Below are 55,498 nucleotides of genomic sequence, written 5' to 3'. Positions count from 1 at the left end.
GTCGTCTTCGGACTCGCGCTCGCGACGGGGCTCTCCCACTGGATCCACACGACTAGCGGCTGGCAGGAGCCGGCAGTAGTATACGCTCCCGGGCTCGTACTCGGCGGGACGCTCGTCGTCACGGTGGTCGCCGAGGTAGCCGCCCGAGTCGACCGGATCTCCCCGCGACTCTACCTCGGCGGCGTCCTTATCGGAGTGACGGCGTTCCTCGCGGCCGTCCGGGTGCGATTCCCGGAGATCGTCCGCCGGTTCCTCGAACGTGGCGATATCGTTGCTGCCGAACGGGAGATCGCCGAGAGCCGCCGGCTGATAACCGGCGAGTACGGCGTCTTCTTCGGGAGCATCGACATGTTCGGCTGGCTGCTGTTCATCGGGCTCCCCGCGCTGGGGTACGTCAGTTGGCGCTGTCTGCGGAGCCACGAGCCTCGTTGGCTTGTCCCCTGCGGGTTTGCCTGGCCCCTGCTCGGCTTCTCGCTGTTTGAGATCCGCTTCACCGGCGAACTCTCGCCGTTCATGGCGATATTCGTCGCGGTCGGGACGCTCGTGCTCCTCGAGAAGATCGACGTGGCGGAGCCGCCGACGTTGTTCGGCGAGCGGAGGCGACGGAAATTGGATCTCGACGCGTTTCGGCCAACGGAGCAGACCGCCTACGCCGTTGGCGTGCTGCTGCTTGTCGGCAGCCTGAGCCTAGTCATGGTGCCGGCCGTCATGGACACTGTCGCCCAGGAGGACGCCCAGGTCGAGGCGATCGAATGGATGAGTGCCGACGCCACGGACGGGGAACGTCCCGAGTTCGTGTTGAGCCGGTGGGGTCGCCAGCGGCTGTACAACTACCATGTGTTCGGCGAGGGCGAGAGCTACTCCGTGAGCTCCCAAGACGACTTGGAGGCGATGCTCACCTCGTCGGATCCGGACGCCGAGTACGATCGGTTCGCGAGCGGGGTCGGGTACATGGTGTTGGAACGCCTCGAGAATCAGGATCCGACCCCAGAGCAGGGGTACACCCGGCTCTTCGAGCACTTCGGGAGCGCGAACGGTGATGTCGACGGGGCCGGTCACTACCGCGTGGAGTTCGTTTCATCCGACGAGTCGCGAGTCGTCTTCACGCCCGTTTCGGGGGCGACGATCAACGGGACCGGCCCGACCGACGAGCGTCTCGACGTCGAGACGAACGTGTCGGTCCCTGGAGCGTCGTTCACCTACACACGATACGCCGAACCTGGCGCCGACGGTGCCTACTCGGTGACCGTCGCTCACCCGGGCACCTACGAGGTCGGCGAGCGGACCGTGACCGTCTCGGAGGCAGACGTGCGTGAGGGCCGAACCGTGGTGGTGAATGCGGACGGGTCATGAGAGCGTCAACCGGCCGGGATCCGTCAGTTTGTGGGTGATCTTCCTCGAACGGTCACGACGAAGACGCGTGATTTATATACGCTGGTCGACGTGTTTTTTATGATGCTTACCGGGTGGCGATACCGGACGGCGAGTGTTCTCGGCGTCACTTCGCTCGCGTACCTCTCCGTGTACGTCGCGAACCTTCCCGTGTTTCAGTTCCTACTCACGACGTACACGCCGATCGTCAACCGGCTTGATCCGGTCGTCTTAGAGGGAAGTGGTCTCTCTTGGGCGCTTTTCATCTCCACGGCGATCGTTGTGGCGTCGTTCGTTCCGCTGTTCCGGCCCGAACCGAGACGCGTTCTCGATGTCGTGTTCTCCGTCGAGAAGCGAGTCGTCTTCGCGGTGTGTGCGATGGCAACGCTCGGATATTTCGAATGGTCACATCGGCTCCCGCGACAGACGGTGATCCTCACGGCAGTGTTCCTGTCGATTACTCTCCCGGCACTGTTTATGGCCATCTCCCGCGCCTCGTCGGTACGTGGGGAACGCCCGATCGTCGTCGGCGACGATCCCGCCGGGATCGAGCGCATCGCGGAGGCGTACGACGGACCGATGCTTGGATACGTCGCCCCGCCGACTCCGTATCGCTCCGGCGATGACCCTACAGAGCAGGAACCGATCGCGGACGGCGGATCGGTCGCCTTCGAGCACGGATACGTCGGGGGACTCTCTCGCTTCGAAGACGTGGTCGAAGAACACAGCGTCGACTCGGCGATCCTCGCGTTCGAGGAGGCCGACCGTGCCGAATTCTTCGGGGCGTTACACACCTGCTATGAACACGGTATTGATACTAAGACGCATATCGACCACGTTGACAGCCTCCTCGTCGATTCGACGGGAAACGACGGACCGATAGTCGGCATCGACCTCGAACCGTGGGACGCACAGGATCGGCTGTTCAAGCGACTGTTCGATGTCGCCTTTGCGGGAACCGCACTCCTCGTCCTCGCTCCCGTTATCGTCCTCATCGCGCTCGCGATCAAACTCGAGGGACACGGACCGATCCTCTTCTCGCAGAGCCGGACATACCGGTTCGGAGACACGTTCACGGTCCACAAGTTCCGGACGCTGAAGCCGGAGCCGGAGGGGGAGGTCGGCACTGTCTTTGACGACGACCGGCGAACCCCGTTGGGCGATCTCCTCCGAACCACCCACCTCGATGAGATCCCGCAGCTGTGGTCGATCCTCGTCGGCGACATGAGCGTCGTCGGTCCACGTCCCGCCCAAACTGACCTCGAGGCCGGATTCGAGGACGAAGCGGCGACGTGGAAACGTCGGTGGTTTGTGAAGCCCGGACTCACGGGGCTCGCCCAGATCCACGACGCGACGAGTCAAGAACCGTCGTTGAAGATCGATTACGATGTCGAGTACATTCGGAAGCAGTCGTTCTGGTTCGATCTAAAGATCGTGGTACGGCAGCTCTGGCAGGTCGCCCGTGACGTGATGGCGCTTGGAGACGACCGGTCGGACTGACACTACCAGCCAATTCCGATCTCGACACACTCGTTGATTTCGTCGCGTCAGCGACGTTGCCACCGGTGATGATCAGCGTGTTGGCGCTTCGATCGGGTCGTCGGTACGAGTGGCCGCTTGTCCGAGCGTCACCACGGTCGCACCGGCGTCTCGCGGCATCGCGTTCTTCGCGTCGTACACGAACGTCGCTTTCGTTCCGATCCGATCGAGATCGAACGCGTCGTGGTCCACGAGGAGGACGACTGCGTCGGCCGATTCGAGCGCGTCGTCGCTCACCGACTCCACGATCGGAAGCTCCGCTTCCTGGGGGTCGACGTGCGGATCGACGAGGGTCACGTCGGCGTATCGGCGGAGGTCCTCGAACACGTCGATGGCGGGTGCGTGTCTCGGGTCACCGACGTTGGGCTTGTACGCCGCACCGAACGCGAGCACCGAGGCGTCCTCGAGCGGGACGCCGCGTGCCTCGAGCGCGGTGGTCACGCCCTCGACGACGCGATCGGGCATCTCCTCGTTCACCTCGTGTGCGTGCTCGATGAATGGGAGTTCCGTCCCGAGTTCGCCGGCCCGCCAGGTGAGAAACTGCGGGTCGATCGGGATACAGTGGCCGCCGACGCCCGGTCCAGGTTCGAACGCCTGGAAGCCGAACGGCTTGGTGCCGGCGGCCTCGATCGCCTCCCACACGTCGGCGTCGAGCCGCTCGGCGAGCGCGACGAGCTGATTGACGAGCGCGATGTTCACCATCCGGTAGGTGTTCTCGAGAGTCTTCGAGAGCTCGGCCGTCTCCGTGGCGTCCACCGGAATCGTCTCGGTGATGGCCTCGAAGAGCGTCGCCGCCGCGTCCCGTGCGGTCGGATCGTCCGCACCCACCACGAGCGGGATCTCCGATATCTCGTGACCGCCCCCGGGATTGAGTCGTTCGGGGACCATCGCGAACAGGGTCGACCCCGCGGGACGGTCGGCCGAGACGACCGGATCGATAACTTCGCTCGTGGCACCCGGGTAGACGGTACTGGAGACGACGACCAGCGTCTCGCGCTCGCCGGCCTGCTCCGCGACGGTTCCCGCGGCAGCTTCGACAGCCCCCATCATGGGCTCCCCGTCGACGACGCCGGTCGGAACCGCGAGAACGTACGCGTCACAGTCGGCGACGGTCTCGGGATCCGACCCCGGGGTGAACCCTGCCTCGAGACCCACTTCGAGGTCGGCACCGCTCACGTCGTCGACGTAACTGTCCGCCGTCCGGAGTCGTTGGACGCGTTCCTCGTCGATATCGAAGCCCCGAACCTCGAAGCCCGCATCGACGAAGGCGAGGCTCAACGGAAGGCCGACGTATCCGAGGCCGATCACGCCGATCCTCGCGTCACGTTCCGCGAAACGGCCTTCGACGCCGGTCATCGTGCGGGCACCTCGTCCGCCCGTTCGTCGATCACGTCGCGCAGGATCCGGTCGAGATCGACCGTTGGCGTCCGCCCCAGAACGTCCCGAAGCTTCGAGACGTCCGGTTCCCGTTCGTCGGGCTCTTCGAAGTCCTCGCTGTACGCCTCCGCAAAGGGGACGTGAGTGACTCCAGAGTCGGAGTTCGTGAGTTCGATCACTCTGGTCGCGAGGTCGTTGATTGAAGTCGGACCCGGTGCCCCGACGTTGAACACCTCGCCGTGTGCGTCCGGAGTCGTCAGGAGTTCGTGTGTGATCGAGACAGCCTCGGCGACGTGGGTGAAACTCCGGGTCTGGGTCCCGTCACCGTAGACGGTGAGGTCCTCTCCGGCGAGGGCCTGCTCGACGAACGTGGGGATCACCATTCCGTACTGGCCCGACTGTCGGGGCCCGACGATGTTGAAGTAGCGTCCGACGACGACGGGGAGGTCGTGTTCCGCGTGATGTCCCAGCGCGAGGAACTCGTCGGCGGCCTTGGCGGTTGCGTATCCCCACCGGGGGGCGGTCGTCGGGCCGTACACTCGGTCGTCGTCCTCGGCGAAGGGAACGGCCTCGGACTTGCCGTACACCTCCGAGGAGGAGGCGATGAACGTCGGAGTGGCGTCCTCCGCGGCCGCCTCGAGGACGTTTTCGGTTCCCTTGAGGTTCGTGCGCATCGAAGCCAGCGGGTGCTCGACGATCGTCTTCACGCCGACCGCGGCCGCGAGGTGATAGACGACGTCGGAATCGGCGACGAGGTCGGCGACGAGGGAATCATCCCGAACGTCACCGTCGACCGTCTCGAGCCGGTCGGTCTCGAGGTGTGTGAGATTCGCCGCGCTGCCGGTCGAGAAGTCGTCGAGGACGACGATCCGGTCGTCGGTCTCGGCGAGGAGGTGGTCGACGAGATGCGAGCCGATGAATCCCGCGCCGCCGGTGATCAAAACTGACATCTACTGGAGTAGTATCCGGAGTAGAGACACGTTAACTTTGTGTCTCGGTTCGTGACAGTCCTGATTCGAACGATCTCCGTGGTAGCATCCGTCTCGGACACGATCCGATCGTTCGTTCTCCGAGGGATCGGTCGTCAAGCCGGGTGTCGCCCTCGACAGGGTTTTTGTCCCGCTGGCGGAACGTGCCGGTAGACCTCGACGCGATCGACATGGTACACACACGATATAACGCCGCGAGCCCGGGAGCGACGGCCGGCCGCGCTGCCGGGGTGGTATAGATGGAGGAGAGACGGATCGGCGTCGACGTCGGCGGCACGTTCACCGACGTGGCGCTGTCGCTCGACGGCGAGCTCGTGACCGCGAAGGTCCCGAGCACCGACAACCAGAGCGAGGGGGTGATGGCCGGGATCGAGAAGGCCTGTACGGCGGCCGGGATCGACCCCGAGAGCCTCGCGGAGTTCTCTCACGCGATGACCGTCTCCGTCAACGCACTTCTCGAGGGGGACGGCGCGCGAACCGCACTCGTCACGACCGAGGGGTTCCGAGACGTCTTGGAGATCGGCCGGCAGGACCGCCCGTCGCTGTACGACCTCGACGCCGAGAAGCCGACGCCGCTCGTCCCGAGACGCCGCCGGTTCGAGGTGGACGAGCGGGCGACCGTCGACGGGATCGAACGCGCCGTCGATGACGAGGAGGTGCGCGCGCTCGCCGCGGAGATACGCGAGACGGATGCCGAGTCCGTCGCAGTCTCGCTTTTACACGCCTACGCGCATCCCGAGAACGAGGAGCGTGTCGCGAACGTGCTTCGGGAGGAACTCGACGTGCCGGTGTCGGCCTCCCACGAGGTGCTCGCCGAGTTCCGCGAGTACGAGCGCACGTCGACGACGGTCGTCGACGCCTACGTGCGACCGGCGATCGACCGCTACGTGGGCGGGCTCACGGAGCGCGCACGCGACCGCGGGATCCCCCAGCCGCGGATCATGCAGGCGAACGGGGGGATCACCGACGCCGACACCGTCAGGCGTAACGCCGTGCGGACCGTCCTCTCGGGGCCCGCTGCGGGCGTCGTGGGCGCGAGCGCGATGGCGGGTAGAGACGACGGTATCGGATCCGCTGGCCTCGTCACCTTCGACATGGGCGGGACCTCGAGTGACGTGAGCCTCGTCCGCAACGGCGAGGTCGCCCGGACGACCGAGGGAGCGATCGCCGACCGACCGATCCGGACGCCGATGGTCGACGTCGAGACCGTCGGCGCAGGCGGCGGGTCGATCGCCTGGGTCGACGCCGGCGGCGCGCTCCGGATCGGGCCGCGCTCGGCCGGGGCCGACCCCGGTCCCGCCTGTTACGGGACGGGCGGCACGGAGCCGACCGTGACGGACGCGAACCTCGTGTTGGGCTACATCGGCGCGAGCACCAGCCTCGGCGGCGAGCTGTCACTCGATGAAGAGGCGGCCCACGACGCCCTCGCCGAGTTGGCCGAGGAGGCGGGCATGGACGGCCCGCTCGCGGCCGCCCGCGGCGTCCACCGCGTCGCGAACGCGAACATGACCCGGGCGATCCGCTCGGTGACCGTCGAGCGGGGGTACGACCCGCGACGGTTCGGCCTCGTCGCGTTCGGTGGCGCGGGGCCGATGCACGCGGTCGCGATCGCGGACGGCCTCGACATCGATCGGGTCGTGGTCCCGCGCGCCTCCGGCGTTCTCTCGGCGTACGGTCTGCTCGCGGCTGATGAGAAGCGCGATGCGGTCCGAACCCGCCAGCGTCAACTCTCGGCTGTCGACCCTGACACGATCGAGGAGGTGTACGCGGAGCTCTCGGAGGAACTACTGGGCGAGGTGAGTGACCGCGACGCGGCGACCGTGCGTCACGCCGCGGACCTCAGGTATGCCGGACAGAGCTTCGAGCTCACCATCGACGTGGAGCGTCCCTTCGACCCCGCGGCGGCCGGCGAGCGGTTCGCGGCGGCCCACGAGTCCGCCTACGGCTACCGCGCTGACGAGCCGGTCGAGCTCGTGAACTGTCGCGTGACGGCCACCGTCCCCCGGAGTGCGCCGCCGCTCGAGTACGCCGCCGCCGGCGATCCGGTGAAGGGGTCCCGCGAGGCGGCGTTCGCCGACGGCGTCCATGAGACGACCGTCTACGCCCGGGACCGGCTGTCGCCGGGTGACGGGATCGAGGACGAGACGTCGGCCGTGGCGGGTCCGGCGATAATCGAGGGGGACGAGAGTACGATCGTCGTCCCGCCGGGCTGGGACGTGCGGGTTCGCGGGGACGGCGCGCTGATAGCGGAGGTGCGTGAGGAATGAACGACGAATCAGAGATGACGGACGGCGGGGACGACGGGAACGAAGCGAACGACGAGCGCGGAGGAGACGACGGCATGGACCCCGTGACCCTTGAGATCCTCCGGAACCAGCTCGAGAGCGTCGCCACCGAGATGGGCCACGTGCTCATCCGCGGGGCGTACTCGCCGAACATCAAGGAGCGCCAGGACTGCTCGACCGCGCTCTTCGACGCGTCGGGGCGGATGGTCGCGCAGGCCGAACACATCCCGGTTCACCTCGGCGCGATGCCGGACGCGGTCGAGACGGTCCTCGAGAAGGACCCGAAGCCGGGCGACGTCTTCATCGTCAACGACCCGTTCACGGGCGGGACGCACCTGCCGGACATCACGCTGGTGTCGACGATCGCGCCCCGCGACGAGGTGCTCGGCTTCGCCGTGTCGCGGGCGCACCACGCCGACGTGGGCGGTAGCGCGCCGGGGAGCATGCCGCCGGGTGCCCGTGAGATCTACGAGGAAGGGCTCCGACTGCCCGCGGTCAGGCTCGTCGACGGCGGCGAGCCCAACGAGGCGGTCCACGACCTGATTCGGGCGAACGTCCGGACGCCGGACGAGCGTGAGGCCGACCTCCGCGCACAACGCGCCGCGAACGCGCGCGCAGAGGAACGGATCGGCGAGCTGCTCGACGAGCACGGCGCGACCCTACTCGATGCGTTCGACGCCGTCATCGAGTACTCCCGCGAGCGCGTCGAGGCCGAGCTCGCTGATCTCCCGGACGGCACGTATCGGGCACAAGACGTCCTCGAGGGCGACGGCGTGACCGACGAGGACGTGTCGATCAAGGCAACCGTCACGATCGACGGCCCCTCACTCGCCGTCGACTTCGCCGGGACCGCAGAGCAGGTGGCGGGCAACCTGAACGCGCCGCTATCGGTGGCCAAGAGCGCGGTCTACTTCGTCGTTCGCGCGGTCACCGACCCCGAGATCCCGCCGAACCACGGCTGTTACGAGCCGGTATCGGTCTCGGCTCCGAACGGGTCGCTTCTCGACCCGAACCCGCCCGCGGCGGTCGTCGGCGGCAACGTCGAGACGAGCCAGCGCGTCACCGACGTCACGCTCGCAGCCCTCGCCCCGGCGATCCCTGAGGTGGTCCCCGCCGGCGGCCAGGGGACGATGAACAACCTCATCATCGGCAACAGGAGCGGGGAGTTCACCTACTACGAGACGATCGGCGGCGGGTTCGGAGCCCGCCCCGAAAAGGATGGCATGGACGGCGTCCAGGTCGGGATGACCAACACGCTCAACACGCCCGCCGAGGCGATGGAGGTCGAGTACCCGCTCCGCGTCGAGCGGTATGCGCTGCGCCCCGGAAGCGGCGGCGACGGCCGCCACCGCGGCGGACTGGGCCTCGAGCGGACCGTCACCGTCGAGACCGACGCAACCGTGTCGCTTCTGACCGAGCGCCGGCGGACGGCTCCCGCCGGACTCGACGGCGGCGAGGACGGCGCAATGGGGGAGAACCTCGTCGACGGCGAGCCGGTCCCCGCGAAGGCTTCGATCGACGTCGCAGCCGGGACGACCGTCTCGATCCGGACGCCCGGCGGCGGCGGACACGGCGATCCTGCCAAACGCGACCCCGCGGCGAGAGAAGGCGACCGGCGCGACGGGAAGGTCGAGGACCGGTGACGACGGCGCGAGTGGACCGCCACTGTTTCACGGGTCTTGGAACCGCCTCACCGAGACCCGGTCGGGAATCTCCCGATCGTCGGTGATCCGGTCGGCGACGAGCTTTCCGCTGTAGGGGCCGAGGGTGAGGCCGGTCGCCCCGTGGCCGGTCGCGAGGTGTGCGCCCTCGACGTCGGGGACGCTACCGAGGACGGGAACCCCGTCGGCGCAGACGGGGCGGAGTCCGACTCGTTGTTCGATGACGGTCGCGTCGGCCAGTCCGGGGGCGACCCGGAGCGCCTCGTCGAGCACCTCCCGGAGGCCGCCGGCCGTGATCCGCGGATCGAACCCGACGCCGGCCTCGCGGGTCGCGCCTGCGACGAGGCGGCCGTCCGGCCACGGGACGATGTAGTGATGCCGGAACCCCTTCAGAACCGGCCACGAGCCCGTATCTGCGTCCGGCAGGTCGAGGTGGACGATCTGTCCACGCTTCGGTTCTACGGGAATCTCGACGCCCAGGTCGTCGCCGAACGCGGGCGACCACGCCCCGCCGGCGACGACGACCCGTTCGGCGTCGATCCGGGAGCCGTCCGCGGTCTCGACGCCGGTCACGCGGGCGTCTCGAGTTTCGTGGCCCTCGGCGGTCCGGATCGCCGTCACGTCGCGTTCGGCGATTTCGAGGCCGTGGGTTCGCCCCGCCTCCCGAAGCGCGCCCGCGAAGACTTGGCCGTTCACCCGCGCAGCGTCGGGGGCGACGAACGCGCGTTGCGGCTCCGCGAGCGCCGGGACGCGTTCCGTCGCGGTTGCGGGATCGATCGCCTCGATATCGGGAAGTCGTTCACGGCGGTTCTCGACCCGGCCCATCGCCTCGTCGTAGGGGGCGAGTTCGTCGTCGTCGATCGCGGCGGCGAGAAGCCCCACGCGGCTGTAGCTCGTGTCGTCGACGCCGTCCGCCTCGAGCCGATCGACCAGTTCGGGGTAGTAGTCGACGGCGTCGGTCGCGAACGCGAACCAGTCGTCGTCGGCGGTGCGGCTGCTCGTTCCCGGCGAGACGATGCCCGCGCCGGCGCTCGTCGCCCGTCCCGCGTCACGCCGGTCCACGAGCAGCGTCTCGACCCCCGAACGGGCCAGGTGGTACCCGACCGAGGAGCCGACGATACCTCCACCGACCACGACCGCGTCGTACATGCTGCGGGGAATCGGACGCAGCTCACAAGGGAGTTCGGGTCCCGGAAGTCGGACTAGCTCGGTACTCCTCGGGCATCCTCCCGTTGGCCGTTGACGACGTTATTCATCGACGAGCGTGAAGGGCAGGGAGCTCCTCGAACGTCCGTAATATAATTAGCTAGCGCGTCGTAGTGGGTATCATGCCCTCGACCGAGGATTTCCCCGCGCGGCTCGCACAACTCAAGCCGCAGCTCAAGCGAGAGTATCCGATCAGCGAACTGGGGATCTTCGGCTCGTATGCGCGCGGCGAACAACGGCCCGATAGCGACCTCGACGTGCTCGTCGCGTTCGATCAGCCGGTGACTCTGTTCGATCTCGTTCGGTTGGAGAACGAACTAACGGATGAACTCGGCGTCGAGGTCGATCTCGTGACGAAAGACTCGCTGAAGCCGCGGATCGAAGCTCGCGTCACTGACGACTTGGTCTACGTATGAGGGAGGTGGTGGACTATCTCGATGACATTCTCGACGCCGTCGAAAAGATCCGCCGATTCACGAACGGGATGGACTACGAAGCGTTCATTGAAGACGAAAAGACGATCGACGCTGTCCTTCGAAACTTCGAGGTGATCGGTGAAGCAGCGAAGAACGTTCCCGACGATATCCGCCACGAGTACAGTACTGTGCCCTGGTCGGAGATGGCCGGTATGCGAGATAAACTGATCCACGGATACGCAACCGTCGAACTGGGGATCGTCTGGGCGACGATCGAGGAAGAACTTCCAACTCTGGAAACACGGATCGAGTCGGTTCGAGCCGAGCTCGAGTGACGGATCGTACTCTAAGCGTCGGACTCGACCGTCTCCTCCGTGGACTCGTCGAGGTCGGCCTCGGCGTCTTCGCTGAGCCGGCGTTCGGCCTCCTCGCGGTCCTCGGGGTAGCCCACGTCGATGCGCCAGCCGTCGAGGCCGATGGCATCGATAGTGCGGCCCGACTGGATGAGAAGGTCGACCGCGTCCGAGATCTCGTACTCGTCGCGATTTGAGGGCTGGACGAGGTGACACGCGTGGAAGATCGCCGGCGAGAAGGTGTAGAAGCCGGTCATCACGAGGTTGCTCGGCGGGTCCTCGGGCTTCTCGACGACGTCCGTGATCTCGCCGTACTGATTGGTGTCACAGACGCCGTACCTGCTCGCTTCCTCCCACGGGACCTCCTCGACGAGGAAGGCGGCATCCGCACGGTCCTCCCGCTGGCGGCGGACCACGTCCTTGAGGTTCGCCTCGAAGACGTTGTCGCCGAGGATGAGCATGAAGTCGTCGTCGATGTGCTCTTCGACCGTCAGGAGGGCGTGTGCGAGCCCTTTCTGCTCGCGCTGGTGGGTGTAGGTGATCGGGACGCCCTCGTACTCGTCGCCGTAGTGGTCGATGATGACCTCCTTCATGTAGCCGACGACGACGATGAGCTCGTCAGCGCCGAGATCGATGAGCTGGTCGAAACAGTGCGTGATGAGCGGCTTCCCGTCCACCTCGACCATTCCCTTCGGCTTGTCATCGGTCAGGGGCCGGAGGCGCGTGCCCTTGCCGGCCGCGAGTACGACGGCTTTCATTATCCGGTGGTTTCTGTCATAGGTGTATAAGGATTCTGTCTTCGGGGATCAGTCGTGGTGAGACGCTGATCTCCCAGTCGTTTCGGCTTGGAACGGCCAAACACTCAATACTGGACCCGCCCACCTCTCTGACATGGCCACCATCGAGATCGACGACGAGGTGTACGACGCCGTACAGCTCCCGGAGGGAAAGCGATCCCAAGAAATGAAACGGGAGCTCGCCATCTCGCTGTACGCACGCGGTGTCCTCTCGTTCGGCAAGGCTCGCACGCTGGCGGAGTCGTCCAAACGGGAGTTCCACGAACTCCTCGGCGAACGTCGGATCCCACGCCACTACACCGAAGCGGAGCTCGCCGAGGACGTCGAGTATGCCCGATAGGAAGGTCGTCGTTTCGGACACCTCCCCGTTGCTCAATCTCTTGCTCATCGGACGACTCGACCTTCTCGAATCACAGTTTGCCCAAATCACTGTTCCGACTCAAGTCTGGGGAGAACTTACTGATCGGACGGAAGGCGTAGACGCGCTTTGAGACCTGCGCGAGCAAGGATTTCTCACGCTGGTCGAGGTGGACCGTACGGACCTGTTCGTCGAGATCCATCACGAACTGGATCTCGGCGAGACGGCGGCGATCTGTTGTGCCATCGAACGCGATGTCGACCTCGTATTGCTCGACGAACGCGACGGGCGACGGGTCGCCCGCAGGCACGACCTGTCCCTCACCGGCGTGATCGGTGTGCTGCTCCGCGGTGCCGAGGCGGGCGATGTCGACCTAGCGGCGGAGCTCACTGCTCTCCGCGAGGCCGGATTCTGGATCTCCGACGACCTCTTCTCGGCCGTTCTCGACCGTGCGGACGACTCGACGTGAGCGCGGTGCCCGCGTGCTGATCCAGTGGTCCGAACCGTGACCCCGCGGTTTTTGCCCTCGCCCCTCGTCGTGTCGTCCATGAACGTCAACGTCGTCGGCAGCGGCTACGTGGGAACGACGCTCGCCGCCTGTCTGGCGGAGATGGGCCACGAGATCACGGCCATCGACATCGACGAGTCCGTCGTCGCGACGATCAACGAGGGTCGGGCACCGCTTCACGAGCCCGGTCTCGACGAACTGCTCGCCGAGCACGTCGGTACCCGGCTACAGGCGACGACCTCGTATGCCGACCTCGCGGATGCGGACCTCACGTTCCTAGCGATCGGTACCCCCTCGCGGTCCGACGGGAGCATCGACCTCGGACCGCTGTCGGCGGCGGCGGAGATGGTCGGCGAGGCGCTCTCCGGGCTCGGTGGCGACCGTGAGCATCTCGTCGTCGTGAAGTCGACGATCACGCCGCCGGGTCTCGATCGGGTTCGGGAGGCACTCGCGACCGGGCTCGGTGACGTCGCTGGTGCGGTGGAGTTCGCAACGAACCCGGAGTTCCTCCGTGAGGGGACCGCCGTTTCGGACTTCCGGAACCCGGACAAGATCGTCTTCGGGACGGAGTCGGCGTCGGCGCTCGCGACGTTGGAGGAGCTGTACGCGCCGCTGATCGAGTCGACCGACAGCCCCATCGTCCGGACGGACCCGGAGACGGCGATGTTGATCAAGTACGCCAACAACGCCTTTCTCGCGACGAAGATTTCGCTCGCCAACGACCTCGGGAACGTCAGCAAGGAGTTCGGGCTCGACGCCTACGAGGTGATGGAGGCGGTTGGGCTTGACGACCGGATCGGCGAGCAGTTCCTGCGGTCGGGGGTGGGGTGGGGGGGATCGTGTTTTCCCAAAGATGTCAACGCATTAATATTTTCTGCGAGAGAAGTCGGCTACGAGCCGCCCCTGCTTGAGGCGGCCGTCGAAGTGAACGACCGCCAGCCCGAGCGCCTGCTCGCGCTGCTCGACGAGCACGTCGACGTCGCGGGCGAGCGCGTGGCCGTCCTCGGGCTGGCGTTCAAGCCCGGCACGGACGACGTGCGCAACTCCCGGGCGATCCCCCTGATCGAGGGGCTGTTGGAGCGGGGAGCCACGGTCGTCGGCTACGACCCCGTCGCGACGGAAACCATGCGCGAGGTGTTCTCCGATACCGAGATCGAGTACGCGGACTCGGCTGAGGACGCACTTGCGGGCGCGTCGGGCGCCGTCGTCGCGACCGACTGGGACGAGTTCGCGGCGCTGGATTCCGAGTTCGACGCGATGGCCGAGCCCGTGGTCGTCGACGGCCGGCGGATAATCGAGCGGCGCGAGGGGATCACGTATGAAGGATTGACGTGGTAGGTCGGTTCCGGACGGTCGCTCCGGATCTCCTCGGGATCTCGGTAAGAGTACGCGAGTACCTCGGACACCTCACTGCGCGACGCTCGTCGCGGGAGCCGACGACGATTTCGAGAAGGGAATCGAGATCGACTTGTTCCGGTTCCGAGAGGAGAGTGTTTTGGGCCGAAGCGACTGATCAAGCTCGGCGTACCTTCGGCACTCCTCAGCGATCTCCGGTTTCTCGGAGCTTTTCGGGTAGCCGATCGAGACAGATCTCCAGAAAGCTCAGCGGCGCTTCGGCCTCGATGTTCCCCGGTTCGTGGACTGGTTCTCCCTCCGTTTCCACCTGAAAGTGTGTCGTCCCGAGGTCCGGATGGTCGTCGTCCTTGTGCCAGCCGAGGCTCACCGCGTCATCCGACCAGTGTACGCGCTGTACGTCCGTTCCCTCCCGTGGCCGCCACAGTACGTCTAGGCTCGCGGTCGGTCGTGGAAACGACATGCCGAGAAACATCTCAACATCGATGTCCGCGACAACGGTCCGGGGCCGAAGACGAGACGGTTCGTATCGGACATCGGAGAATCCTGGAACGGTCTCCAGTCGTTCCTTGAGCCGACGAAGTCCTTCGCGTCGGGTGAACCCCCCGCCAGTGAGGCCAAGTACCATCGCTTCGATTATCCTTCCTGCGGGAGCGTCGTCGAGTCATCGAAGCGCGGGTCCCCACCTAACGTCGTCATCGAGTTCTGGAGGCTGATCGCGAGCCGGATCGATTCGCGCACTTCGATGTCGTACTCCCACTCCTCGACGATCTCCATGCGGTCACGGCGCTCCGCAGCCGTGAGGTCATCACGGCCAACGGTCCCTCGCAACTCCGCGAGCGAGTCGACCTCGTAGGTCGCTTTCCACTCGTCGATCTCGTCACCGATCGCGTTGAGTTCTCGGGTCAGTTCGTCGACGGTGTGTTCCTCCGCCAACCGGCGGACTTCACGGAGAAACTGCGTGACCCCATCGGGCTTGTAGCCCGTTCCGGTAGCCGTCTCGACGGCTTCGAGATCCCCTCGATCGACCATCCGTTCGAGATATTTGACGGCCGTATCGCGCGAGACGGCGGCCTCCTCGGCGATCCACCCGGCGTTGCGTGGCTCCGTCCGCGTTAGCGCGACGTGGCGGACGCGCGCCGCGGCGTCCATCCCGTCGGGCCACGGCGGCTCAGATCGACTCATTGGCGGTCCCTTCGACCCACGTATACTAATATATTCGTATGCAAACGAATCATTCGTGATCGTAGGTGACGACGAGATCGGCGACCGGACGGCACACTCGCAGTGGACGTATCAGGGCGTGGACGATCGAACGGAGACTACGGTGTAGCGAACAGCTCCGCTTTCCGTGTCAGTCGCGTCCCGCCTCGTTCGTCTCGGGCGCGTCGGCCTCGCGGGAGGACGCACGGACGCGTTCGACGCCCTCCCGGAAGTCGATCTCGGGCTCCCAGCCGGTGGCCGCGCGGAACTTCGAGGCGTCGGCCATGGTGTCGTGGACGGAGCCGTCGACGGGGTACTCGACTAGACGTGATATCGGTGAAACTCGTTCTCCCAGCGCTTGGACGTTCACGCTGAATCCGGCCACGGAGATCACGGATCCGGACGGGCGCTCGCCGGGAGATCCGGGACACGGTCTCGAAGTTCGCTGAGACACGTTTCGAGGATCGCCATCGGATTCGAATCCGTGAACGACGCGGGTTCGCGGTGAGGTGTGGTCCACGTCTCGTGGTCGACTTGGAAGTGACTCGAACCCAGATCCTCGTGGGTTTCGTCCTGATGCCAGCCGCACGACCACGCCGTTCCTGGTTCGTTGTATTGAATGCGGAACTCATCGCGCTCGGCACGTGGACGCCACTCGAACTCGAGCGTCGCTTCGCCGGTATCCGGATCTCGATCGAAAAAGACCACACGATCGAGCGTCGCCGTAAGCCGGACTGGGCGCATCGGACTCGGTTCGACGTCCACGGTCGTGACGCCAACCTCCCGTCGAAGTCGGGTCGCGACTCGTTTATCGACCTCATATCGGTGGAGATGGGTATCTCCAGGAATCGGTGAGTTTCCCATTCAGGGTCACCGAGTCAGTTGACGGATGCGAGGCGACTCTCGCGGGTCGTCTCGATCGTGTCGTAGAGCCGGATCGCCTGCTTGATGAGCGTGGCCTGGTGTTCGTAGTACTCCCAGTCCTCTGCGTCGTGTCGCCGCTGTCGGCGTTCCGATGTCGGAACGTCGTCACCGACGGTCGTCCGGAGTTCGTCGGCGGACTCCACCTCGTACTCCTCTTTCCACTCGTCGATGTCGTCCCTGATGGCACCCAATTCGGCCGTGAGTTCGTCCTTTTCGTGTTCGTCGACGAGGTCACGGATCTGATCGAAGTACTGGGTGACCGGGTCCGGATAGTAACGGGTTTCACGGCCACGCTGGACCGTCGTGAGCTTGTCCGCCTCGACGAGTCGTTCGAGGTACTTCGCCGCCGTGTTTCGGGCAACGCCGGCAGTATCGGCTATCTCTCCCGCGTTTCTCGGTTCACGGACCGTCATCGCGACCTCTCGAATTCGGTCCACTTTCGCCGTGTGATCGGTCGTCCCCGAGTCGCTCATACACGTACTCGGGTCCCCAATCATATTAGTATTTTGAAGAGCAGTTCATTATACTGAATTACAGTGGACACCACGTCCACGCGAGACGGAGGGATCGGGTCGTGATGGGCCAGGCCCGATCCCGGAGTCGGCGGTCGGCCGAGGACCACGGCGTGGTTCGGGACGGCCCCGTTTTCTACGTTGTCGCGTCCCGCCTCGTTCGTCCCGGGAGCGTCGGCCTCGCGGGAGGACGCACGGACGCGCTCGACGCCCTCCCGGAAGTCGATCTCGGGCTCCCAGCCGGTGGCCTCCCGGAACGTCGAGGCGTCGGCCACCGTGTCGTGGAGTCGCTATCGTGTACGCAGAGGGGCGTTATCGGAAAGGAGTCGTTCTCCAGCGCCCAGACGTTCACCTCGCGATCCCGTCTGGATGGAGTCGTCAGCTGGATGTTCGCGTTGATCTCGTCATCCCACACCACCGCACGTTTCGTGCTGGCGTTCCCTTCGAGTTGACCGACAGAAGTCAGTGAATCTCGCGTTATACCGCCGTGGGATCTCCTATCGATGGGCGTGTTCAGCTCGTCTTCTTCATCCACTGTGCGACCTGTTGGCTATACGTGTCGTACACGGAGAGGCCCGTTTGGAGGGTTTCATACACCTCGTCGTAGTTGACATGCCCGTACTCGTGTGCGAGCACGTTCCGAAAGCCGATCGCGGCGACGAGCGTCCCGGCCGTCTCTTCGTCGATGACTCCCTCACGAGCAAGGACTCGAATCGCGCCTTTGGACGTCGTTCCGTCGAATCCGAACTCGCGTGAGGCGACGTGTTGAGCGAGATCAGCACACGCTTGAATCGCGTTCTCGAACATCCGCTCGACGGCGCGTCGTTCGGTCGTACTCGAGAGGAACTCCCGACGAGAAAGCGTCTCCCGTTTCGCGTTGAGCTCGCCGTGGTACCGTTCGATCTGCTCGAGTTTGACCGAGACGACCCGTTCGTCAACCACGCAATCCGTCCTCCGCTATCCGATCGATGACCGCTCGCTGGCGACGGCGAAGCGTCTCACGCTGCTCGTCGAACCTCGCTTCGGTGTCCGTCTTGAACCGCTCGAAGACCCCTTCATCGCCACAGAGGAGTTCGCCGTTCACCGCGTCGTGTGCGACGTCCAGCGGGAGCGATTCGATATCGGACACGTCGACGAACGGGCGATCCTCGCCTTGGAGGTCGCCCGACAGGAAACACCGTTTCTCGAATCGCTCTCGCTCGGAGAGGTCCGCCCTGAACTTGACGGCGATATCGAGATCGGACGAGCACGTCGGCGTCCCCGAGAGCCGTGACCCGAAGGCGACGGCGAAGACGATGTCCGGATCGGCGCAGACGACCTCCTCGAGAGCGGAGCGTACCTGCGACCGATGGGCATCCGGTTCCATGCGTGAGAACACGCCGTATCGTCACAAAAGAATTCCGCCGATGCGGTTCGTTTCGATACGATGCGTCCCACCTCGGGATCCGGACGGCCACGCTTTCCCCGTTGTCCCGTCCCGCCTCGTTCGTCCCGTGAGCGTCCGCCTCGCGGTAGGGCGCACAGACGCGTTCGACGCCCTCCCGGAAGTCGATCTCGGGCTCCCAGCCGGTGGCCTCGTGGAATTTGGAGGCGTCGGCCACCGTGTCATGGATGGAGCCGTCGAAGGGGCACTCGATGTACTCCGGGTCGATGTCGTCGTCACCGGTTTTGCCCGGCACTCAGGCGTTCGCCTTGCTCCGTCCCGATACGGTCGTGAGCGGGAGGTCCGCGTCGATCTCGTCGTACCACACCACCGGGCGTTTCGCACTGCCGTTTTCCTCGAGTTCGATGAGGCCGTAGTCGGCGAGCTCGTTCACGTTGTCGAGGACGTCCGGCGGGTTTCGATCGACGAGGCGTGCGAGTTCACGGATGCTCTCCGGCTCGTGTTCAACGATGGCCTCTAAGAGTTCGAGGTTGGTTGACCGGAAGACGCGGCCGAACGTCTCGAGGTTCTCGATTGACAGCGTCGTCTCGCCGGGTTCGACGTCCTCGCCGGCGTCGATCGCTTCGAGCCGTTCCTCGAGGTCGCTACGATCCGGAGACTCGATCCGGACGTGGAGTGTTCGGGTCATGATGTGGGGGTGGAGTCGTGATCGTTTGTCAGTCACCGTACTCGAGAGGCGTCACCAGTCGGCACGTTTCGATGCCGGCAGTGTCGCCCGCCACGCGCGGAAGATCTCGGCAAGTCCGGGGTAGTCGATCTCGAACGTTTCCGACCCCAGATGGAGTTCATGGACGCTGCGGTACACGTGTGCTGAGGGAGGGCGTCCCGATAAGTGTTAGGGAGAAGCCTAACACAAACTCCGCTGAGTTTCTCGAATGTATCCAGAATAGCTCTCGTCGTCGACGTACTGTGCGTCAGACTCGACGACGTCCGTGATCTCGCCGCACTGGTTGGTGTCACAGACGCCGTAGCGGTCGATAATTTCCTCTTTCAGATAGCCGACGACGACGATGAAGTCGTCCGCGCCGAAACCGATCAGCTGACCGAAGCAGTGGGTGATGAGGCGTTTCCCCTCGATTTCGACCATCCCTGGGCTTGTCGTCCGTGAAAGTCCGGAGACGCGTACCTTTGCCGGCCGCGAGTACGACTGCTTTCATGTCCGAACGATTCAATTCCAATCAAAAAGAAGGATTCTGCCTTCGCGGATCGAGTGGTCGTATTGTTCAATAGATTAGACGTGCTCGCACAGCTGAAGTTGGTAAGTTCACGCTATACTGAGACCTATGTAATCCACGGAAAGCATTTACCGTGGCCCCTGGTACGAACTGACATGAGTATTCGAGCGTTAGTCGGAAAGCCACACATTCGGTGACACGGTCCGTGCGACCGCCCTTCCGGGGCCGTAGCGGGCTGTACTCCGGTGTGTGTATCCCATGAACGACGACGAACTCCTCCGTCGAGAACTGCGCGGTGCTCGCGAAGAACTCGTCCGCAAACGCACACGACAGTCGGACGACCAACCATCATCGGAGGGCCATCTTCCGTTGATGCCGGAGCGGGATGAGGCGTTCCTTCGTCTCGCCCTGATGAGCGTCGAAGACCTCGAAACGCACATTGATCGACTCGAACGCGATCTCGTCGACCTCGAAGACGGCATCGACCGACCGGATGTGGAGCTCGAATGAGCGCGTCGAACACACATGAAGCTCACTGAAAACACGATCTACCGACACGACGAACTCGGAGACGTATTGGTACTCGGTGTCCACCACATCTTCGAAACGTACGATCCGGACACAGGAGACGGCCGGCTCCGATCGAGAGTCGTCCGCTACACTGCGGAGTGGGACGATTACGGTCCGATGCCCTCGAGTGTCCGTACCACTTCTGTTGATGAGTTTCGAACGGTCGTTGGCGACCCCATTCGAACGTGGGAAGGAGTTGAGTGGTCACCGAACGGTGATTCTTGACCTTTCACACCATTCTACCATTGACCGATGAAAGTCTACCGCTCGTCGCCAAGCGGTGTGTCACAGAACTCCGAAAGATGGAGACCAATGCCGAACTGAACGACGCCGACCCGACGAATATCTGGCGTCATCTCTCGTAGGTATTCGAACTTTCGTGTGGGACACGCCTGATGTATCCGTCTCACTCAACGGCGTCTTGGTTATCGAGGCCGGCGGCACGCTCTACTGGACCGTCACAAAAGCTGGGGATCTTACTGTTGAATCGCGTTTTCGAACATCCGTTCAACGGCACGTTGCTCGGTTCTACTCGAGGAGAACTCTCGGCGAGAAAGCATCTCCCGTTTCGTGTTGAGTTCGCCGTGGTACCGTTCGATCTACTCGAGTTTGACCGCAACGACCCGTTCGTCAACCACGCAATCCGTCCTCCGCTATCCGATCGATGACCGCCCGCTGGCGACGGCGAAGCGTCTCACGCTGCTCGTCGAATTTCGCTTCGGTATCCGTCTTGAACCGCTCGAAGGTCCCTTCATCGCCACAGAGGAGTTCGCCGTTCACCGCGTCGTGTGCGACGTCCAGCGGGAGCGATTCGATATCGGACACGTCGATGAACGGGCGATCCTCGCCTTGGAGGTCGCCCGACAGGAAACACCGCTTCTCGAATCGCTCTCGCTCGGAGAGGTCCGCCCCGAACTTGACGGCGATATCGAGATCGGACGCGCGCGTCGGCGTCCCCGAGAGCTGTGACCCTCGGTCCGGATGTAACGCTCGTCTTGCCCGAGGGCGTGGATGAGGCGCGATGGTGCCGCACTCCTGCTGATATCCACGAGCTCCTCGTCGACGGCACGGTCGTTGCATCGGAGCCCGCTGCGGCGAGTGTCGACACCTACGAGTACGACCTCCCGCGGGTCCGCAAACACGGGTCGTCGTATGTCCTCGAGTCATCGAACGGCGATGTCATTCGCGAACAGCCGACGAAGCGTGCCGCAATCGGCGACCGGACGAAAGTGCGAAAGCCCTTCCCGCTGACCCACTGGCACTTTTTGTTGAATACGACGGTCCACTACCAGTCGGGGAATGACTTCATCGAGTACGACTTCACTCCCTCGTGGGCAACTCAGTACCGAAACAGCCACGCACGACGCTACGAAGCAGCTGTCAAATCGTTCCTCGAGCAGGTGACTGTCGAATCACCGGGCGACTCGATCTCGATGACGCTGCTTCGATCGCGGTTTCTCGAGTGGTACCGAGCCCAGACCGACCTCAAGGAGCCGAGCGAGACGTGGTTCGGGCGGGCAGTCAACGCCTGCTCTGACTCATTTGAGGTCGACGACTCGGACACCCACAACAAGCGGCTCGAGGACAGACAGCTCGTCTTCAGCGAGGAGGTGTACTCGCCGGACTTAGCGTTCATCGATGGTGATGACGTAGACGACGAGTGAGGGGTCGAGGAAACCACAACCCTCCGTTGCTCAGGCGTGGTATCCTCCTCGCGGTGAACTGTGAGGCTTCCCACGTGGAATACCAGTCAGCCTAGGCGCGGCAGTGACGAGTTCGGAACGGTAGCGAATGCTGATGTGAACGGTGCGGAGAACATTCGACAGAACGTACCTCCGAGTCTTGCCTCAGATAGGGGAGATAGGCGTACCAGTTGGTTGGCACAGCTATCGACGTATCTGTTTGATACGGAAACTGGCGTATTCGCGCCTCAAGAACAGGTCACGCCGTAAACCACAATATCCCAACGGCAGTCGGGAATCCTCGCGCTTCAGCGTGGGGAAGATGTCAACCGAACCTGGTCTCATCTTCCTGTGTTGGTAGCCTTGTATACGGCCAGTCTCAACTATTGTATTGGGGTGGCTATTCTGACCTAATAGTATTCATTTACTTATAACAAATGAATGTATATGGGTATATAGGACTGGAATATACATTTTCAACCGCTAAATTCATCATCTTGGCGCACGCTGAGTCAAACATACATGCAGCGGAGTGAATTGAATTCGAAGGCACCCGGCGACCTCGTTCCATACGGTCGGCAACCGTACTACAAGCCCGATCCGCTGCCACCATCTCGAGAACTCGCCCTCGGCGACGATTTCTACGAGACACTCGCCGACGCAACGTTCTGGCTCGGCAAGCTCAGTGGCATCAGTCTCGAATTAGACTTTCCGCCTGTTCTCTATACGTCTCTCCTCCGCAAGGAAGCGATGGAATCTGCCGAGATCGAAGGGGCAGACATCAACTATGACGCACTCTACAGCCTTGAGACGCGCACCTTCGACGCAGGACAAGCGGAGTTCGAGAGCACTACAGGAGACGAGACCAAAGACACGCGCGAAGTCCTCAACTACGAAGCCGCCATCAGGGACGGTATCGAAGCGCTCGACCACGAATCAGCGCTGACTGTCGGCCTCCTCCACGAGTTCCACGAGACGTTGCTCACCGGTGTTCCGGATAATAGAGTCGACACCAACACTATCGGCGCGTACAAGACACAACCGAACCACCTCGGTGACTTTCTCCCACCCGTCCCACGTGTCGTCGAAGATCTCATGGATACACTCTTCACGTACTATCGAACCGGCGGCAGCTACCACCCGCTCGTTGACATCGCACTTTTTCACTACCAATTCGAGACGATTCACCCCTATGGCGACGGCAACGGCCGGCTCGGTCGGCTCCTCATCACCCTCCAACTCTACGACCACGATTATCTCGAACGCCCGAACCTCTATCTCAGTGAGTACTTCAACCGTAACAAGGACACGTACGTTGAGCGAATGGAAGGTATCCGATACGACGGCAACTGGGAAGCGTGGCTCTCGTTTTTCATCGAAGGTATCGCTCGGCAAGCCCACGAATCCGTCGACAGGACCCTCTCGCTCGCCACCCTCCGGCGCCAGTATGAAGCTGAGTACGGCGGCATCCAGTATACAAAACACAAGCTCGCGTGTAACCTTTTTGAGCAACCGTACGTCACGAGCAAAACGGTCCAACGCCTCTACGATGTCGAACAACCGACTGCCTCCCGCGCAATCAACCAACTCGTTGAGGAAGGCATCCTCGAAGAGGTGACCGGTAACGGCCGGAACAAAGAGTACCGCGCTCGCGAGATCTTCGACATTCTCGAACAGCCACCACAGACGTACTGAGTACCGCTAGCACCGCTCATTCTGGCGTCGGCGTCGTGGTCATGGGCGTCGACGGACGTGCTCTATAAGGGGTTGTTTTCACCATAGAACTGGCTGAATACGCTGGGAGTAGATCTGCGTAGTTAGTATCAATCGTCGTCAGCTTTGTACGCGCCACTGCGGTGCTCGATAGTGTAGATATCCAAGACATGGTCGCCGTGGTCACACTCGGCACCGAGTCGAAACTGGCCGATTCGGAGTTTCGAGTAGGGTGCACCAGTGAGTGGTTCGAGGTAATCGTCGGGGTCACGCCACTGGTCGGTCACAATCTCGTCGAGTTTGTCGGTGATGCGGTCTTGTGCGTGCTCGTCGAGATCGTCATAGGTTCGCTTTGCCGGCGTGCGGAACTGCCAACTCCACTCGTCGTCACTCATCGTCGCCAACGATGTCTTCGCGGGTGAACGTCTCGCTCTCTCCCGTCCGACGTGCGTGTTCAACGGCAGCGATTTCTTTCCAGCTTTCGCGCGTCAAGTCCGGGTGACGAACCGCATCACGGAGGGCATCCCGAATAAACTCGCTACGGCTGTTGTATCCCTCTTCTTGCCACGTCGCATCGATGTCTTCGAGAAACGTCTCCGTCAACCGAATATTGATGTTTGTCTTCCCTGGCTCGCCAGATGACGTATCTGTATTCGACATACTCACGTGTTACGTTGGCCCGGACAAGAGCCTTTGGGTAATCGGGTCTGCTCTTGGCGACCCGTGGGTATCCACCGTCACTCCATACCCATCTGCCTGTCTCCTCTACATCGACTGCACGCTGAACCCACTGTACTGAACGATCGAGGTGTGAGATAATGGTGTAGCAACCATTCTATGACACCCTGGTATTTGCGAACTCCTGATCAAAAGCGATCCGAGAGAGGATTTCTCGGCAATCCTCTCTCGTGTACTTCCCACACGGTTTGACGCCGAATTCGAGCTCTGAAAACAGCACCGTCGACGCAGCACGGCAGACCTGTTTCGCCTCAGCTGTCTGGACCATCTGGTGACCAACACAGCCCAGCGTGAAGAGCCTCAGTCAGGCTCGGCAACTACTGTGAAGAGCGAGCTTCCGCTTGCTATTGTACTTTTTCCACGAGCGCAGCTACCGCCTGGTCAACAAGGTCGCTGTCAATACGGCCCTGCCAGAAATCGATATCTTCGTGACCAATCGATTGGACGGCCCATGGAACGATCCGACTTTCATCTGGTGTTCCACCACGAACCCAACTCGTCTCTGGAATCTCGATCAGTCCATCCATCCAAGATTTCGATGTCAACGATAGCGTGATATACTGGTCGCCGTGGAACGGACGGCCTTCGTGGTTCGAGAGAATGAGCCAGGGCCGAGTGTCTTCCTCACCGTTGAACGGATCATCACCAAAGACGATGTCGCCACGTTCGAAAATTGGTGCCTTTTCGTCGGTCACTGTTCGTCCTCGACACTTGGGTGAGATTCATCAGGTGCATGCTCGCGCCACGTCTCTTTGTTCTCCACACCTAGTTGATCGTTGAACAGGGCGGTCGCCCGCTCGTACCCGCTGTATCCTTCGAGGCGCTCTGTGTCATCAGTCACCGCCCAGTACGTCGCTTTGTGTTCGACCAGACTACGATCTTTCAACCGTGAGAGTGCGGTGCTGACCGCCCCCTCGTCGACACCGATCTGGGAGGCGATTTCGCGTGCCTTGAATGCTCGATCTTCGTTTGTAGCGAGAAATCCGAGAACCTGATCCGGGATCGAAAGGCCCGCAAGCTCTTCTTTGCTCGTGTTTTCGAAGGTATCTCGATCAATCGACATCGTTGGATAGGAATACGGTATCTTCTGTAAAAAGCGTTCGGCGTGAAAGCCACGAAAATACTGAAAGCTTCGAAGAAGACCGTTATCCGAACTCGTAGTCAGTGTCGTGACTTCTCCCACGACTAAAGTCGTGGGCTTCCCTCACCGAGGGTTAAGCCCACATCGTCTGGGGAGTTCGCAGGTTCCATCTCACCGTTGGTTCCCTTGAGTACGACCTGCGTTTCGGGCTGAGCCACAACAGCCCCCACCGTCGATAGCGGACTCTGAATGTTCTTACCGACGGCTCGTTTCGCAATGTTCGACGCACCATTCTTGTCAGCGTTGTCTTCCAACCCGCAGCTCTCACACTCTAACCGTCCTTGCACCTCACGATTCGTGTCCTCTGATCCACACCGCCAGCACGTCACCGACGTATCGTGCTCCTCCACGGGGAGGCACTCTCGACCGTCAAGATGGGACTTATACGTGAGGATGTTCGCCATCTTCGCGTATGGCATCTTGTGGGTCTTGTCGTTCACGTACCGACCCTTGTCGTTATCGAAACGCAACCCCGTCATATCACCGAACACGATAACGGCGTTGCGTTCCCGAGCACGAGCGACGAGTTCGTTTGCCACTTGATGTAGCTCGTGTTCGACCGTCCGCGATTCCTTGTCACCGAGACGCTCGATGACCTGCGCCCCCGAGCGAACTTTTGCTTTCCCGATGCTCTTGCGGAGTTGCTTGTAGTGTTCGCGGACACAACGGACTTCTGCGCCGTGGAACTGCGTGTCGCGATCGGAGAGGAACGTGCTGACGGCGATCCACTTTGCTCCCATATCGACGGCAAGTACGTCATCATATTCGTCTGCGACGGCCACAGACCGGTTGTAGACGAGGTGAACGTACCACTCACCGTCTCGATAGACGAGCTCCGAGTCACCGATGTACTCGTCTCGGAGTAGGTGCGTGTCCTTCTTGGGCACCTGAACGGGTACCCAGACGCTATCCCCGCGCTCTTTCTCTGGGTTGTAGACAGGGAGTTTGAACCACCACGACGACAGAACGGTATCCTCGTCGTGTTCGATGGTGATGCAGTCGTTGCGAAGGACGACGGGTTGATCGGTGTCCTCGCGTGGGTTCTTGTTCGACCGGACTTTGCCCGCCTGTTGCTTGGTGGCGGAGTAGAGGTTCGCGTCGTCGTCACCGTGAACGGCACCTTGGAACGCGGAGTATTCGCGCTCGACGAGTCGGGTTTTCCGCTCGGTGAGCGAGTGGAGTTTGACCCGTACCGTGGTGGTGACATCTCGATGCATCGTTATTGTCCAGTCTGTGCTTCGATGTACTCCTCGATGGTTTCACTCGACACTTCGCCCGCGCTGGAGACGAAGTATGAGCGCGTCCACAGCGATGGGAGGCCGAAGTCGAACTCTTCACGGAGGTTCCGCGAGGTGTAGCCTTTGACCTGTTGGATGATTTTGTTTGGGGCGAGTTTGGGGTTGCCCGTGATGAACAGGTGTACGTGGTCGGGCTGGACTGCCAGTCGGAGAATGTCGAGGTCGAGTTCGTCGGCTTTCTCCTCGATTAGTTGTTCGAGGAGGTCGGCAACCTCCCCGGTCAGCACCGGTTTGCGGTACTTCGGGCACCACACGAAGTGGTAGTGGAGATTATGAACCGACGTTCGCTTTCGACTGTACCCGCGTGGCATACGATTAGATAGAAGTCATCTATATTATATGTTACGATTCTATCAACCCTCGGTCAGCTATCGAGGATGGTTTGTGTCGTGTGTGTTCGGATTCATCCCACGACTGAAGTCGCGGGCTTTCTCCTCGTTCTTGTGTAAATGGTTTGTACTACTGTGTGGCGATTCATCTCTTCCCTACTCGACCGTGGAAGGAGAGGCATTCTCGCCATTATCAAAACGCAATTGCCAGCGCAAGACTAAGGTATTACGACAAGTATTACTACGTATGAGTAAGGCTACTCGTGTCACAGAGAAGGGCCAGGCGACGATCCCGCACGAACTCCGCGAGAAGTACGACCTAAAGCCCGGTGACGAGGTCGTCTGGATGGACACCGATGAGGGGATCGTGGTGAAAAAGCGTACTCGTACCGGCGGACGCGGGATGCTCGTTCCTGACGACACCTCGGATGCGAAGCGTGAGGAGATCGCCGAAGAGTTGGGCCAGCGTGTCCGAGATCGCCGCGATCGGAACTACGAGGACGCCTGAGATGGCAGCATACACTGCTGACGCCGTCTCGCTACTAGTCTATCTCGTTGACGCGCTCCCGCGAGAGGCTGACCAGGTGTTCGCCGAAGCTGAAGCTGGGGAAACGGTCATCGAGACACCGAGTACGGCGATCGCTGAAGTACTGTACTCTGTTTCCCGCGATAAGGATGTCAGGGGCGTCTCCCTCACGGGGACGCCAGAGGACGCCCGTCAGGCGTTGGTTGGAAACGGGCCGATCTCGGTTGCGCCCGTCGGTGATGCGGAGCTGGCAGCATACGCCCAACTGCTTGGTGAGTTCAGCATCCACGACGGCCTGATTGTCGCTAGTCATCGGGCACAGGAGACTAATGCGATCCTCACGACTGACGGTGTTATCGGCGACGCCGGTTACAACACGATCTGGGACTGACGGTTCTCTTCTGTGGTTATCTGACTCTTCCTAGAGTTGAAGCCATGGGCTTCCCCTCCTTGTTCTTCTGTGACCGAACGCGTTCTATCCGAGGTTGTAGTCAGTACTGTGAGCGTTGACGTACTCGTCGTTGCCTTTTCTGTCTGGCACGTAACACGGGCCCTTCCCACTAGCGAAGAATACCGGCGCCTCGATGTCGAGATCACTCCGTCGGTCCAACAGCGGCGGAACGGCATCCCGGAGTTCGCTCACACGAGGCTCTCGTCGGGTGCGGAACGTTCCCCGTGGCGGTCGGTGTTCGGTCAGTGGTGGGAGCGATTCCTTGGTGAGGTCGTCGATGGTGACGATCCGCACGTCGAGTCGTTGGGCGAGAGACCACGCAGAAGTGGTCACGAAATATGGGCAATAGTTATCTCAGGGTAGCCTTCCAAGTCGGCTACCCAAAGAGTTTTCATATCATACAATTAATTGCGTATTATGAAAAGTACGAGCGTGCTCCTCGATTTTCCATTCCCAGAGGAGCGGGTCTTCCGCTATCAGGCTATGCAAGATATTCTCCACCATCTCGTGAACAACCCATTCGAGGAGTTCACACAGCAGGAACTCGCGTCAATCACGGGCGCAGATATCTCGTCTGTTTCGCGCTCACTTACACTGCTTAAGAAACTCGGTGTGATTGCTGTGAGTGACCACAGACCTGCTCGAATTTCGATCGATACCGATCATCTTCAGCGACCAGATCCGGTTTTTCTAATACCACAGTCGAAGTTCCGTAAACCAGTCAGCGCCTATCTCGACGAGCTTGAGACCCGTGTTCAAGAAAGCGAAGAGATCGACGAACTCGTTGGGACCATTCTCTTCGGCAGTGTCGCTCGCGGAACAGCAGACCGTCGAAGTGATATTGACCTTCTTGTCATCGTTGATGGAGATCTCACCTACGGACGGCGAATCTGTACCTCTCTCGCACGTGAAATCGAAGACAAATCGTTCGACAGTCATCGGTACGAGTTCGAGGTTCTCGTTGAGACGCCAGAAACTGCTGTTTCACACGGCACTGAACTCACAGATCTTTTTGATGAAGGGCTAGTGCTCACCACGTCTCCCCAACTTCAGGAGCTACGGCAAGAAATCTATATCCAGTCTCCCGGGGGTGCGTAGAGATGCCGATCGATCACGACGACATCGAACCGCTGTTGTCGGACGCACAGGACGCCTTCCGGCGTGGTGGGCAAATCTCTGAAGAGGGATTGGATGTTTCCAGTGCCGATCTCATCCAACTCCGGAAAGCGTGTCGACTACTTTCTGGGGCAGAACAATTGTGTGAAGACGGATACTATACGCTCACAATCGAAGCTGCGTTCACCTCGATCGAACGCACACTATTGTTCTGGTTGATCACAGAGGGCCACCACGATCCGTCCCGGCCACCACAGTCGCACACGACCGCAATCAATCGAAGCGCAGATGTCGGCTTCATCACCGAAGAGGTTGCGACAGAACTCGAAGATCTTTGGAACGAAAATCGCGCTCATACGTACTATCAGGACGGGATGGCGACAAAAGAACGGGCGAATGCGATGCTTGCGCTTGCGGGGGATATCCACACTCAGATTCTCAACCTCGTTGGACAATCCCATGAGTGTCTCTGTACGTGAAAAATGAAAGACAAGGAATTCGAGAGGTAGTTGTAGCCTCTAGCGCCTATTGTTACCCGAAGTCGTACTCGCTGTCGTAGGTGTCGACGTACTCGTCGTTGCCCGTCCGATCCGGCACGTAACACGGACCCTTCCCACTAGCGAAGAATACCGGCGCCTCGATGTCGAGATCACTCCGTCGGTCCAACAGCGGCGGAACGGCATCCCGGAGTTCGCTCACGCACGGCTCGCGTCGGGTGCGGAACGTTCCCCGTGGTGGTCGATGTTCGGTCAGTGGAGGGAGCGACTCCTTGGTGAGGTCGTCGATGGTGACGATTCGGACATCGAGCAGTTGAGCGAGATACCACGCTGGAGTGGTCACACCCCATGCCACGACGAGCACGGGCATTGCGCGAGCGAGTGCGGCCCGGTGGGAGATGGATGCTACCGCGCTGCGTCCGACAAGGGCAGTATGCCAGTCTTTACACTCGGCGACGATGAAGTCGTCCGGGTCGCCACGCAGGGGATTTCGTCGTCCGACGACGTCGGTCTCGAGCCCGAAGATGTACTCATTGCGGGCGGTGAGGTATCCCCACGCTTCGAGTGCGTCTGCGAACTTTGTTTCGAGCCACCGTCCGTTCGTGGGGTCGTGATCGACGGGAGGTTCCTCGTCGGTGTCGCCTACGCCGGGAATCTGCTGGAGGTCCTCAGGGAGGTCACTCATCTGTGGCGCCCTCCTGTTGGGCTATTTGGGCTGTGTCTTCGAGGGCGGTCGCGATCGATTGTGCCTCTTCAGGTGTGAGATCCGCATACGTCGTCCCCCAGGGCCCGCCGAAGCTGAGCGTGATGACGGAATCATCGAGTTCGTCTTGGCTCACCTGGATGGAGCCCTCCTGTTGTGTGACGGGGCGATCGCGTGTGACGTTTGTTTCGAGGTCGATCGTGGGAGATGTCATTGCGTCTCACCCCTTCGGTTCGGGTGGAACGTCGGTGTCGTCGGTGGTTCTGGCGTCTGGTGTGGATCTGGTGGTGTGGGTTCGTTGGGCTGTGCGTCGTGGTGGTCGGATCGTCGATGCGTCTTCACTGGAAGCGTGGTGTCTTTAGGCATGGTCTGAGTCGGTGTGAACAGGTCCGTATAGGCGTGGGCGGTGCGTTGTCGCGTCCACGCGTCGGGATGACTGCTCACGATGCGGTGGGATGGATTCGGCTGTCGATGCGCCAACAGCGGCGTTGGTGTCTTTGTCATGCCTGCCGGCGGCGTGGCTGCGCGTTCGTGATCCGTTGTCCATCGGCGGTGGCCATCCACCTGGACGGGTTGTACTCGTTTGAGCTCGCGAACATCGCTAATGCGGCGGTCATAGCTGCTCGCGGAGATGCCAGCGCTCTCGATCAGCTCGGAGCGGCCAAGTGGCTGATCCACTCTGAGAAGCGTGGCGTACAGTTTGGTGGCTGTCGGCGTGAGGTCGGGCCGAAAGCGCTCGGGCGGGAGGGTGGCCGCTGCGCGTTCAACCTCGGCAGGCGTCGGGGTTTGTGACTCGTTCAGCGCGTAGAGGAGGCTCTCCACGATGTCGTACGGACAACTACTCCATGAGGTGTCCGACGGGCCGAACGAGCGCAGACACAGTCGCACGAGCCGCTGTCGCTCGTGTGGTGTCCACTGGACATCGTGGGTCATCGCGATCTCGTCGATCACCCGCCGGATGGCGGGGTAGGTCGTTCCGTCGATGACGGGAATCTCGAGAGGTGGTGCTTGTTCGGTTCCCTCAGCGATCGGTTTTCGCACTTCGGCGAGTTCTGTCGAGAGGGCCGTGGTGATCTGATCGGAGAGCGCGGTGACGGTCGGACCGTCAAGCACCCACGACATGGTGAGACTCATCCGTGTGTTGGGGTCGATGTCGTAGGGGAGTCGCCGGCACAGCTTTGCGGGCCGCTCTTCGAACAGCATGCGGTAGCCTGAGTGAATCCCGTAGACGGACTGTTTGGGGGCCGTCTTGGCGAGGAACTCACAGAGGTCGTGGAGTTGGGTGGTGTTGCGTGCGAGTGCGTCTGTATCTGGAAGCCTGATGGTGGTCGTGAGATCGATACCGGCTGCGTGATACAGCTGGCTCGCCGAGGCGATCAGTCCGTGGAGATCTTCGAATAGATTGCTTCGGGCGGCTGTGTCGTCGCTGCCTGAGAGTTTGGCGACTTGTGCGAGGAGCCGATCTCGAACTGTTGTTATTCGCTCTCGCCACGCGCCGTAGGTGGTTTCTGAGTTGCTGTACCAGCCCACCTGGTGGCCACGACGCAGGATACGGGCGGCATCGTGATCGGGCTCCTCGTGGAGTGTGTCGAACTCGCAGCCGAGCCGTGAGGGGGTGAGAATTTTCGAGAGGGCTTTGTCACTGAGTAAGGCTCCCGCGAGACGTCCCAGGGTGGCGAGGGGGCCACCCCACTGGAGCACGACGAGGGTTTCATCGTTGGTGTGGCTGAGGTACGCGACGCGGCCGTCTTCGAACGGGTGTGGTTGGTCGTCGACGAGCGTGATGGCGTCGTCATGGGCGACGATGCTGAATCGCTCGTGGAGGTGGGATGGGGAGTTCGCAGGGGTATTGAGCCACTGGACGTACTCCGCATCTCCCTCTGGATCGCCGGTTGCCGCCACCCACTCGTCGGTTGTGGGTGTCTCTCCTCCCGTCCCGCGGGGCGACACTGTACTTGTAGATTCCTGAGGGGTCCCAGTAAGACGCCCATCGAGCCGGCGCTGATCCGGGTGGACGAGCTCGTTGTTGTCGTCGAGACACTGCTGGACGGTCAGCTGTCCCAGGTCGGTGAGTTGGACGGTGTTGTGCTGGCCACGACGGTCGATCGTGGCCAGTCCGCGTGTTTCGAGATCGAGGACATATCTGCTAATGGTACCGTCGGCGACATCGATCGTGTGATCGTTGGTAAGATCACGGTAGGTCCGGGCGTACTCTGTCTTGAGATTCCCGAGGACGCGGCGTTTCCCAGGTTCGGTGTCGAGATCACGGACGGCCTCCCACGCGGTCTCGACAGTCTGGGTGGCGTGGTCGGTGTGGGGGGACCGATCCCGGCTGGCAGTAAGATTGAGGTGACACTCGGTCCAGTTGGGATAGCGCTTCGAGAGGTGTCGTTGGACTGTCGGGGAGGCGACGAGTCTGACGTCGAATCCGTCGGCGAGCACGGCGATCGCCGCGAGTGCGCGGACGCCCGTGCGGCGGTCTGTGAGGTTGGTCCACGCGTCGCCATCCAACAGGAGTGTGAGGACGGTGGGTTTGGAATCGAGTTCGCGATGGAGTGCGACCGGCCCTTTCGCGAGCGCGCCGAGGTCGGCGTTGACTGGACCGCGCCCCGTACCGATGGTGGTGACCGTGTCGGTTAGATCTGCGTGTCGCTGTTGGTGGTACGGACTGAGTGTACTGCTGTCTCTGTCTCTGTAGGTGAGCGCAAGGGCCGTGATCGCGCGAGTGTATGCGACGGCTTCAGCGACGTCGTCGGTCCATGGTTCCTCCGTGGTTTGCCACGCAGGCAGGGTTTCTGCGAGGATCTGAGAGCTCGTGTGCCACGGATCGGTGGTGGCCTGATCGCTGATGGTCCGTTCGGTGTGTGGCCGGAGTTCGGCGAGGAGGTCTGGTATCCACTCGGTCAACCGGGGAGAGACCGCTGGACAGATGATTCCTCTGGTGGAAATGTCCGTGTTGTGGCTGACGAGCCGGACCCCTCGCTTGCGGGCCGCAGGCTGGCGTGTTCGCATAGACGATCACCGTAGAGTGACGGAGTGGGTCACATGCGCCAGCATCACTCCGACTCCTCGCGTGGGGAGCCACCATCGGAACGGACGTGTTCCTGTATGGCGGTGAGAAGCGGCGTTGGCCCCTGCTGTGTTGGCTGGGTTGGATCTCGTGGTGTTGAGGCGTCCGGGTGGACGTGTGGTTCGGCGGTCGTCGTGAGACTCGTGACGACCGCAGTTGGATCGAGGAGAACGAACGTTGTGGATTGCGTTCGGGTGTTTGAACACGTCCCGATGTGGCCTGTGAGGACGTACTCGCGAACACCGCGGGTGAAGACGGTCGGGTGTTCGTGAATATCTGCTCCGCACATGATGTAGCCGATTGCGTACGCGGGTTCGCCGGCCGCGCGGTAGGCGTAGGCCGTGATATCGTCGCCTTCGTTGAGCGGTTGTCCGCAGACTTGGCAGGCTGGATGGTGGGTGTCGAGAGAGATGCGTGTAAGTTGATGGAGATCTGCGGTTTGTGGATCGCTGGTGGGCCGCGTCATTTGTGGCCTCCCTCAGCGGTGCGAGTACCGGCTTGCCACGCTTGCCGCGCGGAGAGTGCGCGGCGGGCCGACTCGGTCAGTCGGTATTCGGTCGTGTCGTGGGTGTGTTTGGTGACGAGGTTGCGTTCGATGAGTTCCTCGATGGTGTCAGAGACTCGGGTTTGGTCGATTCCGTCGGTGTAGTAGTTGGTGAGTACGTGGTGGAGTGGGCCGGTCTCGCTGGGGCCAGTCTGAGAGAGTACCCAGAGCAGGTCGCGGTGGGTGGCTGAGAGATCGGCAAGCGAGATGGCGTTGCTCTCGGTGGGGCTAGACATTGTGGCCCTCCACGGTGTCCTCGTCGACGCTACATGTCGTAGCGCACGTGCTACAGAGTTGGCTGTCGAAGGCAGCGTCGTAGCCGTCGGCTGAGTTGGGACAAAGTTGACAGCCGGAGCTGTTACCGTTCGATCCGTCAGTCGTCTCGCAGGGCTTAAGCCCCGCAGTTGCCAGCATTAGCATGGTTCTGTGTTGCGGCACAGAACCCGTCCCGGCTGGGTGCTAGTACACCGTGGCCGGGGTTTCTACACTTTCTCACGAGCCGAGGGTTCGTCACTGGGCTCTGTTGTTTCCAATAATACCGCTTGTAACTTATAAGTTCGGATCGTGTTTAACAGAAGAGAATGTTCTGAATAATACTATCCGAACTGATTACACACACTGCGATAGAAGTGGTAACTATGTTGCGGCACTCGGGAAATTGGATGACCCTGGTTGATGATCGGATTTTAGAATATCTCCATGAGAACGAAGCTGCGTCGCCCACAGAAATGATGAAAGGTGGTCCAATCAAATTCAGTCGAGCATACATCGGTAGACGATGTAAAAAACTGAAAGAGGAGGGCTTACTCCGAGAAATTAGTGATGCAACGTATGTGATTACGGAAGATGGAGAGGCATATCTCAAAGGCCATCTAGATACTGAAGATTGGCGGTATATTGACGAAGAAACTGGTAGGGACGCCCATGATGATTCGACTGAAGACGCTGTTTCTGACCGCTGAATGGTAGCTTCCAAGATATAGGTGACATATTCCAAATTGGCAGATCGAACTTAACCAACAGTGAATCCATTTGGAGGTGGTTGTTGGTTAATATCATTCTGTTTGACTCGGCTCTTGAAAGCGAACTTCTGTGGATCAGATCCACTCATCAACGTAGACTATGGGGCCACCGACGAACGTCGTGCCGCCTCCGCGGCAGCGCGACCGTGGCGCGCCTCGACGCGCCGCATCTCCTCGGGATTTCGGTGGTAGTACGCGAGCGCTTCGTACACCTCACCGACGTCGAGTCCGTGACGATCCGCGACCTGTTGGGGCCGAAGCTCGGCCTCCTCGATGAGCGCATGGAGCTGTCGAACCGTCACTCGACTCCCCTCGAGATGGGGCTCGTCATGGATCTTCGACTCGTCGCCGGAGACGATCCGGTACTTCGTCACTGCCATGTGACTGCGTATGCGTGCCGACAATAAAAATACGAGCATGGAACTCGTTCTCCGAACGAGAGACACCTCGGGTCGCGTCCCATTAGTTCGTCCCGGGCGCGTCGGCCTCGCGGTAGGGCGCACGGACGCGCTCGACGCCCTCCCGGAACTGGCGTTCGCGCTCACAGAGCGTGATTTGACGTGCGCAACCGACAGAGCGGCGAGATTCAAACCATGACTGACGAAAGGTTCAAGGTAGTATATTGAAAAGTAGTACTATAATGAGTACAACTAACGGAGGTCGAATCGTGAGCCTGAGTCAGAAAGGTCAGGCGACGATCCCCAAAGAACTCCGGGAGAAGCACGGAATCGAACCGGGAAGCAGGGTCCGCATCCACGAAAACGAGCAGGGAGAGATCGTCGTCGAACCACTCCCCAGCCTCCAAGACTTCCGTGGAGCAGCAACCACGGCAGAGCGCGGGACGGCCATCCTTCGTGAGGAGCGGGAGGTCGACGAGGAGCGAAGTCAACGCCTCGAGCGAGACGACTGATGGATCACGTCGTGTTCGATGCGGAACCGCTGATCGCCTATTACTGGGACGAGCCCGGGAGTGATGCCGTCGAAGCAGTCATCGACCGCGTAGAAGACGGCCGGCTGAAGGGGTCAGTGAATACGGTGACGTGTACCGAAGTGCGATACGTATGCGGACGAGACGACCCGCAGACGGCGCAGGCATACGTAACTCGGATTCGAAACTGGTGCGATGTCGTTACCGCCGAAGACGTCTGGGAATCGGCCGCCGATCACAAACGCGACTACAACGTCGCACTCGGAGACGCCTTCACGCTAGCCACAGCAGCGATGGAGGGGGCGACAGCCTACACGGGTGCTGACGACGATTTCGACGACGTCGACGTGACCGTGAAGCGATTTCGTGAAGACGGTGTGTGAGCGGCTCAGCGATCCTTGATGTGTGTACTCTGACCGAAACGGTTTTCTAATACAATCAACTACATACGAATACACAATGCCAATACTCCTCAAGGACCACGACCCCGAACTCGCCCTTCGACCGGGGACCACGAAGTCGGATATCGTGAAATACCTCTATCAACACCCCGAGTGGGGATACTCTCCCAAAGACGTCACGGAGGCCCTCGACATCCCTCGGGGAACCGCCACGACCACGCTCAAACGTCTCTACGACGACGACTATCTGGGGAAGACCGATGACGGCTACTACCACGCCCTCGGTGACCGTGAAGATATCCGGCGGTACGTCTCCAGTCTCGACCAAACACATCGGCTGTTCGGTCACCACCGCGACGAGGAGACCACTCCCGAGACCCCCGAGAAACGGATCGGTGACGGTCGGACTGATGAGGAACTCGATGCGGAGCTGGACGCGCTAGAGAACGAGATGGACGGATTGGATGAGTAAGCTCTCAGCAGGAGACGTTTGCTGGGCACGGGATCCGACGGGTGCCCACCCCCAGAGACCGGTCGTCGTGCTCGCTCACGAGACACACCCGTTCAGTGCCACCGATTGTACCGTGATGTGTGTCGGAACGAGCGCCGGAGCGTACCAGCAAACCACACCGGAGCTCACAGACGAGCATCTCGACGGCATCTCCTTCACCGACACGTCGTACCTGATGGCGTGGGCACTATACACGATCGCCCCCGGGACGATCATGAATGGAAATACGAAAGGCGAACTCACGGAATCGGGGCGAAGACTGCTGAAAAAGTCACTGATCTCTCTCATTCCGTAACCGGCAGTAGACCGAAGGCCACGGAGCAGTTCGAAACTGTTTCGCTTTCTACGTTGTCGCGTCCCGCCTCGTTCGTCCCGGGAGCGTCGGCCTCACGATACGGCGCACGGACGCGTTCGACGCCCTCCGCGAAGTCGATCTCCGTGTGTACGGCAGAGACACATCTCCGATCGCGCCACCTTAGGGATCTCCTCGTCGAATGTGAGCATTGACCGTCCATCAGCAACACTTCTCACGAGTACGTACCCTATCCTCGAGTATGATGAACTGGGAGAGCGAGCGAGACATGGCGAAAGACGTCGAGGAACACGCCGAGTTATACGACGCTCTCGCGGACGACGACGACGACGAGGACGCGGAGTAACTCAGCAGTATTCGTCTGAAAGCTCATCGGTGACTACTGTTAGGAAAGTCAAGGAGAAAGCCTCGCGCTTGAGTGAGGGGAGGATGTCAATCGTATGGAACGGCTGGGTATTCGTTATCCGCGGCAAAACACTCTTAGACCCATATATCCCAATATATGACATGGTCAAAACCATCCGGGTCTCGGAGGAGTATCACGAGTGGCTGAACGCCCACAAGAAGGACGACGAGACGATGGAGGAGACGTTGCGCCGGATGACGCGCGGACCACATCCCGACGACGTCGCCGGGCTCCTGACCGAACGGGAGGCCGAGGCGGCTAAGGAGGCGGTCAACCGTCTCCGCGAGGGTGACCGTGACCGCCTCGATGCCGCCCGCAGCACCTTCGACAGCGGGACGACGAGCGAATGATCATCGACTCCTCGTACCTCTTCGATCTGATGGCGGCGGACCCGGACGCGTTCTCCAAGGGCGCTGAACTCGTCGAGAACGGCGAGATGCAGTGGCTCCCGACGCCGGTGGTCGCCGAGGCGTACTACGGTGTCGCCACGGTACGTAGCGATACAACCACCCAGGAGGTCCGAAACCGCCTCCTTGGATATCCGCGCATCGACGTCGACGAAGAGATCGCGCGGACGGCCGGAGAACTCCTCGCGAAGGCGGACGATCGTGTCGGCGGGGACACCGGCGTCGGAGCGAACGACGGGTACATCGCCGCGATGGCGGCCGTCCTCGATGACGCAGTCCTGACGGATAACGTGGCTGACTTCGAAGCGTTAGGTGTGTCGGTCGAGACCTACTGAATCCTCAGGCGGTCACAAGACGAACACACGCTCGCTTTCGAACGCGATTCACGGGATGGACGCATGACCGAGACCACGGAGTAGCTCGAAACGGCCCGCTTTCCGCATCAGTCGCGTCCCGCTTTCCCCGCCGGTCGCGCCCCGCTAGTTCGTCTCGAGAGCGTCAGCCTCGCGGTAGGGCGCACAGACGCGTTCGACGCCCTCCCGGAAGCCGATCTCAGGCTCCCAGCCGGTGGCCTCGCGGAACTTGGAGGCGTCGGCCATGGTGTCGTGGACGTAGCCGTCGAAGGGGCACTCGATGTAGACGGGGTCGATATCGGTGCCGAGCGCGTCGTTGATGAGGTCGACCATCTCGTTGAAGGAGTACGCCTCCTCGGTGCCGACGTTGTAGACGCCGGTGAGCTCCTCGTCGGCGGCGAGCTCGCAGGCGCGGGCGACGTCCGCGACGTGGGTGAAGTCGCGCGTCTGGCTGCCGTCGCCAAACAGCTCGGGGGCCTCGCCGCGGGCGATCGCGTCCGCGAACTGCGCGACCGTGTTGGCGTACTCGCCTTTGTGTTCCTCGTTGCCGGCGAAGCCCTGGTAGACGGAGAAGAAGCGCAGTCCCGCCATGTTCATGTCGTGGTGGTTGGCGTAGTACTCGGCGTAGCGCTCGCGGGCGAGCTTGGAGGCCTCGTAGGCGGTGTGCGCCTCGACGGCCATGCTTTCGGGCGAGGGCTCGGTGCGACTGCCGTAGATAGAGGAGGTGGTGGCGTAGACGACGGTCTCACAGCCCTGCTCGCGGGCGCGCTCAACCGTGTTGATGAAGCCCTCGACGTTGACGCGGCAGCCGCGCTGGGGGTCCGCCTCGTACATGTTGCGCGAGGAGAGCGCGGCGAGGTGGAAGACGACGTCGACGTCGGCGGGGTAGTCGTCCTCGAGGACCGAGGCCTCGACGAATTTCACCGCTTCGTCGAGGTTGTCCGGGTCGCCGAGGTACGTGTCGTCGACGGCGATCACGTCGTTGTCCGCCGCGAGGCAGTTCGCGAGGTTCGAGCCGATGAAGCCCGCGCCGCCCGTCACGAGGACGCGTTTGTCGTTCATGTCCGGTCATCGAGCAGAATTCGCATTACGTCTTCGGTGTCGGACGACGGATCGGGTTCGAGCAGTGCGGATCGGTACGTTTGTTTGCGGGCGTTCGGTAGGGGGGCGTAATGCAAATCCTCCGGGTCGCGTCGTGGATCTATCCCGATACGAAGGGCGGGGGGGGGCTACCACGTTCACGCGATGTCGAGAGACCAGGCCGCGATGGGTCACGACGTGACCGTTCTCACGACGCGGGTGGACGAAGTGACGCTTTCCAATTTCGACGAAGGAAGACCAGTCGAGCCGAACGAACCCTCATGCTGTACTTCTAGCCATGTCTGACCGACAGTTCTCGGTTCTGATCGCGACGTACGAGGGCGACGATCTTGATGACCTGTCGCGAGCCCTCCAGAGCGTGATCGATCAGACGGTACGACCCGACGAGATCGTCGTGGTCGCTGACGGACCACTGACTGCCGAACTCGAAGCGACTCTCGACGACTTCGAGTCGGCACATCCGGATCTGTTCAGTCGAACGGCTCTTTCAACGAACCAGGGATTAGGAGCTGCGCTGAACCACGGCGTCGAGACGTGTTCTCACGAGTGGATCGCCCGGATGGATTCCGACGACCTCGCGGTGGAAGACCGGTTCGAACAGCAGCTCGATTATTTGGGTGATAATCCGGAGACAGACGTTCTCGGCGGGTACATAGGGGAATTTGATCGAGATCCGGACGATCTAAATCAGATTCGAGAAGTGCCAACTACCTGTGAAGACATCGCTTCTATGGGTCGATTTCGATGCCCAATGAACCATCCAAGCGTGATGTTCCGCCGGAGTGCTGTGATTGAAGCAGGAAACTATCGGTCGCTACGGTCGATGCAAGATTACGAGTTGTGGATGCGTATGCTGTCTCAGGGGTATACGTTGGAGAACGTTCCCACCGTACTGGTCAAGTGCCATGCCGGCGATGATCTCTATTACCGCCGTGGGGGTATTTCATACGCGAAACTCGATTATGCGGTCCAGAAGCGGTTGTTACAAATGGGCTCGATAACTTTTCACAGATTCATGCTTAATCTCCTCATTCGTCTTCCTATAAGATTGCTTCCAGCCTGTATCCGTGGAGTGCTGTACAAACAAGTACTTCGGAATTGACACTCCCTGTTGATCTGTTAAATCAAACAATATTATAGATATAGTCGATAGTGATGGTCGATTTTAATCAATATTGTGTTTCTAATTATTAAATTTAATGTATTGTTCAAAGAAGAATACCGACAAAGTCATTTTGATCCCAACTATCTGTCTAGATAATGAATTGGAAAAAGATATTAGTATCTAGTAAGAGAATATATATAAATCAAGGAATAATAAGTTTATTAAAAAAATCTCCGTCATTTTTAGAAAAAGAATTATCGTATATGATCGTGAAAATATTATGCGAAAACACTTCCTTTAGTCGTGTGAGTAGTATTGAACGTAATTCTCACAAATTTTGGTATTTGAAAGAAAATTCCCATGATATCCACATGGCTGAAATAGACGAATTCATGGAAACGAAACTATGTGGTGAGTCTATCAGACGTAGAAATTTTAAATTCGAAGATCCCTTTGTTACAGTAGAAGATGATGTGATGGTTAGAGGTTCACAACCAATCGCATTCACTAGCGAGGGTGATGTCATTAAAGATGTACACTGTTTTGCTCACGGATCTCAAGGTCTAGTATATAAGCGACTGGGTGAGTATTTATCTGATCTCCCCCAAGAATTCATAACTACAACACATAATCGCTTGGATCATATTTCCGATAATAGTAGCGATCCAAAAAGGATAGATACCGGAGCGATATTGAATTATGAATATAGTAACTATTACATCTGGCTAGTACAGGAAATACTGAAACTAAGAGGAATAAAATATTATGAAAACATATCAAACAATTCAGTAGATTTAATCTTGCCTGAATCAATTCCAGATTACGTGGATGAATTATTGAATATTTTAGGATATCCACAGCGGAATAGATATTATTGGAATAGAGAGCCATTAAATGTGAAAAATTTTGTAGTAACTTCCTATCCAGAGCCAACAAAAAATCAATTATCCTGGCTGAAAGAATCTGTCATTAACAATATTGAGACTTCTGAATTTGCGGAGAATTGGATATATGTATCTAGACAAAAAACAGAGAAAGGGAGGAAAGTCCGTAATTATAGTGAATTTTCCGAAGTTTTGTCAAAATATGGGATAGATATTGTCTATTGTGAAGAAATGTCTGTAGAAGAACAAGTAGTATTATTCAATTCTATTGATGGAGTTATTTCTCCACATGGAGCAGGCTTAACAAATATCATTTGGGGGAATGATTTGACTGTTATAGAACTATTTAATGATGTTATTCAAGGTCCCTTTTATATTATATCATACATCCTTGGATATGATTATATTCCATATCAGGGTGACGAGATCGTTAGTATTAAAAGAAAAAAGGATAGGGACATATTCGTTGATATCGAAAAATTTGATTCTTTAATGAATGAGTATTTTCAACTTAAATAATTTTTCGGCGCAATTAAGATTCGATTGAAGGATGAAGCGGTCAAAAGATCGAGTGGTCAATGCTCAGTTTCGACCTCCTCAGCAGCGATTGCGGTTGTATTGAGTTAAATTCTCTGGAGCGAGAGGCGAGTCGGCGATGAAGGTCGGTCGGTATCCGATCCATTTAGCAGGATTCTCACTTTCGGTTACCGTCTCGATTCTTGAGAAGTTGAGTGCTGATCGGCATCCAATCACCGTTCATCGGTGGTTACAGAAGGCCTATCTACAGCCGACAGATCGTACCGATCCAACTCACATCGCGGTTGATGAAACCGTGATTCAGCTCAATTCTGAGCGATATTGGCTGTACGCTGCCGTCAATCCCGACATAAACGCCTGCTCCATGTTCAGCTCCGTCCGACGAGAACCAACATGGTTTCCTCGATGTTTCTCTCTGAACTGCCTGAGAAATATCTGATCGACGGCGTGGTCTTTCTCGTCGACGGTGCTCCGTGGTTGCAGGCGGCCTGCCACCGTCATGGGCTCCGATTCAAACATGTCATACATGGGAATCGGAATGCCGTCGAACGTATCTTTCGTGAAGTAAAACGACGAACAAACCAATTCTCAAATACGTTTAGTCACGTCGAGCCGAGTACCGAAAAATTGATTACAAGCGTTCGGCTTCGCATAGAACCAGCTTATCTGAACGTTACGGGCCTTGTCGTCGATGGTTTTCTGTGCTCTGTAGTTTCGGTACACCGCGTCGGATTTCACGGATATCGGACTCTCCGACGGAGGTTGTAGACGGTGGCTCTCAGCAGCATTTCACGGAACTCTAACCACCAGCTACGCGCACGCACGGCGGAGCCGAGCGTGCGCTTAACCGACGAGAAGACGGTTTCTGACATGGAGCGCTGGTGGTACGTGACTTTCAGCGCTCGAACGCGGTAGTTCGTGCGGTTGGCGTAGTGGCGGCTGGGCTGATCACGGTCAAAGCCAGTCAAATCGATAGCAGCGGGATCGGTGCGTTTCTCGGCTGACGCGCCGAAAAACGCACGCCACGTCTTGATCGGAATCCGCTCAAACCACGTGCGAAGCACGGTGTAGTGTGGAAGTCTGATGAATCCGATCTCTTCAAGCACGCCGGGCATTTCTGAGAGCAAATCCACGGTGACGCGGTAGGATTTTCCTGTTCGATGCGGAGTACATGTACGGTGAGCATCGCCCACTCTGCGAACCCGCCGACCCCGAAGGGAGAGGCGGGTCCGGGTTAGCGACAACTGATTTAGCCTTAGCCAACGCGTGAAGAGACGGATTTCCGATCTCACACCGATCTGTCTCTTCGCTTTCTACCCAGATCACGGAGTCGTCGGCTTCACGTCTAGCGAAACTACAGAGCCGTTTTATGTTAGCACAGACCAGTGGCCGGTCATCGCTGCGGCACTGCTTGCTAGTTTCGTTTAGGTTGTCTATCGTCGCTTGATGCCCACGGATCACTCAGGTACGAGATATGTACATCAAGATCTCGTTTCACATCCGTCGAATAACTCGTATGTCATGAGGTAGGGTACCAGGTCATTCACTCCAAACGTTATCTCGATTCTATCCAGGCTCCCGGGCCGTGACTCGGTAGAGGGACCGGCGTTGTGGGCGAGTACGTCGAGACGGATGGTCGTACTCGTGTTTCACGGTTGCTGCGGAGAATCTGACGGTGGATTGTGACGCGTGGTCAGCCTGATGGAACGCGATCGTTCCGACGAGATCTCTGGACTGCTCCACGAGGGGGGCTTCCTTCGATTTGTCACGACCGACGACCGCGACGGTCGTACCTCAGTCCGCGAGATCGACTGCTGTCACCCTGAACCCGTTCTTTCCGACCGTGCGAGGGATTGTGCGGTCGGAGCAGTCGTCGGTCACGATCCGTTCCGACGCCGGCGGTCCAAAAGCGCGAGCAGAACGTATACCGCGCCGATCACGCGGACGCCGTCAGTGAGGTGGTCGTTTCACTCTACCGACTCCGGATCCTCGTACACGAGCAGCCCCGTAATCTGCTCGTACAGTCTGGGACGAAAAGCAAGACGGCACCGAAAATCTCGGTGAGCTACAGTAGCCACGCGTATAATCCATTCCGAATTCCATAGTTCATAAGCACTTGTAGTGACGAACTTACCTATGGAACGTCTCTGGTCAAAGGTTACTAATGCCTACCAAAGGAACGGGTTGATTGAAATAGGAAGTAAAAGCCTTGATTTAGCCCTCAGCAAATTTAAATTATATAATTTATATATAGATAAAAATATTATTGAACAAAAGAGATATGTTGATAGACTAACAAATTCGGGGTTTGGAATACCACTATATAATAAAAATATTCAAACACATAAATCCTCAGATGAACTTTTCATTTTGGGTTCTGGATCTTCAATAAATGATATCAGTCAGGACCAATGGGAATATATTGGATCACAAGATTCAATTGGACTTAACAGATGGCCGTTACATGATTTCACACCTACATATTATGTATTTGAAGTCCCCAGTAAAGATTTGGGAGTACAAATGAGAATTGATTTCTGGAATTTGTTAAATCATAAAAGAGACGAATATAGCTCAATACCCATCATCCTCAAAGATATACGTAGGTTTCATAATACCAATTTGAATAAACACCCAGATTGGTTATCAAAATCGATTCTTCTTTCTCCCGACATTGTCTTACCACCAGTCCTCAGTAATTCACGTAAAGAATTCCGATCTGTGCTCCAGTACATAAATCAAACTGGCTATTTTAGTAATAATAGTAGTATGGAATATTTATTTAAGAAAGTCGGTTCGATAAGTTATCTTATAATTTTAGGATGTAAGTTAGGGTATGAAAAAATTATATTATGTGGTGTTGATATGGTGAATAATAAATACTTCTGGGATCACAAGCGCGATGAATTAAAACAAAAGGATATTCCAATTCCTGAATCATCTCGTTCCAATAAACAGGAGATACATAGTACAAATGATCCTAGTGTCCACAATATAACACTTGAAGAAATCATTTATGAGCTAAATGAAATTGTACTTAAGGATAAAAACATAGACCTGTATACTGAAACAAAGGTATCATCGTTATATCCCAGAATTCCACACTATAACACACATACGAATTAACATTAAGATCTACGCTCTTGGGTAAAGGATTGTTGGTCAGTTCTCAGCAGTAGCTGGAAGTCACAGCGGGTAAGGGTGACGCGGTCGCGTCACCCGACGAACAATGTTCCCGATCAATACGTTCGTCTCGGAGCGTTGAGCTGCGAACCTGCTGGCACAGGTTCACTGGCGTAACGGCGTCTATTGCCCACACTGCCGTACAAATGTATGATTCGGTACGGCAGCTATTAGGTGTTTCAGCGGTTTCTCTGTGAGAATTACGACCGCACTTTCAACGATCAGACCGGTACTGTCTTTGAACACACGGCGGTAGCACTCAGAAAGTGATTTCTTGCCGTCTACACCTATATCCGGTTTAACACAAGTCTCAGACAGTAACCATCGTGGAGAATGAAAATGAGTTGCCTTGTTTTGCCGCCTAGTGACGACGGTCTCGGACGCTCTTACTGTAAATTCCGCCAGATTAACCCGGAAATGGACGCCGTCTGGCGATATGGCATCGCTCAGACGGCTTGCTTGGATGTGTCGAGAGCTTGCCAAACAGCATGTTGATGATCCGGACGTACCCGCCGCGCCGTCCGGCGCGGACGGGTACGCCGAGTGGGTACAGATCGCGTTGATCCTGTATCGCGTCGAACTCGAAAAGAGTCTCCGTGAGACCGAAGACTACCTCAACGAGATGCCCGGCGTCCTCGCCGTGTTTGATCTCGACGACGCACCGCACTACAGTTCGTTTTGTCGGTGGGAAAATGAGTACCGAATGCGTGAACTCCGCCGAAGCGCGGAGCAGGCGGGCTGGAGTGGTGAAGCTGTAATTGACGCAAGCGGCTTTCAACGCGATCAAACCAGCCACCACTACCGCGATCGCGCAAATTACTCGTTCCACTCGATGAAGACGACGATCTTGATCGACGTGAATTCGCTAGCGATCAAGGACGTTCATTTCACGACGCAGAAAGCATGGGACGGTCATATTGGGATGCAGGTCTTCCGCGTTCCGGCGGAAGACCTGCGCGTGTTGTCTGCTGATGCGAACTACTCTTGGAGCGACCTCCGTGAGGAGTGTCGCTCCAACTCAACGCGACCGTTGATCAAGCACAGGGAGCAAACACCGTTACAGAAGGCTCACAACGCCCGGATGAACGAGGATTACAACCAGCGCTGGATGAGTGAAACGGGCTTCTCGCAGTTGAAGGAAGACGACGGCAAGAAGCTGCGCTCCCGGAGCTGGCACGGCCAGTTCCGGGAGCTCACGCGGAAGTGCATCATCCATAACCTAACGCAGGCGGCGAGCCCTAACTCGCCGCCTGCTCCCCCTTCTCCGGACATATTTGGGAGAGGCATCGCCGTCGTCATCTGATCATGGGAGTAAGCTACCATAGTTTTGACCCTTTGACGACCACCGCCAGCGGCAGCTACTACATCTTCTGAGTGTAAGAACCGTGCTTTAACGCCGTGAAACCGTGAGTTACCGACCCTACCCCGATGCTGTCTTGCGTTCAACAAGGCAACAAGGCATGAAATCTCCAATGCTCAGGATTCCTCCGCGTTCACGCGGAGGAGGATGTCAAATCGCGATACTGGCTCTCGCCGCATCGAGGCATCTCTAAAGATAGACTTACGCCGTATCTCAGATCGTTCCAACTCCGACGTGAAGTCTTCCGAAAACCAGGGTGGAAGCGCTGAAAACCATTCTCGCAACAGCACTCTAACTCACCAACAATTTACGGCATAAGCGCGAATTCAAATGATGTCCGAAATTTCTTGTTGTATGTTTTTTATCGAATTCGGTCTGAAGAATCTACTACAATCAACATTTGTGTTTTTTGTTTTTTTGAGATATTTACACAAAGTTTCTGCCTCGGAAAATATAGTTATCTCATCCATTTCACACCATGGATGAGTTTCTGAATCAAATTCGTCTAAAATATATGTATTTTGGTTAAACATGAGTCCTTCATACAGCGCAGTTGATTCGGTACCAACTTGTGTACAACATTCTCCCATGATATCATACAACGACCTTTCACCTGAATCAATGTATACATTTGATGATTCCAACCAAGGATATAATGATCTCCAAACATTTCGTTCGTTTGGATGTAGCCGATAGATGACCTCTTGTTCAATAGTATCAGCTACTTCAACCGCAATTTGACTAAGTGTCTCTCCACAAGTTGGTTGTGAAATAAATAGAATTTTTCTTTGCTGGTTTGAGAATATATATTCTTCTGAGATCGTTTCTATGAATGGCCAGCCAACAACACGAATGTCATCAATCGGAAAGTTTGGTTTGTTACACCAGTAATCTCCCCAAGAGAAGTAAACATCTGGAAAACAGAACTCACCATTAATCGAATCACCATATGAAATTTCAGGAGAATATTCCGAATCAACTCCATGTTGTAATTCAATAACAGGAATTCCAAACTCTTGGCAAACTTCGATGAGTGTTGACTTAGATGGATTGTAACGGATGATCACCACTTTTGGATCGATTCGCCTCAGAAGTAACTCGTATAGAGGTTTCGTGTATTTTCGTTGGGTGAGTTCATCCTGAATACGCGCAATAAGATCTATATTCACATCAAAAATATCTTGGATTTTCCTCTCAAGGAAGTAAATATCGTCGGCTGCGTCAGCGTTAACAGTTACAGTATCTCCTAATATAGTCGAAATATTTGAAATGAAATGGATCTGATCAGTAGCCGTCGTATCATGTGTCCAAATATTATCATCACACATTTTTTTGATTTTAGATTTGTCTTCGAGACTTGTATATGAGTACTCAATTTGATCAGCAAGTGGATCAACTAAAACATCCCAATAAGTTTCATTGAAATACTGTCGGCGAGACGTGTCTGCAGCTGCGAATAAAATATCTCGCCTACCTGTAAACAGAGGACTATCTCGTACCGATCGGAGCGAGTGAATCGCCTTTGAAAACCCAGCAAGTAGCAGGTTTCTATCTACACTCTGCCTCTCAAAAGAAGATTTATCCGTAGACCATATGCCTACCTTTTCTACTATCTCTGAAAACACCTGACAACGGATTCGGTCCCAATAATAGACATCATTATACGATTTAGAGAATACAGAGAATTCTGCCTCAAAATCTATAAATTTCTTGAAAGCCTGTTTTGTGTTCATACACGACATGAATATCAGGATGGATATAACCGCTATGATTGCTTATAATCATAGGCTCTGTAATTTCGCTAGACGTGAAGCCGACGACTCCGTGATCTGGGTAGAAAGCGAAGAGACGGATTAGTGTGGGATCCGAAATCCGTTTCTTCACGTGTGTTACGATGGTTAAGGTTAAATCAGTTGTCGCTAGTCCGGACGAACCCGCCGACTCCTGAGGGGGTGGCAGGTTCGCTGAATGGGCAATGCTCACCGTACATGCGCCCGTATCGAACTGAGCAAATACTACCGCGTCGCGGTGGATTTACTCAGCGAAATGACCAGCGTCCTTGAAGAGATCGGGCCCACCAGACTTCCACACCACACGGTACTTCGCACGTGGTTTGACCGGATTTTGACCAAAACATGATTGTGTTTCTCGGCGCATCAGGCGAAAAACGCACCGGCCACGCAGCTATCGATTCAACTGGCTTTAATCGTGATCAGCCTAGCCGCCACTGCGCTAGCCGCACTAACTACTGCGTTCGAGCGCTGAATGTCACGGCTTTCGTGGATGTCGAAATTCACCAGCATACACTCGACAACTTCCATGAAACACGATTCCAAGATCGGCCCGCAGGTCGCCCGCACGACGTGGCGATCTGTGAATTCTCGCTGCTGATCGCTGCTACGACGCGAAGGCCTTCCACGACAAATTCCACGAAAACAGCATTAGATCGCTGATTAAACACCGATCATGAATCCACTCGATCACGCCCACTCGCATGTATGGTGATTAGTAGTTGAAAGTGAGAAGGTGTCCTAGAATTCTTCTCACACCGTGATGATCGTGCTTCCCGGAGTGTCTCCGCGTTCGTAGTTGGTAATAGCGACGACGAGGCGAAGGCACAGCGGAGGAATACCTGCGCTCGTGCGTGAGCGCGGCCTCGGGCGAACGCACGCCCGAGGCCACAGTCTTTCACTGATTCGTTGGTTCGTTTGACTCCTGTCCGTCGGTTGTACGTCTCATCTAGCGTCGATTGCTTCAGCTGTACGTCCTCGCTATGTTCCTCGATACGGTCTTCGACCCTGTAATCGATGTCTTTCGGGTTGTCGGTGTTCGTGCGTTGTACGGAGCGACTGGCACGACTCCTGCGGCCAGCAGGTGGTCGTGCCAGTCGAGCGTGTCATAGGCGCTGTCACCGACCATCCACATCGGTTGCTTGACGGCGAGCGCGTCACGGGTGACGCGCATCGCCGTCTTTTCTGGCGCTTGCTTACTTTCTGTGAACTCCGCCGCTATCGGGACCTTTTGCCCGGTCGAGACGATCGTACAACCGTAGCCGTAGTAGTACTCGTCGTCGGTTGGATCGTAGCACTTCGACGCGTCTTGATCGGCAGGCATAGCTCTCACGTCAGTTGAATCAATGAAGAAAGTCAAGGAGCAGGCCGCGCCGGGCGGCCTGCTCGACAAGCCGGTCGAAGACTTCGTCAACGACGTGTTCAAGGTCAGTGGGGAAGCGATCGACCGCGTCTCTGGAAGGCGGTCGATCGAACCCACAGCTCAGCCAGACAACCGTGTTCCGAAGCTCTCGATCAACGGACGAATTCCGTAGATATCGTGGTAGTAGCAATGGAAGAAGCCACGCATCATTTCTGGCGGCTCGTGCTCTCGTGTTCGCCCCGTCTTCGCCGGGGTGAACACGTCGAACTCTTCGAGAAATTTGAAGGAGAGATGCTCAAACAACGCTAACGTCTCAGTTTCCGCGACATTGAAGAACGACTCTACCGAAGGATCATCTTGTAGGGTCGCTGGACACATACCACCTCAGCGTTCACCCTGCTCTTTCGTGTGGTAACCGTTCTATGACACCCTCGAATTCATTTAACAACAGTTTTGTGAATACAGATGATCCGTTTTATCATGACAGACCTAGGAATACTATATTATGTGGGAACATACCCAATGTTATCTGAGAGTTTCATAATAAATGAGATACATGAATTGAAAAAACGAGGACATAATGTAGCTGTGTTTGCTCTGGCCAAATCTAACGAAAGTATTACTCATGAAAAACACAGAAAAATTGATATTCCAACATATTATGGAGAAATATCCTATTCTGACTTTCATCAATTAGCTAGTAGAAAAATACTAAATATGACATTCAATAGTCCAAGGCATGTATTCAAATCTTCATTCTCTATAAAACGTGTTCTTCATACGTTACTACTTGGGAAAAAATGTTCTGATTTTATAGAAAAGCTTGATTTTGAAATCGATGTTATCCATGGTCACTTTGCTAAGGAAACAAGACTTGGTGAAATTCATGCTGCTAAGTATCATGACAAACCCTGTGTGGTTACTGCACATGCTGTTGAAATATTTAAAGAGCTAGACAATAGGCAAATTAAAGAAATATGTGATGCTATGAATCAGGTTATAGTGCCAACTAGATACAACAAACAGTATTTGAGGAATCAGGTAGGAATACAAAATAGTATATCAGTAATACCGGCTACGACAGAGGTAGATAAATTCAAATATAATGGATGTAAAATAAACAATCGTATTTTGACAGTTGGTCGCTTAGTAGAGAAAAAAGGATATAAATACGCAATAAATTCTATTGAGAGGTTAGTGTCAAATGGATATGATCTAGAATATCATATCATTGGTGACGGAGAAGATAAACAAAAGCTAAGGAATCAGATTAATGAATATGGAATTCAAGATAACGTATCCATTTTAGGTAATGTTTCAGATGAAAGATTACGAAGTGAATTCAACGAGGCAAATATTTTTGTTCTACCATGTGTTGTAGCAAAAGATGGAGATCGAGATGCGATGCCGGTTGTTTTGAAGGAAGCTATGGCATCACGAACAGCGTGTATTTCAACAACCATCTCAGGAATACCTGAATTAATAACTAATGAGGATAATGGAATTCTTGTTCCACCTAGAAACACAAATGCTCTCACAGAAGCTATTGAAGATTTACTAACAAACCCTGATAAAGTAGACCAAATTTCAAAAAAAGGGCAAGAAACTGTTGAAGAACAGTTTGATATATCTGATTCTGTAGACTTATTAGTCAATGTATTCAAAAATATCTCAAACAACAATTGACCTTATTGTCTGACTATTGATTAGTACTCGAAAAATATAGGCCACAGCTAGTATGAATTATACGGCCATATTCGCTGGTGATGATGTTACCAGACCAGCGCTCTCATTTTGGATATCGAGTCATAAACCTGTTCCAGTATCTCTGTACGATTGTAGTCACCACTTGACAGTCAGGGCGAAACCCTATGATCATATGCCAGAAAAATTGTTGAAGGAGACGCTAACTTGGTATCTACAAAAGTCACCTTCAGATCGGAACTCATATAATATATATTCGGTCTCAAAGGCTGTGTTGAATCGCCATACAGCAGCGAGGTAGGCCACTAAATCAAAGGAGTTGAAGCGGGAAGATTCGGTTGCCTATGACACAAATCTCCCGCTTCATCGAGGATGCTCCGTTGAACGCCGACGCCGTCTGCGGATCGTATCGCTGATTTCACGGGATTTGGACGCCGTCTGGCGATATGGGACGTCTCAAGACCCTCGCACAGACGTTTCACGAATTCGCCACGAACCATGTTGAACAACCAGACGTACCCGCTGTCGCCGACGGCGACAACGGGTACGCCAAGTCCACCAAAATCGCGCTCCTTCTGCTCAAAGAGGAGATCAACAAGCCGCTTCGGAGGCTCGAAGACTATCTCAACGAAATGCCGGGAATTCTCGGTGTGTTTGATCTTGAGGCATCTCCGGATTACACATCTTTCAGCGTCTGGGACGATGAATTCCCGATGAAAGAACTGCGCCGCCTGCTCCGCGCCTCGGCGGAGCAGGCGGGGCTCTCAGGCACCGCGTTGATCGACGCCAGCGGATTTCAGCGTGATCAAGCCAGCTCACACTACCGGAATCGGGTCGGTTACTCGTTCAACGCGATGAAAACAACGCTGCTTGTTGACACGGATTCTCTTGCTATCATGGACGCTCATTTCACGACGAAGAAAGCCTATGACGGCCATATCGGGCTGCAGGTCTTTCGGCGGAACGCCGAAGACCTGCAGGCGTTGCTGGCCGACAAAATGTACTCGTGGAGTGATCTCCGCAAGCCTGTCGTGACGCGTCTACGCGACCAGTGATCAAACACTGCGAGCAAAACGCACTCAAGAAAGCTCACAACGCCAGAATTGACGATGATGTCTACAATCAGCGGTCAATGAGTGAGACCGTGTTTGCGATGCTAAAAGACGACGGCGACGAGATCTGCTCCCGGAGCTGGCACGGCCAGTTCCGGGAACTCACACGGAAGTGTATCGTCCATTACCTCGAGCAGGCGGCGAGCTTAACTCGCCGCCTGCTCTCTTCTCCGAATATATCCGGGAGAGGCATCGCCATCGTCCACCTCATGCTTTACCTGGTATCTTGTGAAACTGATGCTTTGGTCGCCGCACAATTCCGCTCGAATCGGATCGGCCGATCTGAGAATCTACAGCTAAAGCGCCGCTACCGGTAGAAGATCGAATATCAAAAATCCGATGTTGCTGCAGTCTTGCGTTCAACACGGCAAGAAGAGTCATTCCGTGTCAGGCACTACTGACGCGGTACGCTTGTCCTCTTCGACTCCACAGCGACAGGTCAGCAGTATCAGAATTCTCCTAAAGAAGAATGTCAGAGTATATTGTCTGATAAGCGTCACAATAGAATGAGAATATTTATTAATTTTTGTCAAGTTATTCCCACCTAGGATTTTTTGAAACAATGGTGATTATAATTGCTAAATTGAGAATAATCCAGAAAATTTGTGTGTTGACTAGCACATCACTTGGTCCTAGCCCACTAATAGGAAAAAGTAACAATGAGACAGAGATGGGTAGAGCCCAATCTGCCTTATCTTCTTGATATAATATAACTAGTTGATCGATTAGCGTTCCTACTAAGAGTACAAATAAAATCAAACCTAGAATTCCGGTCTCAACACCTAGTTGGATTATCCAATTATGTGGGGTAGTCGGTAAGTATCCTATCGTAGCGGTTGATGTTGCTCTATCAAATTCCCCAAGACCAGAACCAATTAATGGATTACCATAGATGTACTCTGCTCCTCTATACATCAATTCCCAACGTACATGTAAACTGTTATTGATATCTTGATCAAATGGATTTTCTATTACTAAAGGAAGTAGAATGTATGTTATGGTAGAGATCAAATAGATTAATAATCCGAACCTCATCCATAAGATCTTAACATAATTCTCACCATAATACATGATAAATATAATAAGAATACTCAATAGGTATGAAACAACCGCAGCACGTGATTCATTATGATAAATTACAAAAAAGATATACAGTAACATAACCATATTTATCAGATCATAGAATTCTGTATTGTTTTTAGATACTATTGAATAGACTACGAGAGGAGTAACCATAGAGAGTACAAATGAAAAATTATTCCTATTATAATATATCGCTGATGAAAACTGTCCATAATAGGAATCATTTGACAATCGACTTACTGGTAAATGAAAACCGGTTATGAATTCCAACACAGATATTAATAATATAAAACACGTGACAACAAAAATAATTTGTATTAATTTATCTACTATATCCATGGAAGTTATAGAATATAAGAAGACAGCAAGTAATACAGACACTGATGTGAAAGTGAATAGATATGTATCATTGATCGGATAGATTGAGATGACTGATTGAAAAATAGAGAAGATCACAAATAATAGTAAAATCACCAAATATCTGTTAATAGCTATTTTTTTAACTACAATCAAAGAGTAAACCAATACTAGAACCAATGCTATAAAATATACATGAATTGAAAATAGACTTAGTGAAAATATTCTCACATTGGGCAGTGCCCGGTGGACAATAGTGATTAGTATGAATATACATAATAAATATATTTTTATGGTCAAAAATGTACGATCATTCATCATGTGTTATCCTGATTAGGAATATTCATCAATATTTGAATGTTACTAGCTTTAGGGAGTATTAATTTCAAAATATCTATAGTGTAATCTACCATGGATTGACAATTCATCACCACGATTAATGAATTCTAATCATAATTCTCTTTATTATCATATAGTAAAAAGATATTGATTTGAGGCAAATTTTTGGGCCGTGTTTAGTTTGGGTCATTGAGCCAAGCGGCAAATGCTTGGAGCCAATTTCGGCGGATTGTGGCTCAACGTGGCTGAAATAATTTGAGAAAGAGGATGTCCTTCGCTTGAGTTCTCGAAAAATGCGTTCGATGGCGTTCCGATTTCCATTTCATTCGGTTTGAAATCGGAGGCCAACTCTGGCCAGCCCAGTTTGGAGGTATTGAGCGTCATCGACCAGAAACATAGCAGATTCGACATCGTGTTTCTGGCGGAGTTCTCGTAGAAAAATCTCGGTTAATGCGGTTGTTGTCGTCGAAAATAGTCGGAGATGTAGGAGATCGTTTGTGTCGGGATCGGCGGCAGCGTACAGCCAGAATTGCTGATCGTTGATTCGAATACCGTTTCGTCAAGTGTAACGTGATTCGGGATTTGACCCTCTGCAGGCTGTAAATCGGCCTTTTGCACCCATCGTGGATTGCCTTACGAGATCGTTCGACACCCAATTCTTCGAGGATAGAGACGGTATTCGACAGCGACAGCCCCGCTAACTGGAGTTGAATACCGAGTTTCATCGCGTGTTCGGGTGTCCACTGTCGTTCCACAAAATCCAAATCAATCCAGTTTATACATTCGCTGAGGCGGTTGATTTTTGCCATAGACCAGCACAAAATCACACCGCCTCACTCTTCATCCTTAACTAAACACGATCATCTTGATACCCCTCGAATTATTATGATCCGAATTCAAGCACAAATATGAACGAACAGTTGGATCCGATACCACTCTTCGAAATATCTTGGACTAATAAAGACGTCAATACAGTAACGAACTCGATCAAGCGAGGTGGGTACTGGGCAAAAGGACCGTACGTCGACCAGTTTGAATCAAAGCTCGAAGAATTCCTAAATGTAGATAACGCTCTCGTCGTGAATTCGGGTACAACCGCACTCGTCTCCGCACTTCATGGGCTCGAGATCAATGAGGGTGACGAAGTTATCGTCCCCGCATTCACGTTCATCGCGACTGCTAACGCAGTACGACTGGTCGGTGCTGAGCCTGTGTTCGCTGATATTGAACCAGATACGTATGGACTCGATCCGGCTTCTGTGAAAGAGAAACTCACGGAATCGACTGCTGCGATCGTCCCTGTTCACCCGTATGGAACTAGTTGTCGGATCGATGAACTAGTTGACCTTGCGGCTGAACACGATATTCCTCTTATCGAAGATGCGGCAGA

General features: G+C 56.8%; 60 protein-coding genes and 12 pseudogenes (2 of these 72 cut by a window edge). 37 read left to right on the top strand and 35 right to left on the bottom strand.

What is annotated here, in order from left to right; all coding sequences use genetic code 11:
* Positions 1-1,353, top strand: partial view of a hypothetical protein gene (locus F3H10_RS05810; RefSeq protein WP_149783854.1) — the 3' portion only. Its footprint begins 1,056 nt before the window's first position; the window shows 1,353 of its 2,409 coding nt (coding positions 1,057-2,409); the start codon falls outside the window, past its left edge; its stop codon occupies positions 1,351-1,353.
* A gap of 495 nt (positions 1,354-1,848) precedes the next feature.
* Positions 1,849-2,871 carry a sugar transferase gene (locus F3H10_RS05805; RefSeq protein ID WP_223174220.1) on the top strand — a complete coding sequence of 341 codons (1,023 nt, stop codon included), beginning with the start codon at positions 1,849-1,851 and terminating at the stop codon, positions 2,869-2,871.
* Positions 2,872-2,943: 72 nt separating this feature from the next.
* Here F3H10_RS05805 and F3H10_RS05800 read toward each other — a convergent pair whose 3' ends face one another.
* Entirely contained in the window at positions 2,944-4,266 is a 1,323-nt protein-coding gene (locus tag F3H10_RS05800; protein WP_149783853.1) for a nucleotide sugar dehydrogenase, read from the bottom strand.
* The gene (locus F3H10_RS05795; protein ID WP_149783852.1) at positions 4,263-5,237 is read right to left on the bottom strand and encodes an NAD-dependent epimerase/dehydratase family protein; all 975 of its coding nucleotides are present in this window, start codon (positions 5,235-5,237) and stop codon (positions 4,263-4,265) included. Before F3H10_RS05795 ends, F3H10_RS05800 begins: the two co-directional genes overlap by 4 nt.
* 278 nt (positions 5,238-5,515) lie before the next feature.
* Here F3H10_RS05795 and F3H10_RS05790 point away from each other — a divergent pair, with 278 nt between their 5' ends.
* On the top strand, positions 5,516-7,543 hold the full coding sequence (locus F3H10_RS05790; RefSeq protein WP_149783851.1) for a hydantoinase/oxoprolinase family protein: 2,028 nt from the start codon (positions 5,516-5,518) through the stop codon (positions 7,541-7,543).
* A 14-nt stretch (positions 7,544-7,557) separates the two neighbouring features.
* Positions 7,558-9,204, top strand: a complete 1,647-nt coding sequence (locus F3H10_RS05785; protein WP_149783865.1) for a hydantoinase B/oxoprolinase family protein — start codon at positions 7,558-7,560, stop codon at positions 9,202-9,204.
* Between the two features lie 27 nt (positions 9,205-9,231).
* Here F3H10_RS05785 and F3H10_RS05780 read toward each other — a convergent pair whose 3' ends face one another.
* The gene (locus F3H10_RS05780; protein ID WP_149783850.1) at positions 9,232-10,371 is read right to left on the bottom strand and encodes an NAD(P)/FAD-dependent oxidoreductase; all 1,140 of its coding nucleotides are present in this window, start codon (positions 10,369-10,371) and stop codon (positions 9,232-9,234) included.
* Positions 10,372-10,550: 179 nt separating this feature from the next.
* Between F3H10_RS05780 and F3H10_RS05775 the strand changes: the two genes are divergently transcribed.
* A complete protein-coding gene (locus F3H10_RS05775) occupies positions 10,551-10,844 on the top strand; it encodes a nucleotidyltransferase family protein (protein WP_149783849.1) in 294 nt (97 codons plus the stop codon).
* On the top strand, positions 10,841-11,179 hold the full coding sequence (locus F3H10_RS05770) for a HepT-like ribonuclease domain-containing protein (RefSeq protein WP_149783848.1): 339 nt from the start codon (positions 10,841-10,843) through the stop codon (positions 11,177-11,179). Before F3H10_RS05775 ends, F3H10_RS05770 begins: the two co-directional genes overlap by 4 nt.
* A gap of 11 nt (positions 11,180-11,190) precedes the next feature.
* On the opposite strand, the gene aglF is transcribed toward F3H10_RS05770, so the two are convergent.
* On the bottom strand, positions 11,191-11,955 hold the full coding sequence (gene aglF, locus F3H10_RS05765) for a UTP--glucose-1-phosphate uridylyltransferase AglF (protein ID WP_149783847.1): 765 nt from the start codon (positions 11,953-11,955) through the stop codon (positions 11,191-11,193).
* Positions 11,956-12,088: 133 nt separating this feature from the next.
* Here aglF and F3H10_RS05760 point away from each other — a divergent pair, with 133 nt between their 5' ends.
* The 3 genes from F3H10_RS05760 (at position 12,089) to aglM (ending at position 14,198) form a co-directional block, all read left to right on the top strand.
* The gene (locus tag F3H10_RS05760; protein WP_149783846.1) at positions 12,089-12,334 is read left to right on the top strand and encodes a UPF0175 family protein; all 246 of its coding nucleotides are present in this window, start codon (positions 12,089-12,091) and stop codon (positions 12,332-12,334) included.
* A 187-nt stretch (positions 12,335-12,521) separates the two neighbouring features.
* Positions 12,522-12,821, top strand: a complete 300-nt coding sequence (locus F3H10_RS16280; RefSeq protein WP_223174219.1) for a DUF3368 domain-containing protein — start codon at positions 12,522-12,524, stop codon at positions 12,819-12,821.
* A 78-nt stretch (positions 12,822-12,899) separates the two neighbouring features.
* Entirely contained in the window at positions 12,900-14,198 is a 1,299-nt protein-coding gene (gene aglM, locus F3H10_RS05750) for a UDP-glucose 6-dehydrogenase AglM (RefSeq protein WP_149783845.1), read from the top strand.
* Between the two features lie 202 nt (positions 14,199-14,400).
* On the opposite strand, the gene F3H10_RS05745 is transcribed toward aglM, so the two are convergent.
* The 11 genes and pseudogenes from F3H10_RS05745 to F3H10_RS05695 form a co-directional block, all read right to left on the bottom strand.
* Positions 14,401-14,841, bottom strand: coding sequence for a hypothetical protein (locus F3H10_RS05745; RefSeq protein WP_223174218.1), 441 nt, complete (start codon positions 14,839-14,841; stop codon positions 14,401-14,403).
* An 8-nt stretch (positions 14,842-14,849) separates the two neighbouring features.
* Entirely contained in the window at positions 14,850-15,398 is a 549-nt protein-coding gene (locus tag F3H10_RS05740) for a DUF7342 family protein (RefSeq protein WP_223174217.1), read from the bottom strand.
* A gap of 169 nt (positions 15,399-15,567) precedes the next feature.
* Complete coding sequence (locus F3H10_RS05735) at positions 15,568-15,801, bottom strand: hypothetical protein (RefSeq protein ID WP_188127878.1); 234 nt, start codon at positions 15,799-15,801, stop codon at positions 15,568-15,570.
* Positions 15,802-15,806: 5 nt separating this feature from the next.
* On the bottom strand, positions 15,807-16,181 hold the full coding sequence (locus F3H10_RS05730; RefSeq protein ID WP_223174216.1) for a hypothetical protein: 375 nt from the start codon (positions 16,179-16,181) through the stop codon (positions 15,807-15,809).
* A gap of 113 nt (positions 16,182-16,294) precedes the next feature.
* The gene (locus F3H10_RS05725; protein WP_149783843.1) at positions 16,295-16,813 is read right to left on the bottom strand and encodes an ArsR/SmtB family transcription factor; all 519 of its coding nucleotides are present in this window, start codon (positions 16,811-16,813) and stop codon (positions 16,295-16,297) included.
* A 20-nt stretch (positions 16,814-16,833) separates the two neighbouring features.
* Positions 16,834-17,127: a hypothetical protein gene (locus tag F3H10_RS16275; RefSeq protein WP_223174215.1), complete on the bottom strand. Its 294-nt coding sequence runs from the start codon at positions 17,125-17,127 to the stop codon at positions 16,834-16,836.
* Positions 17,128-17,365: 238 nt separating this feature from the next.
* On the bottom strand, positions 17,366-17,794 hold the full coding sequence (gene hepT / locus F3H10_RS05715) for a type VII toxin-antitoxin system HepT family RNase toxin (RefSeq protein WP_149783842.1): 429 nt from the start codon (positions 17,792-17,794) through the stop codon (positions 17,366-17,368).
* Positions 17,787-18,218, bottom strand: coding sequence for a nucleotidyltransferase domain-containing protein (locus F3H10_RS05710; RefSeq protein WP_149783841.1), 432 nt, complete (start codon positions 18,216-18,218; stop codon positions 17,787-17,789). The genes hepT and F3H10_RS05710 overlap by 8 nt, the downstream gene beginning before the upstream one ends.
* 142 nt (positions 18,219-18,360) lie before the next feature.
* Positions 18,361-18,507: pseudogene (locus tag F3H10_RS16270) on the bottom strand (NAD-dependent epimerase/dehydratase family protein); the annotation flags it as partial.
* Between the two features lie 24 nt (positions 18,508-18,531).
* A complete protein-coding gene (locus tag F3H10_RS05700; protein WP_149783840.1) occupies positions 18,532-18,924 on the bottom strand; it encodes an HVO_A0114 family putative DNA-binding protein in 393 nt (130 codons plus the stop codon).
* A gap of 336 nt (positions 18,925-19,260) precedes the next feature.
* Positions 19,261-19,453 (bottom strand): annotated as a pseudogene (locus tag F3H10_RS05695) (sugar phosphate nucleotidyltransferase); the annotation flags it as partial.
* 276 nt (positions 19,454-19,729) lie between these two features.
* On the opposite strand from F3H10_RS05695, the gene F3H10_RS05690 reads away from it, so the two are divergent.
* Positions 19,730-19,981: a hypothetical protein gene (locus tag F3H10_RS05690; protein WP_149783839.1), complete on the top strand. Its 252-nt coding sequence runs from the start codon at positions 19,730-19,732 to the stop codon at positions 19,979-19,981.
* A gap of 15 nt (positions 19,982-19,996) precedes the next feature.
* Positions 19,997-20,266: a hypothetical protein gene (locus F3H10_RS05685; protein WP_149783838.1), complete on the top strand. Its 270-nt coding sequence runs from the start codon at positions 19,997-19,999 to the stop codon at positions 20,264-20,266.
* A 405-nt stretch (positions 20,267-20,671) separates the two neighbouring features.
* Here F3H10_RS05685 and F3H10_RS16550 read toward each other — a convergent pair whose 3' ends face one another.
* A complete protein-coding gene (locus F3H10_RS16550; protein WP_149783862.1) occupies positions 20,672-21,064 on the bottom strand; it encodes a nucleotidyltransferase domain-containing protein in 393 nt (130 codons plus the stop codon).
* On the opposite strand from F3H10_RS16550, the gene F3H10_RS15985 reads away from it, so the two are divergent.
* From F3H10_RS15985 to F3H10_RS05660, 3 genes and pseudogenes are all read left to right on the top strand, one after another.
* Positions 21,007-21,705 carry a hypothetical protein gene (locus F3H10_RS15985; protein WP_188127877.1) on the top strand — a complete coding sequence of 233 codons (699 nt, stop codon included), beginning with the start codon at positions 21,007-21,009 and terminating at the stop codon, positions 21,703-21,705. The genes F3H10_RS16550 and F3H10_RS15985 overlap by 58 nt on opposite strands.
* 105 nt (positions 21,706-21,810) lie before the next feature.
* Positions 21,811-21,993, top strand: a pseudogene (locus F3H10_RS16260) (RNA-guided endonuclease TnpB family protein); the annotation flags it as partial.
* Between the two features lie 252 nt (positions 21,994-22,245).
* Positions 22,246-23,418, top strand: coding sequence for a Fic family protein (locus F3H10_RS05660; RefSeq protein WP_149783836.1), 1,173 nt, complete (start codon positions 22,246-22,248; stop codon positions 23,416-23,418).
* A 128-nt stretch (positions 23,419-23,546) separates the two neighbouring features.
* Here F3H10_RS05660 and F3H10_RS05655 read toward each other — a convergent pair whose 3' ends face one another.
* The 6 genes from F3H10_RS05655 to tnpA all read right to left on the bottom strand — a co-directional run bounded on the left by F3H10_RS05655 (position 23,547) and on the right by tnpA (position 26,924).
* Entirely contained in the window at positions 23,547-23,831 is a 285-nt protein-coding gene (locus tag F3H10_RS05655) for a type II toxin-antitoxin system RelE family toxin (RefSeq protein WP_149783835.1), read from the bottom strand.
* Complete coding sequence (locus F3H10_RS05650) at positions 23,824-24,096, bottom strand: ribbon-helix-helix domain-containing protein (RefSeq protein WP_188127873.1); 273 nt, start codon at positions 24,094-24,096, stop codon at positions 23,824-23,826. The genes F3H10_RS05655 and F3H10_RS05650 overlap by 8 nt, the downstream gene beginning before the upstream one ends.
* Before the next feature lie 422 nt (positions 24,097-24,518).
* On the bottom strand, positions 24,519-24,869 hold the full coding sequence (locus F3H10_RS05640) for a type II toxin-antitoxin system PemK/MazF family toxin (protein WP_149783833.1): 351 nt from the start codon (positions 24,867-24,869) through the stop codon (positions 24,519-24,521).
* Positions 24,866-25,237 (bottom strand): MarR family transcriptional regulator, encoded by a 372-nt coding sequence (locus F3H10_RS05635; protein ID WP_149783832.1) that lies wholly within the window; start codon positions 25,235-25,237, stop codon positions 24,866-24,868. Before F3H10_RS05635 ends, F3H10_RS05640 begins: the two co-directional genes overlap by 4 nt.
* A 122-nt stretch (positions 25,238-25,359) precedes the next feature.
* Complete coding sequence (locus tag F3H10_RS05630) at positions 25,360-26,532, bottom strand: RNA-guided endonuclease InsQ/TnpB family protein (protein WP_149783831.1); 1,173 nt, start codon at positions 26,530-26,532, stop codon at positions 25,360-25,362.
* Between the two features lie 2 nt (positions 26,533-26,534).
* The gene (tnpA, locus tag F3H10_RS05625; protein ID WP_149783830.1) at positions 26,535-26,924 is read right to left on the bottom strand and encodes an IS200/IS605 family transposase; all 390 of its coding nucleotides are present in this window, start codon (positions 26,922-26,924) and stop codon (positions 26,535-26,537) included.
* A gap of 265 nt (positions 26,925-27,189) precedes the next feature.
* Between tnpA and F3H10_RS05620 the strand changes: the two genes are divergently transcribed.
* A complete protein-coding gene (locus F3H10_RS05620; RefSeq protein WP_149783829.1) occupies positions 27,190-27,450 on the top strand; it encodes an AbrB/MazE/SpoVT family DNA-binding domain-containing protein in 261 nt (86 codons plus the stop codon).
* A gap of 1 nt (position 27,451) precedes the next feature.
* Positions 27,452-27,859: a hypothetical protein gene (locus F3H10_RS05615; protein ID WP_149783828.1), complete on the top strand. Its 408-nt coding sequence runs from the start codon at positions 27,452-27,454 to the stop codon at positions 27,857-27,859.
* An 84-nt stretch (positions 27,860-27,943) separates the two neighbouring features.
* On the opposite strand, the gene F3H10_RS15980 is transcribed toward F3H10_RS05615, so the two are convergent.
* Positions 27,944-28,111, bottom strand: coding sequence for a hypothetical protein (locus F3H10_RS15980; protein ID WP_188127872.1), 168 nt, complete (start codon positions 28,109-28,111; stop codon positions 27,944-27,946).
* 225 nt (positions 28,112-28,336) lie between these two features.
* Here F3H10_RS15980 and F3H10_RS05605 point away from each other — a divergent pair, with 225 nt between their 5' ends.
* Together F3H10_RS05605 and F3H10_RS05600 are read left to right on the top strand one after the other, a co-directional pair.
* Entirely contained in the window at positions 28,337-29,017 is a 681-nt protein-coding gene (locus F3H10_RS05605; RefSeq protein WP_149783827.1) for a nucleotidyltransferase domain-containing protein, read from the top strand.
* Between the two features lie 2 nt (positions 29,018-29,019).
* Complete coding sequence (locus tag F3H10_RS05600) at positions 29,020-29,514, top strand: hypothetical protein (RefSeq protein WP_149783826.1); 495 nt, start codon at positions 29,020-29,022, stop codon at positions 29,512-29,514.
* 52 nt (positions 29,515-29,566) lie between these two features.
* On the opposite strand, the gene F3H10_RS05595 is transcribed toward F3H10_RS05600, so the two are convergent.
* Genes F3H10_RS05595 through F3H10_RS05575 form a run of 5 tightly spaced genes read right to left on the bottom strand, consistent with a single transcriptional unit; the run spans position 29,567 to position 34,085 of the window.
* Complete coding sequence (locus tag F3H10_RS05595) at positions 29,567-30,217, bottom strand: hypothetical protein (RefSeq protein WP_149783825.1); 651 nt, start codon at positions 30,215-30,217, stop codon at positions 29,567-29,569.
* Entirely contained in the window at positions 30,210-30,449 is a 240-nt protein-coding gene (locus tag F3H10_RS05590; protein WP_149783824.1) for a hypothetical protein, read from the bottom strand. Before F3H10_RS05590 ends, F3H10_RS05595 begins: the two co-directional genes overlap by 8 nt.
* On the bottom strand, positions 30,446-33,247 hold the full coding sequence (locus F3H10_RS05585; protein ID WP_149783823.1) for a plasmid replication protein RepH: 2,802 nt from the start codon (positions 33,245-33,247) through the stop codon (positions 30,446-30,448). Before F3H10_RS05585 ends, F3H10_RS05590 begins: the two co-directional genes overlap by 4 nt.
* Positions 33,248-33,291: 44 nt before the next feature.
* Positions 33,292-33,771, bottom strand: coding sequence for a hypothetical protein (locus F3H10_RS05580; RefSeq protein WP_149783822.1), 480 nt, complete (start codon positions 33,769-33,771; stop codon positions 33,292-33,294).
* Complete coding sequence (locus tag F3H10_RS05575; RefSeq protein WP_149783821.1) at positions 33,768-34,085, bottom strand: PadR family transcriptional regulator; 318 nt, start codon at positions 34,083-34,085, stop codon at positions 33,768-33,770. Before F3H10_RS05575 ends, F3H10_RS05580 begins: the two co-directional genes overlap by 4 nt.
* 426 nt (positions 34,086-34,511) lie before the next feature.
* Between F3H10_RS05575 and F3H10_RS05570 the strand changes: the two genes are divergently transcribed.
* On the top strand, positions 34,512-34,811 hold the full coding sequence (locus F3H10_RS05570; RefSeq protein ID WP_223174213.1) for a winged helix-turn-helix domain-containing protein: 300 nt from the start codon (positions 34,512-34,514) through the stop codon (positions 34,809-34,811).
* 158 nt (positions 34,812-34,969) lie between these two features.
* On the opposite strand, the gene F3H10_RS05565 is transcribed toward F3H10_RS05570, so the two are convergent.
* Positions 34,970-35,251: a DUF433 domain-containing protein gene (locus F3H10_RS05565; RefSeq protein WP_149783819.1), complete on the bottom strand. Its 282-nt coding sequence runs from the start codon at positions 35,249-35,251 to the stop codon at positions 34,970-34,972.
* Positions 35,252-35,538: 287 nt separating this feature from the next.
* On the opposite strand from F3H10_RS05565, the gene F3H10_RS05560 reads away from it, so the two are divergent.
* The 6 genes from F3H10_RS05560 to F3H10_RS05535 all read left to right on the top strand — a co-directional run bounded on the left by F3H10_RS05560 (position 35,539) and on the right by F3H10_RS05535 (position 38,172).
* The gene (locus F3H10_RS05560) at positions 35,539-35,781 is read left to right on the top strand and encodes an AbrB/MazE/SpoVT family DNA-binding domain-containing protein (protein WP_223174212.1); all 243 of its coding nucleotides are present in this window, start codon (positions 35,539-35,541) and stop codon (positions 35,779-35,781) included.
* Positions 35,781-36,182, top strand: a complete 402-nt coding sequence (locus tag F3H10_RS05555; protein WP_149783817.1) for a type II toxin-antitoxin system VapC family toxin — start codon at positions 35,781-35,783, stop codon at positions 36,180-36,182. The genes F3H10_RS05560 and F3H10_RS05555 overlap by 1 nt, the downstream gene beginning before the upstream one ends.
* 22 nt (positions 36,183-36,204) lie before the next feature.
* Positions 36,205-36,672, top strand: a complete 468-nt coding sequence (locus F3H10_RS05550) for a MarR family transcriptional regulator (RefSeq protein ID WP_223174211.1) — start codon at positions 36,205-36,207, stop codon at positions 36,670-36,672.
* Entirely contained in the window at positions 36,665-37,006 is a 342-nt protein-coding gene (locus F3H10_RS05545) for a hypothetical protein (protein ID WP_149783816.1), read from the top strand. The genes F3H10_RS05550 and F3H10_RS05545 overlap by 8 nt, the downstream gene beginning before the upstream one ends.
* Before the next feature lie 525 nt (positions 37,007-37,531).
* Entirely contained in the window at positions 37,532-37,780 is a 249-nt protein-coding gene (locus tag F3H10_RS05540; protein ID WP_149783815.1) for a hypothetical protein, read from the top strand.
* Positions 37,781-37,809: 29 nt separating this feature from the next.
* Positions 37,810-38,172 (top strand): PIN domain-containing protein, encoded by a 363-nt coding sequence (locus tag F3H10_RS05535; protein ID WP_262488557.1) that lies wholly within the window; start codon positions 37,810-37,812, stop codon positions 38,170-38,172.
* Between the two features lie 144 nt (positions 38,173-38,316).
* On the opposite strand, the gene F3H10_RS05530 is transcribed toward F3H10_RS05535, so the two are convergent.
* On the bottom strand, positions 38,317-39,252 hold the full coding sequence (locus F3H10_RS05530; RefSeq protein WP_149783813.1) for an NAD-dependent epimerase/dehydratase family protein: 936 nt from the start codon (positions 39,250-39,252) through the stop codon (positions 38,317-38,319).
* Between the two features lie 110 nt (positions 39,253-39,362).
* Here F3H10_RS05530 and F3H10_RS16545 point away from each other — a divergent pair.
* The 4 genes and pseudogenes from F3H10_RS16545 to F3H10_RS05510 all read left to right on the top strand — a co-directional run.
* Positions 39,363-39,498 (top strand): annotated as a pseudogene (locus F3H10_RS16545) (glycosyltransferase family 1 protein); the annotation flags it as partial.
* Between the two features lie 70 nt (positions 39,499-39,568).
* A complete protein-coding gene (locus tag F3H10_RS05520) occupies positions 39,569-40,393 on the top strand; it encodes a glycosyltransferase (protein WP_149783812.1) in 825 nt (274 codons plus the stop codon).
* Positions 40,394-40,551: 158 nt separating this feature from the next.
* A complete protein-coding gene (locus F3H10_RS05515; RefSeq protein ID WP_149783811.1) occupies positions 40,552-41,799 on the top strand; it encodes a glycosyltransferase family 61 protein in 1,248 nt (415 codons plus the stop codon).
* A gap of 59 nt (positions 41,800-41,858) precedes the next feature.
* Positions 41,859-42,472 (top strand): annotated as a pseudogene (locus F3H10_RS05510) (IS6 family transposase).
* Positions 42,473-42,551: 79 nt separating this feature from the next.
* Here the strand turns inward: F3H10_RS05510 and F3H10_RS05505 are convergent.
* Positions 42,552-42,932, bottom strand: a complete 381-nt coding sequence (locus F3H10_RS05505; protein ID WP_425545165.1) for a transposase — start codon at positions 42,930-42,932, stop codon at positions 42,552-42,554.
* A gap of 1,021 nt (positions 42,933-43,953) precedes the next feature.
* Between F3H10_RS05505 and F3H10_RS05490 the strand changes: the two genes are divergently transcribed.
* The 4 genes and pseudogenes from F3H10_RS05490 to F3H10_RS05475 all read left to right on the top strand — a co-directional run.
* Positions 43,954-44,943 carry a hypothetical protein gene (locus tag F3H10_RS05490; protein ID WP_149783810.1) on the top strand — a complete coding sequence of 330 codons (990 nt, stop codon included), beginning with the start codon at positions 43,954-43,956 and terminating at the stop codon, positions 44,941-44,943.
* A 148-nt stretch (positions 44,944-45,091) separates the two neighbouring features.
* Positions 45,092-45,267 (top strand): annotated as a pseudogene (locus F3H10_RS05485) (IS1/IS1595 family N-terminal zinc-binding domain-containing protein); the annotation flags it as partial.
* Positions 45,268-45,436: 169 nt separating this feature from the next.
* A pseudogene (locus F3H10_RS05480) lies at positions 45,437-46,237 on the top strand (IS5 family transposase); the annotation flags it as partial.
* 278 nt (positions 46,238-46,515) lie between these two features.
* Positions 46,516-46,655: pseudogene (locus F3H10_RS05475) on the top strand (IS1595 family transposase); the annotation flags it as partial.
* Between the two features lie 31 nt (positions 46,656-46,686).
* Here the strand turns inward: F3H10_RS05475 and F3H10_RS05470 are convergent.
* Positions 46,687-48,093, bottom strand: a complete 1,407-nt coding sequence (locus F3H10_RS05470) for a hypothetical protein (protein WP_149783809.1) — start codon at positions 48,091-48,093, stop codon at positions 46,687-46,689.
* Between the two features lie 125 nt (positions 48,094-48,218).
* On the opposite strand from F3H10_RS05470, the pseudogene F3H10_RS05465 reads away from it, so the two are divergent.
* Positions 48,219-48,853, top strand: a pseudogene (locus F3H10_RS05465) (IS5/IS1182 family transposase); the annotation flags it as partial.
* 50 nt (positions 48,854-48,903) lie between these two features.
* Here F3H10_RS05465 and F3H10_RS05460 read toward each other — a convergent pair.
* Positions 48,904-49,891: pseudogene (locus F3H10_RS05460) on the bottom strand (transposase).
* 102 nt (positions 49,892-49,993) lie between these two features.
* Here F3H10_RS05460 and F3H10_RS05455 point away from each other — a divergent pair.
* Positions 49,994-51,199, top strand: coding sequence for a glycosyltransferase family 4 protein (locus F3H10_RS05455; protein ID WP_149783808.1), 1,206 nt, complete (start codon positions 49,994-49,996; stop codon positions 51,197-51,199).
* A 464-nt stretch (positions 51,200-51,663) separates the two neighbouring features.
* Positions 51,664-52,475 (top strand): annotated as a pseudogene (locus F3H10_RS05450) (IS5 family transposase); the annotation flags it as partial.
* Between the two features lie 388 nt (positions 52,476-52,863).
* On the opposite strand, the gene F3H10_RS05445 reads toward F3H10_RS05450, so the two are convergent.
* On the bottom strand, positions 52,864-53,490 hold the full coding sequence (locus F3H10_RS05445) for an O-antigen ligase family protein (RefSeq protein WP_223174223.1): 627 nt from the start codon (positions 53,488-53,490) through the stop codon (positions 52,864-52,866).
* Positions 53,491-54,284: 794 nt separating this feature from the next.
* A pseudogene (locus F3H10_RS05440) lies at positions 54,285-54,917 on the bottom strand (IS6 family transposase).
* Positions 54,918-55,016: 99 nt separating this feature from the next.
* Between F3H10_RS05440 and F3H10_RS05435 the strand changes: the two are divergent.
* Positions 55,017-55,498, top strand: partial view of a DegT/DnrJ/EryC1/StrS family aminotransferase gene (locus F3H10_RS05435; RefSeq protein ID WP_149783806.1) — the start only. Its footprint extends 658 nt past the window's final position; 482 of the gene's 1,140 nt are visible here — the first part of the coding sequence; it begins with the start codon at positions 55,017-55,019; its stop codon lies beyond the right edge, outside the window.

Origin of the sequence: Halorubrum aquaticum (genome assembly GCF_900113615.1) — an archaeon.
GTDB classification, from domain to species: Archaea; Halobacteriota; Halobacteria; order Halobacteriales; family Haloferacaceae; genus Halorubrum; species Halorubrum aquaticum.
Note: the sequence above shows the minus strand (reverse complement) of the source record. Positions and strands in the feature narration are given on the sequence as shown.

Coding starts and splice junctions, on each gene's coding strand:
- F3H10_RS05805 (WP_223174220.1), top strand. CDS start 1,849: ATGGCCATCTCCCGCGCCTCGTCGGTACGTGGGGAACGCCCGATCGTC.
- F3H10_RS05800 (WP_149783853.1), bottom strand. CDS start 4,266: ATGACCGGCGTCGAAGGCCGTTTCGCGGAACGTGACGCGAGGATCGGC.
- F3H10_RS05795 (WP_149783852.1), bottom strand. CDS start 5,237: ATGTCAGTTTTGATCACCGGCGGCGCGGGATTCATCGGCTCGCATCTC.
- F3H10_RS05790 (WP_149783851.1), top strand. CDS start 5,516: ATGGAGGAGAGACGGATCGGCGTCGACGTCGGCGGCACGTTCACCGAC.
- F3H10_RS05785 (WP_149783865.1), top strand. CDS start 7,558: ATGACGGACGGCGGGGACGACGGGAACGAAGCGAACGACGAGCGCGGA.
- F3H10_RS05780 (WP_149783850.1), bottom strand. CDS start 10,371: ATGTACGACGCGGTCGTGGTCGGTGGAGGTATCGTCGGCTCCTCGGTC.
- F3H10_RS05775 (WP_149783849.1), top strand. CDS start 10,551: ATGCCCTCGACCGAGGATTTCCCCGCGCGGCTCGCACAACTCAAGCCG.
- F3H10_RS05770 (WP_149783848.1), top strand. CDS start 10,841: ATGAGGGAGGTGGTGGACTATCTCGATGACATTCTCGACGCCGTCGAA.
- aglF (WP_149783847.1), bottom strand. CDS start 11,955: ATGAAAGCCGTCGTACTCGCGGCCGGCAAGGGCACGCGCCTCCGGCCC.
- F3H10_RS05760 (WP_149783846.1), top strand. CDS start 12,089: ATGGCCACCATCGAGATCGACGACGAGGTGTACGACGCCGTACAGCTC.
- aglM (WP_149783845.1), top strand. CDS start 12,900: ATGAACGTCAACGTCGTCGGCAGCGGCTACGTGGGAACGACGCTCGCC.
- F3H10_RS05745 (WP_223174218.1), bottom strand. CDS start 14,841: ATGGTACTTGGCCTCACTGGCGGGGGGTTCACCCGACGCGAAGGACTT.
- F3H10_RS05740 (WP_223174217.1), bottom strand. CDS start 15,398: ATGAGTCGATCTGAGCCGCCGTGGCCCGACGGGATGGACGCCGCGGCG.
- F3H10_RS05725 (WP_149783843.1), bottom strand. CDS start 16,813: ATGAGCGACTCGGGGACGACCGATCACACGGCGAAAGTGGACCGAATT.
- F3H10_RS05710 (WP_149783841.1), bottom strand. CDS start 18,218: ATGGAACCGGATGCCCATCGGTCGCAGGTACGCTCCGCTCTCGAGGAG.
- F3H10_RS05700 (WP_149783840.1), bottom strand. CDS start 18,924: ATGACCCGAACACTCCACGTCCGGATCGAGTCTCCGGATCGTAGCGAC.
- F3H10_RS05690 (WP_149783839.1), top strand. CDS start 19,730: ATGAACGACGACGAACTCCTCCGTCGAGAACTGCGCGGTGCTCGCGAA.
- F3H10_RS05685 (WP_149783838.1), top strand. CDS start 19,997: ATGAAGCTCACTGAAAACACGATCTACCGACACGACGAACTCGGAGAC.
- F3H10_RS05660 (WP_149783836.1), top strand. CDS start 22,246: ATGCAGCGGAGTGAATTGAATTCGAAGGCACCCGGCGACCTCGTTCCA.
- F3H10_RS05655 (WP_149783835.1), bottom strand. CDS start 23,831: ATGAGTGACGACGAGTGGAGTTGGCAGTTCCGCACGCCGGCAAAGCGA.
- F3H10_RS05650 (WP_188127873.1), bottom strand. CDS start 24,096: ATGTCGAATACAGATACGTCATCTGGCGAGCCAGGGAAGACAAACATC.
- F3H10_RS05635 (WP_149783832.1), bottom strand. CDS start 25,237: ATGTCGATTGATCGAGATACCTTCGAAAACACGAGCAAAGAAGAGCTT.
- F3H10_RS05630 (WP_149783831.1), bottom strand. CDS start 26,532: ATGCATCGAGATGTCACCACCACGGTACGGGTCAAACTCCACTCGCTC.
- tnpA (WP_149783830.1), bottom strand. CDS start 26,924: ATGCCACGCGGGTACAGTCGAAAGCGAACGTCGGTTCATAATCTCCAC.
- F3H10_RS05620 (WP_149783829.1), top strand. CDS start 27,190: ATGAGTAAGGCTACTCGTGTCACAGAGAAGGGCCAGGCGACGATCCCG.
- F3H10_RS05615 (WP_149783828.1), top strand. CDS start 27,452: ATGGCAGCATACACTGCTGACGCCGTCTCGCTACTAGTCTATCTCGTT.
- F3H10_RS05605 (WP_149783827.1), top strand. CDS start 28,337: ATGAAAAGTACGAGCGTGCTCCTCGATTTTCCATTCCCAGAGGAGCGG.
- F3H10_RS05600 (WP_149783826.1), top strand. CDS start 29,020: ATGCCGATCGATCACGACGACATCGAACCGCTGTTGTCGGACGCACAG.
- F3H10_RS05595 (WP_149783825.1), bottom strand. CDS start 30,217: ATGAGTGACCTCCCTGAGGACCTCCAGCAGATTCCCGGCGTAGGCGAC.
- F3H10_RS05590 (WP_149783824.1), bottom strand. CDS start 30,449: ATGACATCTCCCACGATCGACCTCGAAACAAACGTCACACGCGATCGC.
- F3H10_RS05585 (WP_149783823.1), bottom strand. CDS start 33,247: ATGCGAACACGCCAGCCTGCGGCCCGCAAGCGAGGGGTCCGGCTCGTC.
- F3H10_RS05580 (WP_149783822.1), bottom strand. CDS start 33,771: ATGACGCGGCCCACCAGCGATCCACAAACCGCAGATCTCCATCAACTT.
- F3H10_RS05575 (WP_149783821.1), bottom strand. CDS start 34,085: ATGTCTAGCCCCACCGAGAGCAACGCCATCTCGCTTGCCGATCTCTCA.
- F3H10_RS05570 (WP_223174213.1), top strand. CDS start 34,512: ATGACCCTGGTTGATGATCGGATTTTAGAATATCTCCATGAGAACGAA.
- F3H10_RS05565 (WP_149783819.1), bottom strand. CDS start 35,251: ATGGCAGTGACGAAGTACCGGATCGTCTCCGGCGACGAGTCGAAGATC.
- F3H10_RS05555 (WP_149783817.1), top strand. CDS start 35,781: ATGGATCACGTCGTGTTCGATGCGGAACCGCTGATCGCCTATTACTGG.
- F3H10_RS05545 (WP_149783816.1), top strand. CDS start 36,665: ATGAGTAAGCTCTCAGCAGGAGACGTTTGCTGGGCACGGGATCCGACG.
- F3H10_RS05540 (WP_149783815.1), top strand. CDS start 37,532: ATGGTCAAAACCATCCGGGTCTCGGAGGAGTATCACGAGTGGCTGAAC.
- F3H10_RS05535 (WP_262488557.1), top strand. CDS start 37,810: ATGGCGGCGGACCCGGACGCGTTCTCCAAGGGCGCTGAACTCGTCGAG.
- F3H10_RS05530 (WP_149783813.1), bottom strand. CDS start 39,252: ATGAACGACAAACGCGTCCTCGTGACGGGCGGCGCGGGCTTCATCGGC.
- F3H10_RS05520 (WP_149783812.1), top strand. CDS start 39,569: ATGTCTGACCGACAGTTCTCGGTTCTGATCGCGACGTACGAGGGCGAC.
- F3H10_RS05515 (WP_149783811.1), top strand. CDS start 40,552: ATGAATTGGAAAAAGATATTAGTATCTAGTAAGAGAATATATATAAAT.
- F3H10_RS05505 (WP_425545165.1), bottom strand. CDS start 42,932: ATGCCCGGCGTGCTTGAAGAGATCGGATTCATCAGACTTCCACACTAC.
- F3H10_RS05490 (WP_149783810.1), top strand. CDS start 43,954: ATGGAACGTCTCTGGTCAAAGGTTACTAATGCCTACCAAAGGAACGGG.
- F3H10_RS05470 (WP_149783809.1), bottom strand. CDS start 48,093: ATGAACACAAAACAGGCTTTCAAGAAATTTATAGATTTTGAGGCAGAA.
- F3H10_RS05455 (WP_149783808.1), top strand. CDS start 49,994: ATGACAGACCTAGGAATACTATATTATGTGGGAACATACCCAATGTTA.
- F3H10_RS05445 (WP_223174223.1), bottom strand. CDS start 53,490: ATGTTACTGTATATCTTTTTTGTAATTTATCATAATGAATCACGTGCT.